We start from the raw sequence: 54981 nt of genomic DNA, 5'->3' as shown, positions 1-54981 counted from the left end.
GTCTCGACGAAATTCTTCTGGGGCCTCGATCGCCAGGGCGACGCGGTCAATCGCAAGGACACGCTGAACCGCAAGTACCTGATGCAGGCCATCGACGGCTCGCTGCAGCGCTTCGGCCTCGAGCACATCGATCTCGTCTACTGCCACCGGCCCGACCCGCACACGCCGATCGAGGAGACGGTGCGCGCGATGAGCGACATGATCACGCAGGGCAAGGCGCTGTACTGGGGCACCAGCGAGTGGTCCGCGGCCGACATCCGCGCCGCCTGGGCGATCGCCGAACGCCACCACCTGCACAAGCCGGTGATGGAGCAGCCGCAGTACCACCTGTTCCACCGCAAGAAGGTCGAGCAGGAATACGCGCGGCTCTACGAGGACATCGGACTCGGGCTGACGACCTGGAGCCCGCTCGCCTCGGGCCTGCTGACCGGCAAGTACAAGGACGGCATCCCGGCCGGCACGCGCGGCGCGATGGAGACGATGGGCTTCCTGCGCGAGCAGCTGACCGACGCGGCGAAGAACGCCGCGGTGCAGCAGCTCGGCACGATCGCCGCCGAGCTCGGCGCGACGACCGCGCAGCTGGCGATTGCGTGGGTGACCAAGAACCCGCGCGTGTCGACGGTGATCACCGGCGCATCGAAGCCGGCGCAGCTGCAGGACAACCTGGGCGCGCTGGCGGTGGCCGACCAGCTGACGCCCGAGCTGATGCAGCGCATCGATGCGATCGCCCAGCCGTTGGTCAGCGGCTGATCACCCTTCGATAACGCGCCGCGCTGCCGAGCCCGGCGCGCTGCAGCGCGGCGTTCAGATGGCTCAGGTGCGCATAGCCGGCCTGGTCGGCCACCTGCTGCAGCGGCAGCCGGCCGGCGGCCAGCAGCGCACGCGCCTTCGCGAGCCGACGCTGCATCACCCAGGCGTGCGGGCTCAGGCCGAAGCTGGCCTTGAACATGCGCACGAAGTGGTAGCTCGACAGGCAGGCCGCGTCGGCCAGCGCGTCGAGGCCGGGTGAGCTACCCGCCGGCGCGCTTTCGATGCAATCGAGCACGCGCCGCCGTGCGGCCGGCGACAGGCCGCCGCGCGCGGCCAGCCGCGCCGCCGGCGGCCGTTGCGTCGCGCCATGCGCGCTCAACAGCCGCGCCTGCATCTGCAAGGCCAGCTCCTGCAGCGCGAGGCTCGCATCGCTGTGGTCCCAGTCGAGCGCGACGATGCGCCGCCCCAGCGCATGCAGGACCGCATCGTCGAAGTAGATGCGGTCCTGCAGGTCGGCGAGCCGCGGGTCGCGGTCGAACCAGCATTCCGCGGCCAACGCCAGCGGCAGCGTCGGCAGGTACAGGTGCAGCAGTTGCAGCGAGCCGTTGACGTGCCAGCGCGACTCGTGCCCGGCCGGCATGCAGCACAGGCTGCCGGGCGCGCCGCGCGCTGCCGGCTGGTCTAGGCAGCGCACCTGTTCGCCCCCTTGCAGGTACAGCGACAGCGTGTGGTGCCCGGGCTGGTGGTAGGCCGTCTCGGTGTCGGCATTGCGCCACTGCACGAGCCACGCGCCGCCGCTGCCCAACGCGTGCGAACGCAGCGGCGCCGCCTGCGAGCGCAGCAGCTCGCGGCAGACGGCGAATTCGGCAACCGGCGGGGACGTGGACATCGGCGCAGAGCTTACGCGCGCGTCCAAGCAAGCGGGCCGGGCAGCCGCACAAAACCGCAAGATCCTGCGACGCCTGCACGCTTGCGCCCGCCAGACTCGAGCGCATGACGACGACCGCCGCGCTGTACCTGCTGACCGTGCTGATCTGGGGCACGACCTGGATCGCCTTGAAGCTGCAACTCGGCGTCGTGCCGGTGGCCTGGTCGATCGCCTGGCGCTTCGCGCTGGCTGCGCTGGTGCTGCTGGGCTGGCTGGCCTGGCGCCGCGAAGCCAAGGCGCCGCCGAGGAGTGCCTGGCCGCTGCTGCTGGCGCAAGGGCTGTGCCTGTTCTGCCTGAACTTCCTGTGCTTCCTGCATGCGAGCCGCTGGATCGCCAGTGGCCTGGTGGCGGTCTGCTTCTCGACCGCGCCGCTGTGGAATGCGCTGAACGCGCGGCTCTTCCACGGCCAGCCGCTGCAGCCGCGCGTGCTGCTCGGCGCGGTTCTTGGACTGGCCGGCCTCACGCTGCTGTTCGGCACCGACCTGTTCACCGGCCTGGGCACGCGCGAGACGCTGTGGGGCCTCGGCCTCGCGCTCGCCGGCACCTACTGCTTCTCGCTCGGCAACCTGCTGTCCGGCGCGCTGCAGCGCCAGGGCCTGAAGCCGCTGCAGACCAACGCCTGGGCGATGCTCGCCGGCACGGCGATGGTGTCGGCCTATGCGCTGGCCAGCGGCCAGCCGCCGGCCTTCGATGTCTCGCCGGTCTACGTCGGCGCCTGGCTGTACCTCGCGATCCCCGGCTCGGTGATCGGCTTCACCGCCTACCTGACCCTGGTCGGCCGGCTCGGTGCCGACCGCGCCGCCTACTGCACGGTGCTGTTCCCGGTCGTCGCACTCAATGTCTCCGCGTTCTTCGAGGGTTATCGCTGGACCCTTGGCGGACTGCTCGGCCTCGGCCTGGTGGCGGCGGGCAACGTCGTCGTGTTCTGGCGCGGGCGGGCCGTCGCCGGCGAGCGCGGCCCGGTCCGCGGCCGCGCGGCCGACGCTCAGGCGTGACAGGGCGGCTCGTTGTGCTGCATGCGCGCTTGCTGCGCGCGGCCGCAGTTGAGGGTCCACGCCGCGCCGGTGGTCTCTGGTTGTCGTGGTCAGCCGGCGGGGTCGAGCGCCGCTAGCTGCTGCGGCGTGCCCAGGTTGTGCCACGGCCCTTCGAGCAGGCGACCAGCGAGCCGCCCGGCCGCGGCCGCGTCGAACAGGTAGCGGTTCAGCTTGGCCGGCGTGCCGGGCGCCAGGCCGTCGACCAGGCAACGTCGGACCAGCGCGATATTGGCGTAAGTGAGCGGCCTGGGGCCATCGTCGCGCTGCACGCGGTCGCCGTCGAGGCGGAAGTCGCCGGCCGTGTTGAAGTCCGGGTTCGGCACCAGCCAGATCACGGCGTCGTCGCTGCCGGCGGCAAAGGCCTGCGCCAGCGCCGGGTCGAAGACGAAGCCGGGGATGACGATGTCGCCCGAGACCACCCAGAAGCTCTCGCCCAGCCACCGCAGCGCCTTGGCGATGCCGCCGGCTGTCTCCAGCGCGCCGCCGTGGTCGCGGCCTTCCATCGAGTAGCGGATCGACAGGCCCCAGCGGCGGCCATCGCCGAGCGCGGCGGGGAACTGCTCTTCGAGCCAGGCGGTGTTGATCACCACCTCGCGCACGCCATCGCGCGCCAGGGCCTCGAGCTGCCATTCGATCATCGGCTTGCCGTGCACCGGCAGCAGCGGCTTCGGCGTCGCATCGGTCAGCGGCCGCATGCGCTCGCCGCGGCCGGCGGCCAGGATCAGCGCGGTGAGATTCGGGCCGGGCATCAGCGGCTGCCGCGCGCGACGCGTTGCAGATGCGACGAGCGCGGCGAGAAGCCCGCTTCGAGCAGCGCGAGCAGCGTTTCGGCACGCCCGGAGTTGTCGGCGCCGAAGTTGCAGACGTAGACGTCCAGCGTCGCGGCCCGCAACTCGGGCCAGGTGTGCACGGCGACGTGAGACTCCGCGAGCAATACAACCCCGGTGACACCGCCACCTTCGTCGAAGCGGTGGAACAGCTCGCCGACCGGCGTCAACCCGGCCAGTCCAACCGCCTCCAGGCACAGCGCGCGCAGCGCCGCGACGTCGGTCATCACCGGCCGCGGCGGGTCGCAGCCATGGAGGTCGGCGGTGAGGTGCAGGCCTTGCATCAGCGCCCGCCCGGCCGCCCGAAGGGCGCTGAGTGCCCCTCGGGGGCCGCGAACGCAGTGAGCTGGGGGTCGTTCATCGTTGGATTATCGAGCCGCTAAAATCCGCGTTTCCCCCAGGTTCCACCCCCCTCCCCACACCGCCCGCCCCCGGTGGTGCACACGCATGTCCTCGATCCTCACCCAAGACAGTTCCCTGATGGCCAACGCGATCCGCGCGCTGGCGATGGATGCCGTGCAGCAGGCCAATTCCGGCCACCCCGGCGCGCCGATGGGCATGGCCGACGTTGCCGTCGCGCTGTGGGGCCGGCACCTGAAGCACAACCCGGCCAATCCGCAGTGGCCCGACCGCGACCGCTTCGTGCTGTCGAACGGCCACGGCTCGATGCTGATCTACGCGCTGCTGCACCTGACCGGCTACGACCTGGCGCTGTCCGAGCTGCGCAACTTCCGCCAGCTGCACAGCAAGACGCCGGGCCATCCGGAGTTCGGCATCACGCCGGGCGTCGAGACGACGACCGGCCCGCTCGGCCAGGGCCTGGCGAATGCCGTCGGCATGGCGCTGGCCGAGAAGCTGCTGGCGGCCGAATTCAACCGCCCCGGCCACTCGATCGTCGACCACCACACCTTCGTGTTCATGGGCGACGGCTGCCTGATGGAAGGCATCAGCCACGAGGCCTGCGCGATCGCCGGCGCGTGGAAGCTGAACAAGCTGGTCGCCATCTACGACGACAACGGCATCTCGATCGACGGCCAGGTCGCGCCCTGGTACATCGACGACGCGGGCAAGCGCTTCAGCGCCTACGGCTGGGACGTCATCGGCCCCGTCGACGGCCACGACGTCGAGTTGATGGACCGCGCGATCGCCAAGGCCCGGCAGTCGGCCGCCAAGCCGACGCTGATCATCGCCAAGACGACCATCGGCAAGGGCTCGCCGAACCGCGCCGGCAGCGCCAAGGCGCACGGCGAGGCGCTGGGCCTCGAGGAGTGCAAGCTGACCCGCGACGCCTTGTGCTGGACCCACGAGCCCTTCGTGATCCCCGAGGCGGCCTACGAGCTCTGGGACGCCAAGGCCAGCGGCGAAGAGGCCGAGAGCGCCTGGGCCGCGCGCTTCGCGACCTACAAGGCCGCGCACCCCGAGCTGGCGGCCGAGTTCGCACGCCGCGTCGCCGGCGAGCTGCCGGCGGACTTCGCGCAGACCGTAGTCGATGCCGCGGTCGCCGCGCACACGCAGGCGCAGACCGTCGCCAGCCGCAAGGCCAGCCAGCTGGCGCTCGAAGCCTTCACGAAGGCGCTGCCCGAGATGCTCGGCGGCTCGGCCGACCTGACCGGCTCGAACCTGACCAACACCAGCTCGACGCCGCCGCTGCGCTTCGATGCCGACGGCCAGCCGACGGTCGATGCCAACGGGCGCCTGGGCCGCCACATCAACTACGGCGTGCGCGAATTCGGCATGGCTGCGATCATGAACGGCGTCGCGCTGCACGGTGGCCACATCCCCTACGGCGGCACCTTCCTGACCTTCAGCGACTACAGCCGCAACGCGATCCGCATGGCCGCGCTGATGAAGTCGCGCGTGATCCACGTCTTCACGCACGACTCGATCGGCCTCGGCGAAGACGGCCCGACGCACCAGAGCGTCGAGCATGCCGCCGCACTGCGGCTGATCCCCGGCCTCGACGTCTGGCGTCCGGCCGACACCGCCGAGACGGTGATCGCCTGGGGCTGCGCGCTGCAGTCGAAGCACCGGCCGAGCGCGCTGCTGCTGTCGCGCCAGAACCTGCCGTATGCGCCGAAGTCCGGCCTCGAGGACATCGCCAAGGGCGCCTACGTGCTGGCCGAGCCGGCCGAGGTCGGCCTGAAGCAGAAGGCCCGCGCGGTGATCATCGCCACCGGCTCCGAAGTGCAGCTGGCGATGCATGCGCAGGCCGAGCTGGCGCAGGTCGGCATCCCGGTGCGCGTGGTCTCGATGCCGTCGACGACGGTGTTCGACCGCCAGAGCGTGGCCTACAAGCGCAGCGTGCTGCCCGACGGGCTGCCGCGCATCGCCGTCGAGGCCGGCGTCACCGACTACTGGTGGAAGTACGGCTGCGCCGCGGTGGTCGGCATCGACACCTACGGCGAGAGCGCGCCGGCGCCGGCGCTGTTCAAGCACTTCAACCTCACTTCGGACAACGTCGCCGCGACGGTGCGGAAAGTTCTCTCGAAGTAACCGGCCGCGGCCACAATTTCGCGTTCACCCCTGGAGAGACAAGATGACCCTGAAGATCGGCATCAACGGCTTCGGCCGCATCGGCCGCATGGTGTTCCGTGCCGCGGTGCAGAACTTTTCCGACATCGAGATCGTCGGCATCAACGACCTGCTGGAGCCCGACTACCTGGCCTACATGCTGAAGTACGACAGCGTGCACGGCCGCTTCAAGGGCGAGGTCGCCGTCGACGGCTCGACGCTGATCGTCAACGGCAAGCGGATCCGCCTGACCGCGGTCAAGGACCCGGCCGAGCTGAAGTGGGGCGAGGTCGGCGCCGAGGTCGTCGTCGAGTCGACGGGCCTGTTCCTGACCAAGGAAACCGCGCAGAAGCACATCGATGCCGGCGCGAAGAAGGTCATCCTGAGCGCGCCGTCGAAGGACGACACGCCGATGTTCGTCTACGGCGTCAACGACAAGACCTATGCCGGCCAGGCGATCATCTCGAACGCCTCGTGCACGACGAACTGCCTGGCGCCGGTCGCCAAGGTGCTCAACGACAGCTTCGGCATCAAGCGCGGCCTGATGACGACGGTGCACGCGGCCACCGCGACGCAGAAGACCGTCGACGGCCCGAGCAACAAGGACTGGCGCGGCGGCCGCGGCATCCTCGAGAACATCATCCCCAGCTCGACCGGCGCCGCGAAGGCCGTCGGCGTCGTGATCCCCGAGCTGAACAAGAAGCTTACCGGCATGGCCTTCCGCGTCCCGACCTCCGATGTCTCGGTGATCGACCTGACGGTCGAGCTGAACAAGGAAGCCAGCTACGAGGACATCTGCAACGCGATGAAGGCGGCCGCGGCCGGCCCGATGAAGGGCGTGCTCGCGTACACCGAGGACAAGGTCGTCGCCACCGACTTCCGCGGCGAGTCCTGCACCAGCGTGTTCGATGCCGAGGCCGGCATTGCGCTGGACAAGACCTTCGTCAAGGTCGTCGCCTGGTACGACAACGAGTGGGGCTACTCGAACAAGGTGCTCGAGATGGCGCGCGTCATAGCCGGCTGACGCCTTTCCTCGCCTGCGCGGACGTGAAATGTGTCCGCTTCGACGCCCGGCTCCGGCCGGGCGTTGCGCTTCTTCACGGGGCATTTACGCTGCGCCGCTAGCATCACGCCCGATGAACACGCGACTCTTCCGCCTGATGGGGCTGTTTTTGCCGGCACTGCTGGCGCTGTTGCCGGCCGTGCCGCGCGCCGAGCCGGGGCCGCGCTGGGCGCGACCCGCGGCCAGCGAGGCCGAAGACGCCTCGAATGCCCGCGTGATCGTCAAGTACCGCGCCGATGCCGCGCTGATGCGCGCGCTGTCCGCGCGCGACACGGCGCCGGCCCGGCCGCAGCATGCCGCGGCGCTGTCGCAGCGACTCGCGCTGCCGCTCGCCGACGGCCCGGCGCTCGGCGCGCGCATGCAGGCGCTGCGCGGGCGCGGCTTGTCGTCGACGCAGCTCGCCGCACGGCTGGCGGCGCAACCGGACGTCGAATGGGCGGTGCCTGACCTGCGACGCCGCCTGCTCGCACTGCCCAACGATCCGTACTTCGGCGACAACCTGGGCGGCGGCGTGACGCCGACCGCCGGCCAGTGGTATCTGCGCGCACCGACCGCCAGCACGGTCTCGGCGGTCAACGCCGTCGGCGCCTGGGACTTCACGATCGGCTCGCCCGCCCTGACCGTCGCGGTGCTCGACACGGGCGTGCGCTTCGACCATCCGGACCTCGCCGGCAAGCTGCTGCCGGGCTACGACTTCATCAACGATCTGACGACGGCTAACGACGGCAACGGCCGCGATGCCGACGCCAGCGACCCGGGCGACTGGAGCAATGCCGGCGAGTGCGACGCCGGCGAGCCGGCATCGTCGAGCAGCTGGCATGGCACGCAGGTCGCCGGCCTGATCGGCGCGGCCAGCGACAACGGCCAGGGCATCGCCGGCACCGCCCGCAACGTGAAGATCCTGCCGGTGCGCGTGCTCGGCCGCTGCGGCGGCTATGACAGCGACATCCTCGCCGGCATGCGCTGGGCCGCGGGGCTCTCGGCCGACCCGGTGCCCAATCCGAATCCGGCGCGCATCCTGAACATGAGCCTCGGCTCGAGCGGCCCCTGCCTGGCCTCGTACCGAGACACGGTCGCCGAGCTGAATGCCGCCGGCATCGTCGTCGTGATCGCCGGCGGCAATGCCACCGGGCTGGCGGTGAGCACGCCGGCGAACTGCGCCGGCGCTGTCGCCGTCGCCGGCGTGCGCCACACGGGCACCAAGGTCGGCTACTCGAACGTCGGCCCTGAAATGACCCTGGCCGCGCCGGCCGGCAACTGCGTCAACACGAGCGGCGCCTGCCTGTACCCGCTGCTGACGACGACCAACAGCGGCAGCACCGCGCCGGCGAGCAACATCTACAGCGACAGCTTCAACTACTCGGTCGGCACCAGCTTCGCCGCGCCGATCGTCGCCGGCACCGTCGCGCTGATGATGTCGCTCGACCCGACCCTGACGCCGGCGCGCGCCAAGGCGACGCTGCAGGCCACCGTGCGCCCGTTCCCGGCCAGTGGCGCCGACGCTGCCGTCGTCGCCTGCCGCGCGCCCACGGCGGCCGAGCAGTTGGAGTGTTATTGCACCACCACCACCTGCGGTGCGGGCCTGCTCGATGCGGCCGCCGCCGTGGCCAAGGTGCGCGCCGACGGCGCACCGGCGCCGACGGTGCTGATCAGCGTGTCGAGCGCCGCGCCGACCGCCGGCGCGAGTGTCACGCTGGGCAGCGCCGGCACGGTCGCCGGCGCCGGCCGCACGATCGTGGCCTACCAGTGGAGCATCACCGCCGGCAGCGCGCTCGCCGCCTTCAGCGGACCGACTGACCAGGCCAGCGCGACGCTCGTGACCAGCGCCGCCGGCAACGTGACGGTGCAGCTGACGGTCACCGACAGCCTGGGCGCCAGCAGCGCAGCAACGACGACGATCGCCATCGCTGCGGCGCCGGTGACGCCGGTGACGCCTTCGGGTGGGTCCGGCGGCGGCGGGGGCGGGGCGGTGAGCTTCGCCTGGCTGATCGGCCTGGCCGCGGCGCTGCTGCTGTTGCGCCGGGACGCGTCGATTAAGCGCTAGGAGCTCAGGGCCCGCTGGCTGGCGCCGGTGCGGTGGGCGCGCTGCTCGCCGCCGCGCGGCGCGGCGCGCTGGCCGCGCGGACGGGGGCCGAGGCCACGCGAGCCGGCACCGAGGCCGCGACAGCGAGCGGGCCGATCGGGGCGACCACCGCCGCCGCGGGCGTCGACCCGCAGGCGGCGAAGCCGGCGATGCCCGGGCCGAGCTTCAATGCCGAGAGCTTGTCGCGCAGCGCCGGATCGGCCGCCGGCAGGCGCAGCGTCACCGCCGGTGCCGGCGCGACCAGCGTGATCACGCGCGCGGTGCGCAGGCCGCGCTGCGACAGCCGGCCGAGCTCGGCCTCCGCGGCGGTCTTGTCGTCGAAACGCGAGAGCACCAGGCCGGGCATCAGCTCGGGCGCGTTCTTCATCGGCTGGCCTTCGATGCGCAGGCGCTTCAACTCCTCGATCTTGCGTTCCAGCGCCTCGTCGTCGGCATAACGGCCCATGTAGATCAGGAACGTGCCCTTGCGTTCGCTGGCCACCGGCTGCCAGCTGCCGGCCGCGACGCCGGCCTGCAGCAGCAGCTTCTCGACAGCGGCCACGGCACCCGGCGCCAGCGGTCCGGCTTCGAGGCACAGGCCCGGCGGTGCCGCGGCGCTGGCCGCGGCCGCCGCTTCGATCGCCGCCTCGGCCTTCGCGGCCGCCGCGAGCGCGGCACTCGCGGCGCCCGGTTTGAGCAGCGTCACGAGTTCGGGCTGGACCTGCCGCTGCAGCCGCTCGGGCTCGCGCTGCGCATCGGCGCGGCGGCCGGTCAGCCGATCGAAGGCCCCTTGGGACCAGGCGAAGACGAGGGCATTGGCCAGCAGCAGCGTCACCACCAGCGCCCTCAGCATGCGGGCGCCTCCGGGTTCTCCGAGGCGTCGCCGGCGTCGTCGTCGCTGTTGTCGCCGCTGTGGTCGCCGACGAGCCGCACGCTGACGACTTCGCCGCTGGTGATGCGCTGCCGCGCCGTGCCGACGCGCAGCAGCAGCGCGCCGTCGGCATCGACGCCCTCGGCCACCCCTTCCGGGGCCTCGGCGAAGCTGGTGGTCACCGGCTTGCCGAGCAGCGCGTCGCGGCGCGCATAACGCGGCTGCAGCGGCGCGAAGCCGTGGCGCTCGAAATCGAGCAGCAGGCGCACCAGCGGTTCGGCGACCTGCGCCAGCGCCTGCGGCGCATCGATCGCCGGCAGGAACTCCTGCAGGCACGCATAACCCCAGCTGAGATCCTTCAAGGCCTGCGGGAGCACGTTCAGGCCGATACCGATCACCGCCATGCGGCGCTGGCCGACCGGCACCGTCTCGATCAGGATGCCACCGAGCTTGCGGCCCGGACCGTCGGATTCGAGCAACATCAGGTCGTTCGGCCACTTCAGGCCGATGCGCGGCGCCTGGCCGGCTCCGAGCGGATCGAGCGCATCGGCGACCGCGATGCCGACGGCCAGTGACAGGCCCGACCAATCCGGCGGCTTCAGCGGCAAAGACAACGAGAAGGTCAGCGACGCGCCGGCGGTCGAGTACCAGGGCTTGCCCTGGCGGCCGCGGCCGCGAGTCTGCGACTCGGCGACCAGCAGGCACGGCTGCGTGTCGCCGGCGCGCCGGCCATGCGTCGAGGCCGACGCCGCATCGTCATGCGCACCGGCGCGGCGCGCGCGTTCGAGCAGCTGCGTGTTCGTCGAGTCGATGCGCGCGACCATCTCCACCGACAGCCCCGGCAACAGCGGGGTCAGGCGCTGCCACAGCGTCTCGGCGCCCCATTGCAGGTGGTGGGTGTCGGACATCTCGCCAACTCGTTCAGTCGGGTCAGCCGAGCCTCTGGCGCTTCGGCGCCAGCATCGTGCCACGGCAGGCGGCACTGCCGCAACGGCAGGCGAACTGGCGCTTCAGCGCCGGCGTGTAGCGCTCGTCGATCACCAGGCCGTAGTCGTAGAACAGCTCCTCGCCCGGCTTGATATTGCGCAGCGCCTTGATGAAGACGCGCTCGCCGTCGTCGTCGGCTTCGCAATTCGGCGCGCAGGCATGGTTGATCCAGCGCGCCGCGTTGCCGCCGAATTTCGCATCGATCACGCGGCCTTCGTCGATGTGGAAGTAGAAGGTGTGGTTCGGATCGCTCGGGTCGTGCGGATGGCGGCGCAGCGCCTCCGGCCAGGTGATGATCTCGCCCGTGTACTCGATCACCGTCTCGCCCTTCTTGATCGGGCGCCGCGCGAAGACCCCCTTGCCGTGCACCCCGCTCTTGCGGATCTGGATGCGCCGGCCGGCGGCCGGTGTCGTGGGCTCGGCGGCGGCCGTGCCGTTTCTCTTTCCGCCGCGGGTCGTGGGGGCGTCGGCTTGCGTGGTCGGCTTCATTCGGTAAAGTGAATTCATGGGCGCGCGCGTGTACACGTGTGCCGCGTGCGCGCGCGAAAGAAACGGATTGTAGGCAGACCGCCTTCTTCAGGAACCCCGACTGCACTCCATGAGCAAGACACTCATCATTGCCGAGAAGCCGAGCGTGGCGCAGGACATCGTGCGCGCGCTGACGCCGGTGACCGGCAAGTTCGAAAAACACGCCGAGCACTTCGAGAACGAGACCCACGTCGTCACCAGCGCCGTCGGCCACCTGGTCGAGATCAAGGCGCCCGAGGAATACGACGTCAAGCGCGGCAAGTGGAGCTTCGCCCACCTGCCGGTGGTGCCGCCGCACTTCGACCTGGCGCCGATCGACAAGGCCAAGACGCGGCTCAACGCGGTGGTCAAGCTGGTCAAGCGCAAGGACGTCACCGCGCTCGTCAACGCCTGCGACGCGGGCCGCGAGGGCGAGCTGATCTTCCGTCTGATCGTGCAGTACGCCGACGGCGGCAAGGCGCCGCTGAACAAGCCGGTCCGGCGGCTGTGGCTGCAGAGCATGACGCCGCAGGCGATCCGCGACGGCTTCGAGCAGCTGCGCAGCGACCAGCAGATGCTCGGCCTGGCCGATGCGGCGCGCAGCCGCTCGGAGGCCGACTGGCTGGTCGGCATCAACGGCACGCGCGCGATGACGGCCTTCAACTCGCGCGACGGCGGCTTCTTCCTGACCACCGTCGGCCGCGTGCAGACGCCCACGCTGTCGATCGTCGTCGAGCGCGAGGAGAAGATCCGCAAGCACGTCGCGCGCGACTACTGGGAAATCAAGGCCGGCTTCGAGGCCGCCGCCGGCGGCTACGAAGGCAAGTGGTTCGATCCGAAGTTCAAGAAGAACGACGACCCTGATGCGCGCGCCGACCGCCTGTGGACCGAGGCCGAGGCCAACGCTATTCGCCACGCGGTGCTCGGCAAACCCGGCACCGTCAGCGAGGAGTCGAAGCCCAGCAACCAGTCGAGCCCGCTGCTCTATGACCTGACGACGCTGCAGCGCGAGGCCAACGGCCGCTTCGGCTTCTCGGCCAAGACCACGCTGTCGATCGCGCAGGCGCTGTACGAGAAGCACAAGGTGCTGACCTACCCGCGGACCGACTCGCGCGCACTGCCCGAGGACTACGTCGGCGTCGTCAAGCAGACCTTCGAGATGATCGCCAGCGAGGACCTGCCGGGCCCCTTGCGCGAGCTGGCGCCGCACGCGAAGAAGGGCCTGAAGGACGGCTACGTCAAGCCGATCAAGCGCGTCTTCGACAACACCAAGGTCTCGGACCACTTCGCGATCATCCCGACCTTGCAGCCGCCGAAGAGCCTGACCGAGGCCGAGGCCAAGCTCTACGACATGGTCGTCAAGCGCTTCCTGGCGGTGTTCTACCCGCCGGCCGAATTCATGGTCACCACGCGCATCACCCAGGTCGCCGAGCACCAGTTCCAGACCAACGGCAAGGTGCTGGTGAACCCGGGCTGGCTCGCGGTCTACGGCAAGGAAGCGCAGGACGAGGACGCCAACCTGGTGCCGGTGCAGCCGAACGAGCAGGTGGCCAACGAGCACGTCAGCGTCAATGCGCTGAAGACCAAGCCGCCGGCGCGCTACAACGAAGGCACGCTGCTGTCGGCGATGGAAGGCGCCGGCAAGCTGATCGACGACGACGAGCTGCGCGCCGCGATGCACGAGAAGGGCCTGGGCACGCCGGCGACGCGCGCGGCGATCATCGAAGGCCTGATCCTCGAGAAGTACATGCTGCGCGAAGGCCGCGACCTGATCGCCACCGCCAAGGCCTTCCAGCTGATGACGCTGCTGCGCGGCCTGGACGTCGAGGACCTGACCAAGCCCGAGCTGACCGGCAACTGGGAATACCAGCTCGCCGAGATGGAGCATGGCCGGCTGGCGCGCGAGACCTTCATGAAGGAGATCGCCAAGATGGCCGAGCGCATCGTGCGCAAGGCCAAGGAATACGACCGCGACACGATCCCCGGCGACTACGCCACCTTGTCGACGCGCTGCCCGCAATGCAGCGGCATCGTCAAGGAGAACTACCGCCGCTTCACCTGCACCGGCGCCGACGGCGCATCGGAAGGCTGCGGCTTCTCGATCACCAAGATCCCCGGCGCGCGCAGCTTCGAGCTGCACGAGGTCGAGACTTTCCTGCGCGACAAGAAGATCGGCCCGCTCGAAGGCTTCCGCTCGAAGGCCGGCTGGCCCTTCACCGCCGAGTTGAAGCTCGTCTACGACGAGGAGATCAGCAACTGGAAGCTGGAGTTCGACTTCGGCGAGGACCAGAAGAATGCCGAGGGTGACGGCGAGCCGGTCGACTTCAGCGGCCAGCCCTCGCTGGGCGCCTGCCCGAAGTGCAAGGGCCACGTGCACGAGTACGGCACGAACTACGTCTGCGAGCATGCCGTCGGCGCGCACGTGACCTGCGACTTCAAGACCGGCAAGGTGATCCTGACGCAGCCGATCCCGCACGAGCAGGTGACCAAGCTGCTGGCCAGCGGCCGCACCGACCTGCTCGATGGTTTCGTCTCGAACCGCACGCGGCGCAAGTTCAAGGCCTTCCTGGTCTGGGATGCGAAGGAGGGCAAGGTCGGCTTCGAATTCGAACCGCGCGGCGCGAAGGCGCCGGCGGCGAAGAAGACGGCCGCCGCGAAGAAGGCGGTGGAGGTGAAGTGAGTGTTGTCGTGGCGCGCGGCGACTTGAGCTGCGTGCTCGACGTGAGCGTGGTGCCGAACGCCAAGCGAACCGAGGTCGATGGCACGCATGACGGTGCCTTGCGCGTGCGCCTGGCGGCGCCGCCCGTCGACGGCAAGGCCAATGCGCGGCTGATCGATTGGCTGGCCGGCGAGCTCGGCTGCCCGAAGCGGGCGCTGAGCCTGCTGCGCGGTCAGGCGGCGCGGCGCAAGCAGGTGCTGATCGAGCTGCCGTCGGCGACCGTGACTGCGTGGGTGGACGCGCAGTTGAAGCGTTAGCGCATCGCCTCCCGGCTCAGGCCCTCGATCTCCGCGCTGACCTCGACCAGCCGCGTCGCGACGACGCCGAATTCGCGCCCGGCGCTGCCGGCGCGCGCGGCGACGATGCGCGCGTTCAGCGCGACGAAACGCGCCTCGCCGGCGATGCGCTCGATGCGGCCGATCAGCCCGGCCTGGCGCTGCTGCGCACGCGCCGCGGCATCACGCGCCAGCGTCTCGTAGAGCTGCGTCAGCCGGTTCAGCAGCGCCAGCACCGGCGTCGCGCGTTCGACGAGCTGGCTCAACGCGGGGCGTGCCAGCGCCACATCGGTGCGCAGTGCCTGTTCGGCCAGCGCGGCGAAATCGCGCACCGCGGCTTCGGCGCTGGCGCCGCCGGCCTCGCCCGCCGGACCGGCGAGCGCCTGGCGCAGCAGCGCGGGCGGCGGCGGCAGGCCATCGCCGCCCCGGACCAGCCGGGTGTGCGCGGCACTGAACTGGCGTAGCGCATCCAGCGCCGCGGCGCGCGCCGAGCCGTCGCCGCGGTCGGCCAGCAGCGCCATCAGCACGATGCGCTGCGACAGCATGCGCTGGCGGCCGGCCAGGTTGATCAGCGCCGACCACAGCTCGGCGCCGATCGCAGGCGGCTCGTCGACCTTCGCCGGCGCGACCGCGCGCAGCACCGTGTTCATTGCCAGGCTGGCCATCATCGGCTCCCGAGTGGTTCTCGGGGCAGGCCGTACGCAAGCATCGTGCCCGCCGTTTGCAGGCATCATGCGCAGCCCATGTCGATGCTCGTCTTTCACAAGCTGCTGGCGATCTTCGTCACCGTCGCGCTCGGCTGGATCGCCGGGCGCATGCGCTGGCTCGGCCAGGGCAGCCCCGGCAGCGACCCGGCGCGCACGCTGTCGAACGCGGCCTTCTACATCTTCGTGCCGGCGCTGCTGTTCCGCACCACCGCGCGGCTCGATCCGTCGACCATGCCCTGGGGCTCGGTGGTGGCGTTCTTCGTGCCGGTGGTGGCGATGCTGCTGGTGGTCTACGCGGTGCAGCGCTGGCGCGGCCGCGCGCCGACCGCCGGCGGCGACCTCGAAGCGCACGAGCGCGCCGCCGCCGCGCCGTCGGCGCGGGCGATCGCGGCGACCTTCGGCAACTCGCTGCAGGTCGGCGTGCCGCTGGTCGCGGGGCTGTTCGGCGAGAAGGGCCTGGGCATCCACATCGCGCTGATCAGCCTGCATGCGCTGATCCTGCTGTCGGTGCTGACCGTGCTGGTCGAGCTCGACCTGGCGCGCGCCCGCGCCCGCCACGAGGCCACCGCCGGCCTGCTGCGTACCTTGCGCGTTACGGTGCGCAATACGATCATCCACCCGGTCGTGCTGCCGGTGCTCGCCGGCATGCTGTGGAACGTCACCGGCTGGCCGCTGCCCGGCCCGCTCGACGAGACGCTGGCGCTGCTGGGCACGGCCGTACCGCCGATGTGCCTGGTGCTGATCGGCCTGTCGCTGGCCTACTCCGGCACGGGCGGCGGCTTGCGCGGCGCGCTGGTCATCAGCCTGCTGAAGCTCATCGCGCTGCCGGCGCTGGTGCTGGCGGCCGCCTACTGGGGCTTCGGCCTGACGGGGCTGCCGCTGCAGGTCGTCGTGCTGATGGCCGCACTGCCCACGGGCAGCAATGCGCTGATGTTCGCCCAGCGCTACCGGGTGCAGGAAGCCGAGGCGACGACGACGATCGTCGTCTCGACCCTCGGTTTCGTGTTGACGGCGCCGCTGTGGCTGGCGGTGCTCGGAGCGATTGCATGATGTTCCCCACTCCTGCCGTGCTGGCCGCCGACGCGGTGGAGGCCGATGCCCTGCGCGAGGCCTTCAACGCCGCCTTCGGCGACTACCTGATCGGCCCGATGGCCGTCAGCGCCGAGGCCTGGCCACTGCTGCTGGCGCGCCAGGGCGCGCAGCTGGCGGCCAGCCGCGTGATCGTCGAGGGCGGTCAGGTGCTGGCCTTCGCGCTCGTCGCGCCGCACATCGCACCGGGCCGCAGCCGGCTGGCGACGATGGGCGCGCGGCCCGAGGCCCGCGGCGCAGGCCATGCACCGCGGCTGCTCGACCGGGTGCTCGCCGAGGCGCAGGCGCGGGGCGACCGCTCGATCGAGCTCGAAGTCTTTGCGCGCAATGCGCGGGCGCTGGCGCTGTACCACTCGCGCGGCTTCGAGCAGGTCGCGGAGCTGCACGGCTACGCGCGCGCGTCGGGGGGGGCCCTGGTGCCGGTCGAGGACCGCATCGACGAGAGCGGCGGCCAGGCCGACGCGGTCGCCTGGCTCGAACACTGCGGCGTCGAGGGCCTGCCGTTCCAGCAGACGGCGGCCTCGATCGCCGCGCTGCGCGTGCCGCTGAAGGCCTGGCGCTGCGCCGGTGCGCAGCTGGTCTTCAGCGATGCCGACCCGCTGCGCATCGGCGTGTTGTGCCTGGTCGATGCCGACGCGCGCCAGCACGGCGCCCGGCAGCTCGCCCGAGCGCTGGCCGCGCACTACCCGCAGGCCACGCTGCGCATGCCGCAGCTGCTGCGGCCTGACCGCGGCGGCGATGCGCTGGCCGCCGAGGGCTGGCAGGTCGAGCCCTTGCACCAGCTGCTGCTGAGGCGATCCTTGTCGGCGGCGCGCGCTGCGGGGTGATCTGGGAAAATCCGCCCATGAGACACCGTCGCATTCGCGGGCCGAGCGCCGGGCCGCTCCCAAGCCGGCCCGCATCCCCTCGGGGGATCGGCCGATGTACTCATCGGACGAGGGGCTGACATGACATCGAACGACATCCCCGCATACATGGCCCACGTGGGCACGGCTGCCCGCGCGGCGGCAACGCGCATGGCCGCGGCGCCGACCGCGGCGAAGAACGCCGCGCTGCGGGCGCTGGCGCGCCGGCTGCGCGAAGCGGTGGAAGCGCTGCAAGCCGCCAATGCGCTGGACCTGGCCGCGGCGCGCGCCGCCGGCCTCGCCGAGCCGATGGTCGACCGCCTGAAGCTCACGCCGGCGGCCATCGAGACGGTCGCCGAGGGTTGCGAGCAGATCGCCGCGATGCCCGATCCGATCGGCGAGATCACGGGCGTCAAGCGCCGGCCCTCGGGCATCAGCGTCGGCCAGATGCGCGTGCCGCTCGGCGTCTTCGGCATGATCTACGAGAGCCGGCCGAACGTGACGATCGAGGCCGCGTCGCTGGCGATCAAGAGCGGCAACGCCTGCGTGCTGCGCGGCGGCTCGGAGGCGCTGCAGAGCAACCTGGCGCTGTGGCAGCTGGTGCAGGCCGCGCTGCTCGACGCCGGGCTGCCGGCCGAAGGCGTGCAGCTGGTCGAGACCACCGACCGCGCGGCCGTCGGCCGGCTGATCGCAATGCCCGAGTACGTCGACGTGATCATTCCGCGCGGCGGCAAGGGCCTGATCGAGCGCATCGCCGCCGAGGCGCGCGTGCCGGTGATCAAGCACCTTGACGGCAACTGCCACGTTTACGTCGACGCCGAGGTCGACCTGGCGCTCGCGCTCACGGTCACCGACAACGCCAAGACGCAGAAGTACAGCCCTTGCAATGCCGCCGAATCGCTGCTGGTGCACCGGGCGCAGGCCGCTGCCTTCCTGCCGCGCATCGGCGAGTGCTTCGCCGCCAAGGGCGTCGAGATGCGCTGCTGCCCCGACAGCAAGGCACTGCTCGCCGGCGTGCCGGGCGCACGGCTGGTGGACGCCACCGAGGCCGACTGGGCGACCGAGTACCTGGCGCCGATCATCAGCATCAAGGTGATCGATTCGCTCGACGAAGCGATCGCGCATGTCAACCGCCACGGCTCGCACCACACCGATGCGATCCTGACGACGAACCACGCATCAGCGATGCGCTTCCTGCGCGAGGTCGATTCGGCCAGCGTGATGGTCAACGCCAGCACGCGCTTCGCCGACGGTTTCGAATACGGCCTCGGCGCCGAGATCGGCATCAGCACCGACAAGTTCCACGCCCGCGGCCCGGTCGGGCTCGAGGGGCTGACGTCGATGAAGTGGATCGTGCTCGGCCAGGGCGAGGTGCGCACTTGATGCAGGCGGCGGCGCGCGATGCGCGCACCGCGATCGTGCTGTTTTCCGGCGGGCAGGACTCCACCGCCTGCCTGGCCTGGGCGCTCGAGCATTACGCCCGCGTCGAGACCGTCGGCTTCGACTACGGCCAGCGCCACCGCATCGAGCTCAAGTGCCGCAGCCGCGTGCGCGCCGAGATGGCCGCGTCCTTTCCGCATTGGGCCGAGCGGCTCGGCGACGACCACCTGCTGAACCTGGCGCTGCTCGGGCAGATCTCGGACACCGCGCTGACCGACCAGCGCGCGATCGAGCTGCAGGCCAACGGGCTGCCGAACACCTTCGTGCCCGGGCGCAACCTGCTGTTCCTGACCTTCAGCGCCGCGCTGGCCTACCGGCGCGGCGCGTCGGTGCTGGTCGGCGGCATGTGCGAGACCGACTACTCCGGTTACCCCGACTGCCGCGACAACACGATCAAGGCGACGCAGCTGGCGCTGTCGCTCGGGCTGGCCATGCCGATGACGATCGAGACGCCGCTGATGTGGCTGGACAAGGCGCAGACCTGGGCGCTGGCCGAGGCACTCGGCGGCGCGGTGCTGACCGAGATCGTCATCAACCACACCCACACCTGCTACCTCGGCATGCGCGGCAAGCGCCACGCCTGGGGCCATGGCTGCGGCAGCTGCCCGGCCTGCCGCTTGCGCGCCGATGGCTACACCGCGTGGCGCAGGAGTGTCGAACCGTGAGTCTCGTGCCGTGGTGGGGTTGGGTCCTGCTCGGGCTCTCGTTCTTCTGGATGCTGGGCGCGCACAACCGGGTCGTCGCGCTGCGCACGGCGATCATCAGCGCGTGGAGCCAGGTCGACGGCGTGCTGCAGGCGCGTCTGCAGGCGCTGGCGGCGCTGCGTGCGGCGGTCGAGCCGCGGCTGGCGGCCGAGCAGGCGGCGCTCGACGCGGTGGCCGCCGCGCACGCGCAGTTGGCGCAGGCGGCCGAGGCGATGCGGCCGCGGCCGACCGACGAAGACGGCCCGGCCGCGCTGGCGCGCGCCGAGGCCGCGCTGGCGCCGGCGCTGGTGCGCCTGTCGGCGCTGATCGAGCAGCATGCCGACTGGCGCCACGAAGAAGCCGTCGCCCGTCCGCAGCAGGTGCTGCAGGAGCTGGCACCGCGCTGGCAGTTCGCGCGCCAGATGTTCAACGATGCCGCCGCGGCCTACAACGCGGCGATCGAACAGTTCCCGACGCGGCTGCTGAAGCGGCTGTTCCGCTTCCGCCGCGCCGGCAGTTTCTGAGCGACACTCGTCGCCAGCTTGTCTGGAGGAGTCCGACGAATGAAGCTGCTTCGAACCCTGGTTCCGGCGTTGGCCGTGGCGCTGCCCGGCGCGGCCGCGCAGGCCGCCGACGATGTCCAGCAACTGCGCATCGCGGCCCTGGCGGCCACCTGCGCCAACTGCCACGGCACGGCAGGCGCGGCGGTCGACAAGAGCGTCGTGCCCGGCCTGGCCGGCCTGCAGCCCGCGTACTTCGTCACCCAGATGAAGGAGTTCCGCGGCAGCGGCCGCAACGCGACCGTGATGCACCAGATCGCCAAGGGTTACTCCGAGGCGCAGATCGAGCAGCTGGCCGCGTACTTCGCGGCCCAGAAGCGTTGAGCGGGAGGCGAGCATGAACCAGCGATTCGATGTGACGTCCGCCGGGCGGCGCGACTGGCTGCGCGGCATGTCGGCCGCGGCGATCGGCGGCAGCGCGCTGTTCGCCGGCTGCGCCACCCCCGCGATTCCCGAGCGCACGCGCGTGCTCGTGGTCGGCGGCGGCTACGGCGGCGCGACGGCGGCGAAGTACCTGCGCCTGTTCTCCGGCGGCAAGCTCGACGTCGTGCTGGTCGAGCCGAACGACGCCTTCGTCAGCTGCCCGGTCAGCAACCTGGTGCTCGGCGGCAGCAAGACGCTCACCGACATCACGACGCCCTACGACACCTTGGCCGCGCGCCACGGCGTGCGCATCGTCAAGGACACGGTGGCCTCGATCGACGCCGCGAAGAAGACCGCGACCTTGGCCTCGGGCCCGACCATCGCCTGGGACAAGCTGGTGCTGTCGCCGGGTGTCGACCTGATGTTCGACAGCATCGCCGGGCTGCGCGCCGCGCACACCGAGGGCCGCATCCTGCAGGCCTGGAAGGCCGGGCCTGAGACCGCGGCGCTGCGCCGCCAGCTCGAGGCGATGCCCGACGGCGGCGTCTATGCGATCGTCGTGCCGGAGGCGCCGTACCGCTGCCCGCCCGGACCCTACGAACGCGCCTGCCAGGTCGCGGCCTACTTCAAGGCCGCCAAGCCGAAGTCGAAGGTGCTGATCCTCGATGCGAACCCGGACGTCACGTCCAAGGGTCCGCTGTTCAAGAAGGTGTGGGCCGAGAGTTACCCCGGCATGGTCGAGTTCCGCGGCCAGCACAAGGCGGCGTCGGTCGATGCGCGCAGCAACACCGTCAAGTTCGAGGTCCAGGAAGACGTCAAGGCCGACGTGCTGAACGTGCTGCCGCCGATGCGCGCCGGCGCGATCGCGGTGCAGGCGGGGCTGGCGAACATGAACCAGCGCTGGTGCGGCGTGAACTACCAGACCTTCGCATCGACCGTGGCGCCCGACATCCACGTGCTCGGCGATTCGATCCAGATCGCGCCGGCGATGCCCAAGAGCGGCCACATGGCGAACAACCATGCCAAGGTCGCCGCCGCGGCGATCGTTGCGCAACTCGCCGGCTGGGAGATCAACCCGGCGCCGATGCTGACCAACACCTGCTACAGCTTCGTCGACGCCAAGCGCGTGATCCACGTCGCCAGCGTGCACGAGTACGTGGCGGCGGAGAAGACCTTCAAGACGGTGGCCGGCTCGGGCGGCGTGTCGACCGGGCCGACCGAGCTCGAAGGGGAATACGGCTGGAACTGGGCCCGCACGATCTGGGCCGACATGTTGTCTTAGGCCGACGTCAGCACATCACCGAAGCGGTCGCCACGAGCTCGTCGAACAGCGCCATCGAGGCCTTGCCCGAGACGCTGTACGGATCGAGCGTCGCGGTGGCCGAGTACTTCAGCAGCAAGGCCGGATTGAGCCGGCCCATGTTGACCTGGCCCATCGCCCAGCCGGCGAAGCGGCGCTCGCCGATCTCCTCGTAGTTCAGCAGGATCAGCTCGCCGTGGCGCGGGTCGGCGGCGATGCGGCCGTAGAGCCGGCTCACCGCCGATCGCCCGCCTTCGAGCGCCTGGATGAAGATGCCGCTGGAGTAGCACAGCAGCCCGGTGATGCCGTGCTGCGGATTGTTGTGCTTGCTCTGGCGCAGGATGTTGTGCAGCTCGTCCTGGTCGAGCGTCGGCACCGCGCGGCTCGCGTACATCAGTCGTACCAGCATCACGATCGGTCTCTTTCTCCCCGGCGAGCGGGGCGGCTCATTTCTTCGACAGCAGGGCCAGGAATTCGCGGCGCAGGTTGGGGTCCTTCAGGAACGAGCCGCGCATCACGCTGTTGGTCATCGACGAGTCGTCGTCCTTGACGCCGCGCCAGTGCATGCAGAAGTGGTCGGCCTCCATCACGATCGCCAGCCCGTCGGGCTTGACGCGCTCCTGCAGCGCGTCGGCCAGCATCACCACCGCCTCTTCCTGGATCTGCGGCCGTGTCATCACCCAGTCGGCCAGGCGCACGTACTTCGACAGCCCGATCAGGTTCGAGTGTTCGTTGGGCAGCAGGCCGATCCACACCTTGCCGAGGATCGGGCACAGGTGGTGCGAGCAGGCGCTGCGCACGGTGATCGGCCCGACGATCATCAGCTCGTTCAGGCGCGAGAAGTTCGGGAACTCGGTGACCGAGGGGCTGGGCACGTAGCGGCCGCGAAACACCTCGTCGATGAACATCTTGGCGACGCGCTTGGCCGTCTCGTTGGTGTTGTGGTCGCTGTCGGTGTCGATCACCAGCGCCTGCAGCACGCCCTGCATCTTGAGCTCGACCTCGCGCTTGAGCTCGTCGAGCTCGCCCGGGCGAATGTGCTCGGCGATGTTGTCGTTGGCGTGGTAGCGGCAGTCGGCGCCGATCAGCCGGTAGCGGATGCGCTCGGAGGCCGGCAGCCGCGCCAGCTCCTCCTCGTTGCGAAAGATCGGCAGGGTGTCGGAGGTCGACATGGGCAATGGGGTGCGAACGTTCGAAGGGGTCCATTGTGCGCCGCTAGACTGCTCGCGATGGCCACCGCCCCCTCGCCCCCGCTCGCGCGCTTGCTCGACCAGACCGCCGACGCGGTGGCCGCGGTGCGCAGCGGCCGCTCGTTGACCGAGGTGCTGGCGCGCTGCCCGGTCGAGTTGAAGCCCGGCACGCAGGCGCTGTCCTTCCACGTGCTGCGCTGGTGGGGTGGTGCGCAGGCGGTGCGCGCGCTGATGGCGCCGAAGGCCCCGCCGGCCAACGTCGATGCGCTGCTGTGCTCGGCGATCGCGCTGCTGTGGCCGGGCAGCGAGCCGCCGTATGCCGAGCACACGCTGGTCGACCAGGCGGTCGGCGCGGCGCGCCAGCGCACGCCGGCGGCGGCGAACTTCGTCAATGCGGTGCTGCGCCGTTTCGTGCGCGAGCGCGACGCGCTGGTGGCCGCGGTGCAGCCGCAGCCGATCGCCGCGTTCAACCATCCGCTGTGGTGGATCGAGCGCATCAAGCAGGACTGGCCGCAGCACTGGCAGGCGCTGCTGGGCGCGGCGAACAAACATCCGCCGATGGTGCTGCGCGTCAACGCGCGGCGCGGCACGGCCGCGGCCTATGTGCAGCGCCTGGCCGCCCAGGGCCGCGGCGCGCAGGCGATCGGCGAGCAGGCGGTGCTGCTCGACAAGCCGCTGCCGGTGACCGAGCTGCCCGGCTTCGCCGAGGGCGAGGTCTCGGTGCAGGACCTGTCGGCGCAGCGCGCCGGCCCGCTGCTGCTGGGTGCCGGCGCCGATCGGCTGAGCCCGCCGGGCCGCCCCAAGGGCGAATACCTGAGGGCGCAGCCCGAAGGTGTCCCAGTGACTGCTCGCGCCCGCGTGCTCGACGCCTGCGCCGCGCCCGGCGGCAAGACCGCGCAGCTGCTCGAGCTGGCCGACGTCGACCTGCTGGCGCTCGACAGCGACCCGCTGCGGCTGACCCGCGTGCAGGAGACGCTGAACCGGCTGCAGCTGAAGGCGCACTTGCAGGTGGCCGATGCGCGCGAGCCGGCGCGCTGGTGGGACGGCCGGCCCTTCGACGCGATCCTGCTCGATGCGCCGTGCACCGCGTCGGGCATCGTGCGCCGCCATCCCGACGTACGCTGGCTGCGCCGGCCCGATGACGTCGTCGCGCTGTCGCGCATCCAGGCCGAGCTGCTCGATGCGCTGTGGCCGCTGCTGGCACCGGGTGGCCGGCTGCTGTACGCCACGTGTTCGGTGTTCCGGCTCGAGGGCCAGCAGCAGATCGACGCTTTTTTGCAACGCCACGCGGCCGACAAACCCTGGCTCGACCCCGCCTCACCCGGTCATCTGCCGGGGCTGCCGGACAATGCCCCACGGCCCGGATTCGCCTCTGAAACAAGCGGTGACGGCTTCTTCTACGCGCTGATCCACAAACCATAGAACTTGCGCCTTCGATGCGCCGCACACAAGTCCAAGCACTGCTGCCGCGCATCCTGACCAGGCTGGTGTTGTGGGCCGTGCTGACCATCGTGATGGGGGCCGGCGCGCCGCTTGCCCGTGCCCAGGGTGTCGAGCTCACCAGCCTGCAGGTCAACCGTGCCGACGGTGCCTTGGCGCTGGAATACTCGGCCCGGCTGACCCTCTCGCGTGCCATCGAGGATGCGCTGCAGCGCGGCGTGCCCATGTACTTCACCGCTCATGCCACCGTGTTGCGCAGCCGCTGGTACTGGCGCGACGAGCGGCTCGCCCGCGTTGCGCGCACCTGGCGGCTGTCGTACCAGCCGTTGACGGCGAGCTGGCGCGTCAGCCTCGGCGGCCTGGCGCAAAGCTTTCCGACGCTGTCCGAGGCGCTCGCGCCGATGTCGCGGGTCGCCGGCTGGCGGCTCCTCGAGGCCGAAAAACTCGACTCCGGCGAGCGTTACTACGTCGAGTTCAGCTTCCAGCTCGACAACAGCCAGCTGCCGCGGCCGATGCAGCTCGACCTCGGCGACGACTGGAAGCTCGGCATCGAGCGCTGGATCCGAGTCGAGTGATGACGTCGCGCAGGCACCCATGACCAAGTCCGCGCGCTGGGCGCTGCTGGTGTCGCTGATCGCGGTGCTCGGCCTGTCGCTGCTGCTGATCTACCTGCTGTCGCTGGGCACCGCGGGCCGGGCGATCGAGCGCCATTTCGTCTGGCTGTTCTGGGTCAACGTCGGTGTCGGCGGGCTGCTGCTGCTGGCGATCGGGCTGGCGGCCGTGCGCTTGGTCGTGCGGCTGCGCCAGCGCAAGTTCGGCAGCCGGCTGCTGGCCAAGCTGGCCGGCATCTTCGCGCTCGTCGGCGTGCTGCCGGGGCTGCTGATCTACACCGTGAGCTACCAGTTCGTCGCCCGCAGCATCGACAGCTGGTTCGACGTGCAGGTGGCCGGAGCGCTCGATGCCGGCCTGGCGCTCGGCCGCGGCACGCTCGATGCGATGGCCACGGAGCTGGCCGTGAAGACGCGCACCGCCGCCGAGCGGCTGTCGGACAGCCGCAGCCCGGTCGGGCCGCTGGCGCTCGAGCGCGTGCGTGAGCAGCTGGGCGCACGCGATGCGGTGCTGTTCGGCGCCGGCGGCCAGGTGATCGCCAGCGCCGGCGGCAGCGCCTCGGCCATCGTGCCGGAGCGCCCGTCGACCACGCTGCTGCGCCAGGCCCGCGCGGCGCGCAGCGCGAGCCACGTCGAAGGCCTGGACGACGAGCCGCAGCCCGGCGGCCGGCCACCCGAGGCGCGGGTGCGCGCGATCGCGCTGGTGCCGAGCAACGACATCAGCCTCGCCGGCGGCGAGGACCGCATCCTGATGGTGGTGCAGCCGGTGCCGCAGCAGCTGGTCGCCCACGCCCTGGCGGTGCAGGCCGCTTACCGCGAGTACCAGCAGCGCGGCATCGCCCGCGACGGCCTGAGCCGCATGTACATCGGCACGCTGACGCTGTCGCTGGTGCTGTCGGTGTTCGGCGCGCTGCTGCTGGCGGTGATGCTCGGCAACCAGATCGCGCGGCCCCTGCTGCTGCTGGCCGACGGCGTGCGCCAGGTGGCCGACGGCGACCTGACCGCCAAGCCGGTGTTCGCCTCGCGCGACGAGCTCGGCGGCCTGACGCGCAGCTTCGCGCAGATGACCGAGCAGCTCGCCGAGGCGCGCGTGCAGGTGCAGCGCGGCGTCGCGCAGCTCGAGGGCGCGCGCACGCGCCTGCAGACCATCCTCGACAGCCTGACCGCCGGCGTGATCGTGTTCGACAAGCGCGGCCTGATCGACACCGTGAACCCGGGCGCGACGCGCATCCTGCGCCAGCCGCTGTCAGCCTACCGCGGCCGCGCGCTCGACGAGGTGCCGGGCCTGGCCGAATTCGCGCAGGCCGTGCGCCAGCGCAGCGACCTGCACCAGCAGAGCCCCGAGGCCGGCGAGCGCGACCACTGGCAGGACGCCTTCGAGCTGAAGGTCGGCGAGCAGGAGACCGTCAACCTGCTGCTGCGCGGCGCCACGCTGCCCGCCGCTGCCCGGCTGCTGGTCTTCGACGACATCACCGAGGTCGTCTCGGGCCAGCGCTCGGTGGCCTGGGCCGAGGTCGCGCGGCGGCTGGCGCACGAGATCAAGAACCCGCTGACGCCGATCCAGCTGTCGGCCGAGCGCATCCAGCACAAGCTCGAGGCCAAGCTCGAAGGCGCCGACCAGTCGATGCTGCAGCGCTCGGTGGCGACCATCGTCGCGCAGGTGCAATCGATGAAGCAGCTGGTCAACGAATTCCGCGACTACGCGCGCCTGCCGGCGGCCGAGCTGCAGCCGCTGGACCTGAATGCGCTGGTCGGCGAGGTGATGGCCCTGTATGCGTCGACGCACGAGCAGGGCCGGCTCGACACCCGGCTGGGCACGCCGCTGCCGCCGATCATGGGCGATCCGACGCAGCTGCGGCAGGTCATCCACAACCTGGTGCAGAACGCGCTCGATGCGGTCGCCGAGCGGGCCGACGGGCATGTCACGGTCGCCACCGAAGTGGCGCGCACCGAGCAGGGCGTGCCGCGCGCGGTGCGGCTGAAGGTCTCCGACAACGGCGCCGGCTTCGCCGACAAGGTGTTGAAGCGCGCCTTCGAACCCTATGTCACGACCAAGAGTCGCGGCACCGGGCTCGGGCTCGCGGTGGTCAAGAAGATCGCCGACGAACATGGCGCGCGGGTGCGCATCGCGAACCTGCATGCTGCAGGGGATGCAGCAGCGGAAGCCACCTTGTCCGGTGTGCCCGCGGGCGCGGCCGCGGGCACCGCGGACGAGGGTCCGGTCAGCGGTGCGCAAGTTTCGCTATCATTTTCCCGCTTTGCCCCCGCGCCTTCCGCACCCCCATCGGTCACGCCGCCCCCTGGCCTGGCCTCTGAAAACACACCGGGCGCCGGCCGCTGGCCTTGAACCGGCACCGCATCCAGGGCGCTTCGCACTCGCATGGCAACGATTCTTGTAGTGGACGATGAGCTGGGCATTCGTGGCCTGCTCTCGGAAATCCTGTCCGACGAAGGGCACACGGTCGAGCTGGCCGAGAACGCCGCCGAAGCCCGTGCGGTGCGCGAGCGCCTGCGCCCGGACCTCGTGCTGCTGGACATCTGGATGCCCGATGTCGACGGCATCAGCCTGCTGAAGGAGTGGGGCGCCGCCGGCATGCTGAGCATGCCGGTGATCATGATGAGCGGCCACGGCACCATCGACACCGCCGTCGAGGCCACCAAGTACGGCGCCACCGCGTTCCTCGAAAAGCCGATCACGCTGCAGAAGCTGCTGCGCGCGGTCGAGCAGGCGCTGGTCAAGCCGACGCCGCGGCCCAACGCCGCGCTGCTGCCGCCGGGCGCCTACCGCCCCGAGGCGGCGCTCGGCGCGGGCGACCTCAACGGCCTGGTGCCGCCCGGCCTGCCCAGCACGCCGAGCGTGCCGCTGGGCCCGCAGCCCGAGCAGGTGTTCGACCTCGACCGCCCGCTGCGCGAGGCGCGCGACGCGTTCGAGAAGAGTTATTTCGAGTTCCACCTGGCCAAGGAGAACGGCTCGATGACGCGCGTCGCCGAGAAGACCGGCCTGGAACGCACGCACCTGTACCGCAAGCTCAAGCAGCTCGGCGTCGACCTGAGCCGCAACAAGCGCGGCGGGGTGCTGTAGAACGTGTGGCTATAATCGCCGGCTCGGCTTGGCCTGGTAGCTCAGTTGGTAGAGCAGCGGATTGAAAATCCGCGTGTCGGTGGTTCGATTCCGCCCCAGGCCACCAAATACATGTCCGCGACGGTCCGAAGACGTCCGGAGACAGCAAGAAAGCCCTAGAGAATCAACGCTCTAGGGCTTTTTTCATGCCCGCAAGGGCCTGAGAGCTTCCGGTCAGGGTTTCATCTCGACCACCGCCTCGCCCGAGACGGGGTCGGTCACGCCGAGGCCGCTGCCCAGGTCTTCCAGGTCCTCGCGGAAGTCGTCGAGGAGGCCGATCATGGTCGACCGTGCCGCGACGATGCGGTCGAACGACTCCCACTCGCCGACCATGCAGAAGGTGCGCTCGCCGGTGCGCACGAGCGCGCCGCGCAGGAAGCCGGGCATCACCGGATCCATGTTCCTGTGGGCATCGATGAAGGCCTGCTCGCGGCCGGGCTTGACGCGGAAGCGAACGATGTTGAACGCGGTCATGGGGACTCCTTGCGGGCGACCGGATACAGCCGCCTACCGCGTAGTCGCTGCGCCGCCTTAGCGCCTTACACCGGGCCGCTGCATGACGCGCCCCGGTTGCGACCGCGAGGACCGGCTGCCCACCTTGCTGCGTTCAGCACCGGCTACTGGATCACCTGGTCAGCCCGCAAGCGCAGCGCCTGAGGCACCGTCACGCCGATGGCGCTCGCTGTCTTCAGATTGAGCACCAGTTCGAACTTGCTCGGTTGCTCGATCGGAAGGCTGTCGGGCCGCGCTCCCTCGAAGATCCGGGCAAGAAGATGAGCCAATCGATCGTGAATGTGAAGCTGGGAAGCGCCATAGGAACACAGGCCACCCGCGCTGACGCAGCTGCCATAGGCATAGATGGTGGGCAGCCGGTGCCGGCGCTCGAGTGAAGCCATGAGCGGCCCGTGCTGAACCATGAAGCGACTGATCCCGGGCACGAGCACGGTAGCCGGCTTCCTGGCCAGCGACGCGTACGCGGCATCCCACCGGTCGATGTCTGTCCCGATGTTCGCGTACTCGAACTGTCGTCCTTTGGCAGCCATCGACAGGTCGCCGTCCATGAGCCAGCCTGGGTCGGGACTGGTCTCGACCGTGACGACGCGGCGGGCATGGGGCACCAATTCCCGAGTTCCGCCGTGAGTTCCGACAGGATCGACTCGTCGTTCATGGCGTACCGGTTCTCGATCATGACGTCGGCGTAGCCCCGCGAGCGCAGGCTGTCTGTCCCGTTGCGACTGTTGCTACAAGCGCGCAGGCCACCAAAGATCCGAAAGCCCGGAGAGTCCGGCGCTTGCGCCCTGCTGCGCCACGTGTCTACGAAGCCAGCCGCATGAACTCCACGTCCGGGTCGCCGAGCTCGGCCACCGCGACGAAGCCGCGCTGGGTGTAGAGGGCCATCGCGCCGCTGTTGTCGCGGTAGACGCGCAGCGTGATCGGTGCCGGGCCGTGGACCGTCCGGGCTTCGGCGATCAGCAGGTCCAGCAGCAGCCGGCCGAAGCCGCGGCCGCGCAGGCCGGGCGCGACCAGCAGCCGGCCCAGGTGCACGGCGCCGTCGTCGCGCGGCCAGTACTGGCCGAAGCCCATCGGCGGGTCGTCGCCCGCGCCGAGCACGCGGCTGGTCGAGCGGGGGGCCGCCAGCTGTGCCGGCAGCGTCGAGCCGGTGAACGGCCAGCGCACCAGCGGCCCGGCCCAGCGCAGCGTCGTCTGCGCGTCTGGCAGCCACAGCGCGATGGCGTCGTAGTCCGCCGGCTCGGGCGTGCGCAGTTGCGGCGGCGGGCTGATCTGCAGGGGCGAGTCCATCGCCCGAGTATGGCGCGATCCGATCTAGGCGGCGATCGGAGCGTCCATGAGCGGCTGCGGCGCGGGCCGGCCGGCGCGCGCGGGCAGCACGGCGGCGTCGCGGCACTGCGCCAGCTGCTGCAGCGCCGCCTGGAAGTGCGCCTGGAACTGCTTCGTCGACCACGGCTTCGACAGGTGGCGAAACACGTCGACTTGGTGTTCGGCTTCGAGCACGCGGGTCATGTCCGACGCGCCGAGCAGCAGGATGCGCAGCGCGTTCGGCTGCAGCGCGCGGGCGTGGCCGAGTAGCGTGATGCCGTCCAGCGCCGGCATGTCCAGGTCGCTGACGACGATGTCGAAGGCGCGCGTGTGCAGGCGCGCCAGCGCGGCCTGCGCATCGGCGCAGACCTCCACGGTGAGCGCTTCGCCGAAGTGGCGCTGCAGCTTGCGGCCGAGGCACTGCGCCAGCGCTTCGTCGTCGTCGACGACGAGCACGTGCGGCAGGCGCGCCGGTGGCTGCGCTTCGAGCAGCGCGCCATGGTCGCGCGCCGGCGGGGCGCGGTGGCGCTCCGGCACGTCGCGGCCGCTCAGCATCAGCAAGGCCGGCTCGCCGCCGTCGCCGGGCACCGGTTGCAGCGTGAAATCGACGCTGATGCGTTGCGCCTGCGCGGTCTTGATCGGCAAGGTCAGCGTGCCCGCTTCCCCGCGCCGGCCGCGTTCGATCGCGCCTTGCAGCGCTGCGCTGCCGGGCGGCAGGTGGCGGCCCCAAGCGGTGGTCGCCAGCGGCCGACCGGTCACCTCGTCAGGTGCCGCGCCGACCAGTTCGAGCGCCGCCTCGTTCGCGCGCAGCACCGTGCCGTCGGGCTGCAGCGCGATGACGAAGGCCGAGGCATTCAGGCCGCTGAAATGCGCTGCCAGCCGGGCGCGCTGCGCGTGGACCAGGGCGCCGTTCATGGCCGAGTCCCTTTCGGTGTCGTCGGAGGCAGCGGCAGCGGGGCCTGCGGCCGGCGCATGAAGTAGCCGAAGTCGTCGACTTCGAGCGCGGGTACCGGGGCCGTGCCTTCGAGGTCCGGTTGCTGGGCGAGGCAAACGGGCTCGAACGGGTCGGGCGGGGCGGGAGGCGAGGGCTGCTGCATGGCGAAAGGAGCGGGCTGCCGAGAAACGCGGATGCGTTGATTTCGGCTGTCCGCGGCCTTGGGAGCAGTCCCTGGCCGTGGGGAGTTCTGGTGTCCTGCCGTGGGGCCGCTTGGCGCGTGAAGGCAGTGGAATCTCAAGCGTTCTTCGGCGGCTTCAGCGCCGCGACCGGAACCGCGCCGACATCCCCATCGAAGAACACCACCGCGATGTGGTGGCCGCGCGCGACCCAGCAGCCGGGGATCGTGCCGGCCGCCGCCGGCTTGACGAAGGACGCCAGGCGCGCCGCGCCGACGCACGGGCCGCGGTCGTCCTGGAACAGGATGGATGCCCCGTCCTGCATCTCGGCCACGCCGACGATCGCGGCATGGCTCCCGAAGGACACGAGCAGCGGCAATGCTGCGAGCAGCTTGACCATGAGTGCCTCACTACCGACGGGCACCCAACGACGCGTCAGGAATTCCAGTCGCTTGAGCCCGGATGGGCAATCGCCGTGCCGCCGGCCGAGCGGCCGGGCTCAGGCCGATGGCAGCGTTTGCAGCAGCGCCTGCAGCTGCCGCGCGGCCCGCACGCCCTGGTCTTCGTAGTTGACGTTGACCAGCACCTGCAGCGCGAAGACCTCTTCGGCCAGGCGTGCCGAGCGTTCGGCGATGTCGCGCAATTCCTCGTCGCGGTATTCGTAGTTGAAGCGCTCGGACGAGGCCGTCAGGCCCTTGGCGTTCCAGGTGGCTTCGTTGCGGCCGTGCAGGCGCACGACGGCCAGCGCCGGGTCGGTCACCGCCCACACGCCTTGCGCATAGTTGCCGACGCCCTGCGGCTCGTCGACGACCACGTGCGCCACGCCGAGCTCGCGCTGCCAGGCAAGCGTGCGCTCGGCGCGCTCGGGCGCGAACCAGGTCTGGTTGCGGAATTCGACCGCCAGCCGGTGGCCGGCCAAACGCTGCACGCACTGCTCGACGTGCGCGATCCAGTCGGCGCTCGCGGCGACCCAGGGCGCGAACTGGAAGTGCACCGCGCGCAGCTTGGCCGAGTGGCGCAGCGGCGCGATCGCCTCGGCGAAGCGGCGCCACAGCTCGTCGCGCAGCTCGGCGCTCAGGTCGTCGTAGTAGTGGTTTTTCTGCCGTGCCTTCAGCGGGGGCAGCAGCGGCTGCAGGTCGGGCGGGAAGGCGCTCGGCGGTGTCTGGTGGCCGGTCAGGACGCGGAAGGCCTTGATGTTGAACTGGAAGGCGGCCGGCGTGCGCTCGACCCACAGCGCCGCGTTCTCCGGCACCGGCATCGCGAAGTAGCTGCTGTCGACCTCGACCACCGGGAAGCACGAGGCGTAGTAGCGCAACCGCGCTTCGGCCGAGCTGCAGCCGCGCGGGTAGAAGCCGCCCGACTTGATCAGCGACACATCGGTCCAGCTGCAGGTGCCGACGAAGATGTTGCCGCGCGGGCCGAGACCCGGCGGCGTCTCGGGCGCGAAGAGTTCCGCTTGCGGGCTGGCCATCCGCGCAATCCTAGTCGCGCACGTCGCTCAAGCCGCGCGGCGATCTGCCGATAGCGGGGAAATGAACGGCAGGAAAGGCGTCTACAGCTGGGAAAACGAGCCCGCCGGGGATCGGCGCTCGGAGTTCAAGAGCTCGCACGAATCCGATTGGCGGCACAGCACGCAATCGACCTTCGCCGAGCCGAGCCGGCTCGATCACCGCCGGCGCCGGCGCTCGGCGCAGCAGGGCCTGTCGCGCGGTGCGGTGGTGCTGATCGTCGCCGCGTCGCTGGCGCTGGCGGCGCTCGGCGGGCTGGCCGCGTGGTGGCCGGCGCTCGGCCGCTTCCTGGGGCGCTGAAAGCCTCCCCGCGCAGGGCCGACAATCGCCGCCGCGGTGCCGGGAGGGTGCCGCGGGAGCCAAGACTTGACGATGTTTCGAACGCTGCGCGCCGCTGCCACGCTGGCGCTGCTGGCCACCTGCGCTTTCGCCGGTACCGCCTTCGCGGCCGGGCCGGCCGCGCGCGCCGCGCCCCATCCGACCTTCGGTGCCGGCTGGCGCGCCTTCGTGCCCGATCCGGGCCGCGTCGTCGGCGTCTACATCCCGAACTGGGAGCCGCCGGCGCTGATGGAACGGCTGCCGCCAGGCAGCGTGACGCATGCGCTGTACGCCTTCCTGCGCATCTGCGGCCCGGGCCAGCTGCCGAAGGACGAGGCCGCGTGCGCGCAGCGCCAGGCCTTCCAGCTCGCGAGCTCGGACACCGAGAAGACCTTCGATGCCGCGTTCACGAAGCTCAAGCAGCGCGAGCCGGCGCTGAAGGTGCTGGCCTCGGTCGGCGGCTGGGGCGGCTCGGACCCGTTCTTCCACTTCGTCAACGAGCCGGCGCGGCGTGCGGTGTTCGTCGCTTCGGCGGCCGACTTCCTGCGCGCGCATCCGGCCTTCGACGGCATCGACATCGACTGGGAGCATCCGACGAGCAACGGCTCGGCCAACGGCGTCGCGCTCGGTGCACCCGAGGACGGTGAGGGGTACGCCGCGCTGATGCACGACCTGCGGCGCGCGCTCGACGCACTGGGCAGCCAGACTCAGCGCCGCTACCTGGTGACCAGCGCGGTCAACACCACCGATGCAATCGTCAAGAAGGTCAACTTTCGCGCCGCGGCGCCGGCGCTGGACCTGATCTTCATGATGACCTACGACCACTACGGCAGCTGGTCGGCCGCCGCCGGCCACCATGCGGCACTGCGCGACAGCCGCCCCGGCGCCAACGACAGCCTGGCCGGCGCGGTGCAGGCGATGGGCGAGGCCGGCGTGCCGAAGGCCAAGCTGGTCGCCGGCGTCGCGATGTACGGCCGTGGCTTCGAGGGCGTGCAGCCGCTGCGCGGCGGCCAGTTCAGCGGCGCGCCGAAGAGCGGGCCCTTCCCGCCCGGCGACGGCAGCCTGACGTACCGCGAGATCGCCGCGCTCTACCTCGACGCGCAAGGCCGCGGCAAGGGCGGCTTCCGCGTGATGCTCGATCCGCTGACGCTGGGCTACGGGCTGTGGAGCCCGTCGACGAAGCGCTACCTCGGCTACGACGATCCGCGCGCGGTGCTGGCCAAGGGCATCTATGCGCGCCGCGAGGGCCTGGCCGGCGTGTTCGCCTGGGAGCTGTCGCAGGACAACGGCGATCTGCTCGACGCGATGAATCGCGGCATGGGGAAGCGGCCGCGCTGAAGCGCGGCATCCGGAGAGCCGCGCTGACCTGCGGCGGGCACGGCCCTTGCCGCATTCGCCTCGACCCGCCGTTCGAGGAGCCCATCATGCGCGGCCCGCTTCACTCCTTCGTGCACGCCGCCGGCGTGTTCGCCCTGCTCGTCGGCGGTTTCACCGCGGCGCAGGCGGCCAGTGCGCTGACGCGTGCCGACGGCAACTTCATGAAGGAGGCGGCGCAGGCCGGCCAGGTCGAGGTCGAGGCCAGCAAGATCGCGCTGCAGCGGGCGCGCCATACGCAGGTGCGCGCCTTTGCGCAGCAGATGGTCGACGACCACGGCAAGGTCCAGCAGGAGCTCGTGGCGCTGGCCGCGCTGAAGAGCCTCAAGCTGCAGGACAAGCCCTCGGTCGCGGCGCGCACCGGCCTGAAGCTGCTGGCCACCGCCGACGAGGCGAAGTTCGACGAGCGTTATGCCAAGAGCTACGGCGTACGCGCGCACCGCGACGCCGTCGCGCTGTTCCAGAAGGCGGCCAACCGTGCTGTCGACCCCGAGGTGCGCGCCTTTGCCGCGAAGACGCTGCCGGTGCTGCAGCAGCACCTGACGCAGGCCGAGGACATGCGTCAGGCCGTCGAGCGCGATGCCAAGGCCAGCCTGCAGTCGGCCGCGGCCTCTGCCGCCGCACCGAAGCGCTGAAGCCGTGCTGCGCTGACGCCAACCGTCAGCGCCCGCCGCCCTTCAGGTGCTTGTCGAGGAACTCGACGATGCGCCGGTTGGCCTCGAGCTCGTTGCGCTTCTTCGAGAAGCCGTGGCCCTCGTCGTCGAACACCAGGTACTCGACCGGCACGCCGTTCTTCTTGACCGCCTCGACGATCTCGTCGCTTTCGGGCTTGATGACGCGCGGGTCGTTCCTGCCCTGGATCACCATCAGCGGCTTGCGGATCTCCTTGGCATGGAACAGCGGCGAGGTGGCGATCAGGAACTCCTTGTCCTTGACCGGATCGCCGATCTCGGCGTAGAGCGCCTCGCGGAACGACTCCCAGTACGGCGGAATGCTTTCCAAAGTACGCAGCCAGTTGCTGACGCCGAAGATGTCGATGCCGACCTTGAAGGCCTCGGGTCGGAAGGCCATCGCCGCCAGCGTCATGTAGCCGCCGTAGCTGCCGCCCATGATGGCGATGCGCTCGGGGTCGACGTGGCCGAGGCTGGCCAGGAAGGCCTTGGCCTCGATGCAATCCCACAGCGGCTCGCGGCCGTGCTTCCTGTCGTCGGCGGCGTAGAAGCTCTTGCCGTAGCCGGCGCTGCCGCGGTGGTTGATGCCCAGCACCGCGTAGCCCTGGTTGGCCAGGTGCTGCATCATCGCGCTGTAGCCGCGCCGGGTCTGCCCGCCCGGCCCGCCGTGCACGAAGATCACCGCCGGCACCTTGCGCTCGGGCGTGGCCTCGTGCGGCCGGTAGTAGATCGACGGGATCACCAGCCCGTCGAAGGACTTGAAGCGCAGCACCTGCGCCTCGACCAGGTCGTCCGCCACGATTTCCCTGGCCAGGCTCTGCGTCAGCTGCCTGAGCTGCCTGGACTTGAAGTCGTGCACGAACAGGTTGTTCGGCGCGCGGTCGCCGTTGACGTAGAACGCCAGGCGCTGGCCGTCCTTCGAGAACGTGACCTGGCGCAGCTGGCCCGCGGGCAGCGGCGGCAGCGCCAGCGGCTGCTCGGTCGCCGCATCGGTGATGCGGATCTTCGTGCTGCCGTCTTCGTTGATGCCGGTCACGCGGTGGCGGCCGTCCCACGAGAAGTAGGTGAAGGCGATGTCCCAGTCGGCCTTCTGGTGCACGCGCACACTGCCGTCGTCGAGGTCGACGACGCGCAGCTGCGCGAACTCGCTGCCTTCGTCGCTGAGGAAGTACAGCCGCTTCGACGCCGGGTCGAAGGCCTGCGCCTCGTGGCGGATGTTGCCCTGGTGCGGCGTCAGGTGCTTCAGCGTCTTCGAGCGCGTGTCGTAGAGGTGCAGGTCGTTGTCGGCCGTCGTGCGGGCCTTGCTCAGCGCGACCCAGCGGCCGTCGCGGCTGATCGATTCGACGTTCAGGCCCTGCTCGTTGCGGTAGACCAGCGTGCGCGCGTAGTCCTTGGTGTCGTAGCGGTAGAGGTCGAAGAACTTCGGATCCCGCTCGTTGCTGATGACGTAGAAGCCACTGCCGTCGCCCTGCCAGGCGACGAGCTCCGCCTTCAGCCGGTCGCCCGGCGTCAGGTCGCGTTCGGTGCCGTCGGTCTCGCGCACGAACAGGTGGTTCTGCTCGTCGCCGGCGCGGTCGCGCGTGAACAGCACCCGATCGTCGTCGGGGAAGAAGCCGACCGCGAACACGCTGTCGGTGGTCGAGCGCGTCAGCGGCTCGGGCGTGCCGCCTGTCACCGGCAGCACGTAGGCGTTCCAGATGCCGCTCTGGTTGCTGCTGAACAGCAGGCGCTGGCCGTCGGCGGAGAACGACGCGCCGGTGATCGAGGTCGTCGCCATGAACTGCTCGATCGTGTAGCGCTTCGGCCCGCGCGCCGGCGGCCGCGGCGGGGTGGCCTGCGCGCGCTGCTCGGCGGGCGCGGCCGCGGCGGGCAGCGCGCAGAAGGCGCCCAACACGGCGCACGACACGAGCACGGCCGCGCTCAGCCGGCGACCGATCGAAGGTCTCATGAGCGGGTGCACTTGTTCCTCCAAGGGGCGCGTGGTCGGCGCCAAGGCGTGCACTGTAGCGAAGGTGGCGGCCCGAGCGGCCCGAGGGCCGCGTCGAATTCGAGCTAGGCCGCGGGCGCCACGTCGTCCGGCTGCGGCTGCCCTTGCGCCAGCGCGATCACGCCGGCGGCGGCGAGCGCGTCGATCTGCGCGTCGTCGTATCCCAGCCCACGCAGCAGCGCGGCGGTGTGTTCGCCCAGGCGCGGCGGATGCAGCCGCAGCGGCGGGCGCTGGCCGTCGATGACGATCGGCAGCAGCGGCGCGCGGGCTGCACGCCCGTCGGGCAAGGTCAGCGGCGCCAGGCCGCCGGTGGCCGCGAGGTGCGGATCGTCGAACAGGTCCTGCGGCCGGGTGATCGGCGCATAGGGCAGGCCACGCGCTTCGAAGACCGCGGCGATGTGATCGGCACTGCGGCCGGCCAGGCGCTCGCGCAGCAGCGGCATCAGCCACTCGCGTGCCAACACGCGCTGGTTGTTGGTGTTGAGCCGCGCATCGCCGGCCAGGTCGGCGAAGTCGAAGGCCTCGCAAAAGCTCGTCCACTGCGTATCGCTGACCACCGCGAGGAAGACCTGGCCGCCGTCCTTGACCGCGAAGACGTCGTAGATGCCCCAGGCCGAGATGCGGCTGGGCATCGGTGCGGCCGGCTGGCCGGTGACCGCGTACTGCAGCATGTGCTGCGCAACCAGGAACACGTTGTTCTCGAACAGCGAGGCTTGCACTTCCTGGCCGCGGCCGCTGCGCTCGCGCTCGCGCAGCGCGGCCAGCGCGGCGATGGCGCCGAACATGCCGCCCATGATGTCGTTGACCGACGCGCCGGCGCGCAGCGGCCGGCCCTCGGGCCCGGTCATGTAGGCCAGGCCGCCCATCATCTGCACCACCTCGTCGAGCGCCGTGCGGTGCTCGTAGGGCCCCGGCAGGAAGCCCTTGTGCGAGACGACAACCAGGCGCGGGTTCAGCGCCGTCAGCGCCGCGGCCGACAGGCCCAGCTTGTCGAGCGTGCCGCTCTTGAAGTTCTCGCTGAAGACATCGGCTTGCGCCACCAGCTTCAGCACGATCTCCAGCCCGCGCGGATCCTTGACGTCGACCGCCAGGCTTTGCTTGTTGCGATTGAACATCGGGAAGAAACCGGCCCCCGAGCCGAGCAGCCGGCGCGTGTTGTCGCCGGCGATCGGCTCGACCTTGATCACCTCGGCGCCGAGGTCGCCGAGGATCATGCCGCAGGTCGGGCCCATCACCATGTGGGTGAACTCGACGACGCGAACGCCCGACAGGGGGAGCGTGTTGGCAGCTTCAGTCATGTCTCATTGCTCCGGATGATTCGAACCCCTTCGGCAAGCCGGCCTCCGGCACCATGCCGTACAGCGGCTCGCCGGGCAAGCCCTGCGCCAGCGCCGCGCGCGCGGCAATCAGGCGCTCGAGGTTCACGCCGGTGCGCACGCCCATCGCCTCGAACATGAAGACCAGGTCCTCGGTGACGACGTTGCCCGACGCGCCCGGCGCATACGGGCAGCCGCCGAGGCCGCCCTGCGACGCATCGAAGGTGCTCACGCCGACGTCGAACGCGGCCAGGCAGTTGGCGAGGCCGAGGCCGCGCGTGTTGTGCAGGTGCGCGGCGCCGGCATGGTGGCCGAGCGTCGCGCGCAGCCGGCGGAACAGCCGCCGCACCTGCGCCGGATTGGCCATGCCGGTGGTGTCCGACAGGCCGAGCTCGTCGGCGCCGGCACCGATCGCGGCGACCGCCAGCCGGATCACGTCGTCCTCGGCCACCGCGCCCTGCAGCGTGCAGCCGAAGGCGGTCGACATGCCGACCTCGAATTTCACCTGCGGCGCGCGCTCGCGGCGCAGCGCGGCGATGGCGCGGATCTCATCGAGCATCTGCTCGTGCGTGCGGCGCACGTTGGCCAGCGAATGCGCGATGCTGGCCGACAGCGGCAGCGTCAGCTTGTGCACGCCGGCTTCGAGCGCCGCCTCGGCGCCCTTGCGGTTCGGCACCAGCGCCATCACCGTCAGTCCGGGCAGCGTGCGCGCATGGCGCACGACCTCGGCCGTGTCGGCCAACTGCGGCAGCAGCTTGGGCGATACGAACGAGCCGACCTCGATCTCGCGCAGGCCGGCGACGTGCAGCGCGTCGATCCACGCGCACTTGTCGGCGGTGGGCATCGTGCGGGCGACGCTCTGCAGGCCGTCGCGCGGGCCGACCTCGCTGATCAGGACCTCGGCCGCCGGGCCGGAGGAGGGTTCGGACATCGGGACCTCCGATTGACATCGTAGACAACGGTTCTGTAAGATAGAACATCGTTCTGAAAATTATCGGAATGATCCCCCGCGCTGTCAACCACCGGAGTTGCCGACCATGCCGCGCCCTGCCGCCCAGCCCTCGCTTGCCGACCAGGATGCCGCCCCCGGCGGCGCCGCCGCCGTCGACCGCGCGTTGACCTTGCTGGCGGCCTTCCGCGCCGGCGACAGCGCGCTGCCGCTGGCCGAGCTGGCGGCGCGCACGGGGCTGTACAAGAGCACGGTGCTGCGGCTGGTGGCCTCGCTGCTGCACGCGCGGCTGCTGCAGCAGCATGCCGACGGCCGCTATGCGCTCGGCGCCGAGGTCGCGCGGCTGCATTCGATCTACGCCGCCTCGTTCTCGCTCGAGGCGCTGGTACTGCCGGCGCTGCGCGCGCTGGTCGACGTCACGCGCGAGAGCGCGGCCTTCCACGTGCGCCAGGGCGATGACCGGCTGTGCCTGTACCGCGTCGATTCGCCGCAGGTGTTGCGCGACCACATCCGCGCGGGCGACGTGCTGCCGCTCAAGCGCGGCGCCGGCGGCCGCATGCTGCTGGCCCATGGCACGCCGCCGGCGCGCGGCGCGCTGTACGAGCAGATCCGCCGCGACGGCGTCTGCGTCTTGAGCGGCGACCGCGTGCCCGACCTGACCGGCATCTCGGCGCCGGTGTTCGGCCCCGATGGCGCGCTGGCCGGCGCATTGACGCTGACGATGCCGACGCAGCGGCTGCAGCCGCGCTTCGCCGCGCAGGTCAAGGCCGCCGCCGCGGGCTTGAGCGCCCGGCTCGGCGCACCGGCGGCCGCCGCCTGAAGCCGGTCCGATTTCACGCCGCGGCGTTCGGCGTGCGCGCGTGCGGGTCATCCCGTCTCCGGCCGGGCGCGCTTCCGGCCGATGATCCGGCGGGCCCCGGCTTGTCGATCCGGGGCGATTCGAGCCCCGCCATGAACGAATCAAAACCAGGGAAGGATCGGCGTTGCTGAGCGTCCCCTCGCCATCGCGGCGGGTGTGGCCGCGCGCGTTGCTGCTGCTGGCCGCCGTCGCCGCGGCCGTGCTGCTGCTGATGACGCTGCTGCGCGGCGCGTCGTCACAGCTGCTGCAGCGCGATGCCGAGCATGTCGCGCTGGCCTGGGCGCAGTTCGCCGGCACCTCGATCGAGGACCTCGAAGCCGTCTTTCGCGGCGAGCCGATATCGCCGGCGGCGCGCCGCGACCTGCTGCGCCACCGCAAGGTGCAGGAGGTCTTCCGCTTCAAGCTGTTCGACCGCGAAGGCCGGATCGTCCTGGTGTCCGATGACCTCGACCGGCCGGCACCCGTCGTCACCGACAACACGATCGGCCACGGCAACGCCAAGGTGCGCGACCTGGTGCTCGACGGCAAGCCGGTGATCGAGCTGAAGCGGGGCTTGGATGCCAGCCGGCCGGCGGTGTACAGCGAGGCCTACGTGCCGATGTTTCGCGATGGCCGGCTGATCGGCGTCGTCGAGGTCTACGTCGACCAGGCCGACCGTGCACGCCGCATCCAGGCGGCTTTCGGCATGGTCGCGGCCGGTGTCTTCGCGCTGCTGGGCGCGCTGACGACGCTGTTCTGCGCCTGGTGGTTCCGGCGCCTGAAGGCCGAGCGCGCCGCCGAGGAGCGCGCGCGTTACCTGGCGCAGCACGACGTGCTCAGCGGCCTGTTGAACCGCAGCAGCTTCAACGAGGCGCTCGACGAGGCGGCCTGGCGCCACGCCGGCGGCGGGCCCGGCTTCGCGGTGCTGTGCGTCGACCTCGACCACTTCAAGGAAGTCAACGACACGCAAGGTCATGCCGCCGGCGATGACATGCTGCGCCAGGTCGGCGACCGGCTGCGCGCGCTGGTGCGCCAGGGCGACCGCGTCGCGCGGCTGGCGAGCGACGAGTTTGCGCTGCTGCTGTCCGGCGCCACCGCACCGGACACGGTGACGCTGCTGGCCGAGCGCGTGATCGCCGCGCTGGCCGAGCCGTTCCAGCTCGAGCGCCACAGCGTGGCCAGCGGCTGCAGCATCGGCGCGGCCGTGTTCGGCGTCGACGCCGCGACGCCCGACGAGGTGCTGCACAAGGCCGATCTCGCGCTGCAGCGCGCCAAGCAGGCCGGCCGCGGCGCCTTCCACTTCTACGACGCGACGCTCGATCGGCGGCTGGACGACCGGCGCCAGTTGATCCGCGACCTGCGTGCGGCGATCGGCACGCCGCAGCTCGCGCTGCACTACCAGGCGCTCTACGCGGCCGACGGCCGCACGCTCAACGGCTACGAAGCGCTGCTGCGCTGGCGCCATCCGACGCGCGGGCCGATCGCCCCGGTCGACTTCATCCCGCTGGCCGAGGATTCGGGCCTGATCGCGCCGCTCGGCCGCTGGGTGCTCGACACCGCGTGCGCCGCCGCAGCCGGCTGGCCGGCGCCGCTGACGGTGGCGGTCAACCTGTCGGCGGCGCAGTTCAGCGAGGGTGACCTGGTCGAGGTGGTGCAGCAGGCGCTCGCCGCCAGCGGCCTCGCGGCCACGCGGCTGGAGGTCGAGATCACCGAGTCGCTGCTGCTCGGTCACACCGACGAGGTCACCGGCACGCTGCGCGCGCTCGATGCGCTCGGCGTGAAGATCGCGATGGACGATTTCGGCACCGGTTACTCGAGCCTGTCCTACCTGTGGCGCTTCCCGTTCCACAAGGTCAAGATCGATCGCGCGTTCACGCTGCACCTGGCCGACGACGCCAAGGTGCGGCTGATCGTCAAGTCGATCGTCTCGCTGGCGCGCTCGCTCGGCCTGCGCGTCAATGCCGAAGGCGTCGAGACCGAGGCGCAGATGCGCTTGTTGCAGGAGCACGGCTGCGACGAGCTGCAGGGCTTCCTGCTGGCCCGGCCGGTGCCGCTGGAGTCGCTGGCACATCCCGTGGCGGCCGACGCAAACGCTTCCTGAGGTGATCGGGGGGGCGCTCAGAACCGCGCGTAGCCGGCTTCCTTCTGGCTTCGCACGGCGAGCACGAAGACGAACTCTGCTTCAGGCACGTAGCGGTACAGCGCCACGAAGCCGCGGGCACGGCGGCCGATCACCAGCTCCCGCAGATCGTCGCCCACCGGGCGCCCGAGCATCGGGCTGTGCTCCAGCACGTCGAGGGCAGCGATGGCCTCCTGTATGCGCGCGGCGGCGTCATCGATGCCTTGGGCGACGAGGTGGCCAACGATGCGGTCGAAGTCGTCCAGAACCTCCGGAGCGAGCTCGACACGCGCCACGTCAGCGCGCCCGCTTCCGAGCTGCCGGTCGCTTGGCCGCTTGGCCGGCGGCACGCGCCTCCAGGTAGCGTCGCGCATCGCTCCATGACACGGTCGGCCCGCCTTCGACGATTCGCTCGAAGCGCTCCCGCGCGGTGGCCGCGAATGCGGCGCGCTCCTCTTCGTCGTGGGTCTTCTCGGCAATGGCTTCGAGGATGAAGGCGTGGGGTGTCGTGCCCGCGCGTTCGGCCGCTTGGGCGACGCGAACCTTCAGCTCGTCAGGCAGGCGGATGGTCGTGGTGCTCATGCCGTTCGTCCCCGGTTGGATGCCAAGAATGTAGCACCACTGTGCTACACCCGGCCGCTACTTCACCACCTCGTCCCCCAACCCCGGCGAGCTCGCGCCGGCGGTCGGCAGGCCGAGCTTCTTCGCGGTGCGGCTGACCGCGTCGCCCGTCTTCTTGGCGCCGGCCTCGATCGCCGCACCGGCCTTGCTGGCGCCCTTCTTGACGACGTTCTCGCCCTTGGTCGCGGCGGCCGAGGCTGCGTTGCCGGCGGACTGCACTTTCTCGGTGACGCCGGCTTGCGCGCCGCCGGCGGCGGCGAGGATCAGGGCGGTGAGGGCCCACCGCGGGCGTGGACGCTGCTTCATGGCAATCTCCGCAAGGCTGCTGGGGCGATGTTAGGCGCCGCCATGCGGCACACTGCCTGCGCAGCCTTCAGGAGACAGAGACAGCCATGGGACCCCTCGCCGGATTGCGCGTGATCGAGCTCGCCAGCATCGGCCCCGGGCCGTTTGCCGCGATGCTGCTCGCCGACCAGGGCGCCGACGTGATCCGCATCGACCGCACCGAGCCGAGCGGGCTCGGGCTGCCGGTGCCGCCGCGCTTCGACGTCGCCGGCCGCGGCCGCCGCTCGGTGGCGCTGGACGTCAAGCAGCCGGCCGGGCGTGACGCGGCGCTGCGCCTGATCGATCGCGCCGACGTGCTGATCGAAGGCTGGCGGCCGGGCGTCGCCGAACGGCTCGGCCTGGGGCCCGAGCCCTGCCTCGAGCGCAACCCGGGCCTGGTCTACGGCCGCATGACCGGCTTCGGCCAGCACGGGCCGCTGGCCCAGGCCGCAGGCCATGACCTGAACTACATCGCGCTCACCGGAGCGCTGGCGGCGATCGGCCCGGCGACGAAGCCGCTGCCGCCCTTGAATCTCGTCGGCGACTACGGCGGTGGTGCGCTGTACCTGGCGTTCGGCCTGATGGCCGCGCTGTTCGAGCGTCAGCGCTCGGGCCAGGGCCAGGTGGTGGACGCGGCGATGGTCGACGGTGTCTCGTCGCTGCTGAGCCTGTTCCACGGCCTCGCCGCCGGCGGCCAATGGGATCCCGCGCAGCGCGCGGTGAACCTGCTCGACGGCGGCGCGCCGTTCTACGACAGCTATGCCACCGCCGACGGCCGCTTCGTCTCGATCGGCGCGCTGGAGCCGAAATTCTTCGCCGAGCTGGCCGAGCGCATCGGCCTCGACCGGCGCTTCGTGCAGCGCCAGTACGACCGCCGCGTCTGGCCTGAAATGCGCATGGCGATCGCCGAGATCATCGGCGGCCGCACGCGTGATGCGTGGTGCGCGCTGCTCGAAGGCAGCGACGCCTGCTTCGCGCCGGTGCTGACCCTGGCCGAGGCGTCCGAGCATCCCCATGCGCGCGAACGCGGCGCCTTCATCGACATCGGCGGCGTGCGCCAGCCGGCGCCGGCGCCGCGCTTCTCGCGCAGCGTCGCCGGCGTGCCGGCCGCCGCGCCGGAGCCCGGCGCGCACACGCGGGCCGTGCTGGCCGAAGCCGGTTTCGCCGTTGACGAGATCGAGCAGCTGGCCGCGGGAGCCGCCCGATGAGCCCGCACGGCCGCCCGAAGGGCGAATTCCCCCTCGGGGGGAAGGCGCGCAGCGCCAAGGGGGCCACATGAACGCGCCGGTCACGCCCCGCGCCGCGGCCTCACTGATCGTGCTGCGCGATGCGCCGCGGGGCATGGAAGTGCTGATGCTGCGCCGCGCAGACAAGCCCGGCGACCAGAACAGCGGCGCCGCGGTGTTCCCCGGCGGCCTGCTCGACAGCGGCGACGCCGATGCCTACGGCCTGTGCGACGGTCTCGACGATGCCGAGGCCAGCCGCCGGCTCGGCCTGCCGGCCAACGGCCTGAACTACTGGATCGCCGCGGTGCGCGAGTGTTTCGAGGAAGCCGGGCTGTTGTTCGCGAGCGGCGCCGACGGGCAGCCGATCGCGCTCGATGCGCAGGACGCCGATGCGCTGATGGCGCTGCGCCAGGACCTGCACGGCAACCGCTGCGGCATGGCCGAGCTGTGCCAGCGGCTGGGCGTGCGCATTCACCTCGCGCCGCTGACCTACCACAGCCACTGGATGACGCCCCAGGGCATGCCGAAGGTCTTCGACACGCGCTTCTTCATCACCACGGCGCCGCCGGCGCAGACCGCGCGCCACGACGCGCACGAGACCGTCGAGCTGCTGTGGCTGACGCCGGCCGAGGCGCTCGATGCGGCGCGCGGGCTGAAGCTGGTCAACGTGACGCGGGTGACGCTGCAGGCGCTGGCGCGCTTTTCGAGCGCCGCCGCGGCGATCGATGCCGCGCGCGCCGAGACGCACAAGCCGCTGATCCGGCCGCGCCTCGGGCTGACGCCCGAGGGCAAGCGCCCGGTGATGCCCGGCGCCTGGGCCTTCGCCGAGATCGGCCGGCTCGATGCCGAAGGCCGCGGCGACGTCAGCACCGAGCTCGCGCCCGGTGTGCCGGTGTGGCTGTCGCCGCGTATCTTGCGCGTTACGGCACCGAACGGCAGCATGATGACCGGCCCGGGCACCAACAGCTACTTTCTAGGCACGCCGGGCGCCGACGACTGGGCCTTGCTCGACGGCGGTCCTGATGATGCCGAGCACGTGCGCGCGCTGATCGCCGCCGCGCCGGGGCGCGTCACGCGGCTGCTGGCCACGCACACCCACAAGGACCATTCACCGGCGATCGCCGCGCTGCAGGCGCATTTCGGCGCGCCGCGCTTCGGCCGCGTGGCCGCGTATCCCGAGTGGCAGGACCCGAGCTTCCAGCCCGAGCATGTGCTGTCCGATGGCGACCGGCTGCAACTCGGCCCCGACACGACGCTGCGGGTGATCCACACGCCCGGCCATGCCAGCAACCACCTGTGCTACCTGCTGGAGCAGGAGAAGCTGCTCTTCACCGGCGACCACATCATGCAGGGCTCGACGGTGGTCATCAATCCGCCCGACGGCGACATGGCCGTCTACCTCGCTTCGCTGCGCCGGCTGCTCGACGAGGACCTCGAGTGGCTGGCGCCCGGCCACGGCTTCCTGATCGACGAGCCGCATGCGGCCGTGCGCAAGCTGATCGCGCACCGCCTGCAGCGCGAGGCCAAGGTGCTCGACGCGCTGCGCGCGATCGGCCCGGCGGGCGAGGAAGCGCTGCGCGATGCGGTGTATGCCGATACGCCGAAGCACCTGCACGGCGTCGCGCTGCGCTCGCTGCGGGCGCATCTGCTGAAGCTGCAGGGGGACGGGGCAGCGACGGTCGAGGTCGGCGGGGTGTGGCGGTTGAGCTGAGCCTTGCGCTGCAGTCAGATCATGGCGCCGGGCGCCGCTCCGGGCTCGACTTCTGCCCACAAGGTTTCGGCATCGATCGACAGCTCGACACTCGCGAGATGAACACCCTCGGCCGCGTCGAACGGATGCAGGATCCAGAGCCCATCATCGCCGCGCCGGTGGACATCGCAGCGTCGCGAGCGCGGATCGGCGAGCACGTACTCGCGCAGTGAAGCGAGCATTCGATAGGCGGCGAACTTGTCGCCGCGATCGTAGCCGGCAGTGCCCGGTGAAAGGACTTCGATGACCAACAGGGGCTCGGACTTGATCAGGCGATGTGCGGCATCGACCGCGGAACAGGTGACCATCACGTCCGGGTAGAAGTAGGCGTCCGCGGGCGCGACGCGCAGCTTGACGTCATTGATGTACGTGCGGCACGGCGAGCCCTGCAGATGGCCGCGCAGCGCCATCGCGAAATTGAGCGCCAAGGTCGCATGGCGATCCTCGCCGCCGGCCATCGCGTAGACCTCGCCGCGCAGGAACTCGTGACGGATCGGTTGCGATTCATCCCAAGCGAGGAATTCCTCGGCGGTCATCGGCAGCTTGACGGCAGCATGTCCCATGGTCGTGTCCAGAGCGGCGGCGGGTTGAGCCGAGTTTAGGCTGCCAATCCCGTTCGCGCCGCAGGGGCATCGACCGCGATGCATCCGATCGGCCGCAGCGGCAGTACCAGCAGGTCAGGAGGAGCGGGCCGACGAGCTCGTTCCATGTCGCCCGCTGTTCCGAGGATCACCGCCATGTCCGCTCGACTCGCCCTTCTCACGACCGCCGCCGCCACCGCCACCGCCATTTGCGCCGGCTGCACGATGATGGCCCCCGCGCCGATGCGCACCTTCGACCAGGGCGCGCTGCCCGATCCGGTCAAGGTGCCGGCGGGACACCGCGTGGCGATGGAGACGGTCGGTGTCGGCGAGATCACCTACGAGTGCCGCGCCAAGGCCAGCCAGCCGGGCGCCTTCGAATGGGTCTTCGTCGGCCCGCGCGCGGTGTTGAACGACCGTGGCGGCAAGGCGGTCGGCAGCTACTTCGGCCCGCCGGCGACCTGGGCTTCGAGCGACGGCTCGGCGATCACCGGCGCGCAGCTGGCCGTGGCGCCGGCGCTGCCCGGCAGCATCCCGCTGCAACTGGTCAAGGCCAATCCGGCGACCGGCGCCGGCGCGATGAAGGACGTCGCCTACATCCAGCGCGTCGCGACGCAGGGCGGCGTGGCGCCGGCGCGCGCCTGCGGCGCCGATGCGGTCGGCCAGCGCGAAATCGTGCGTTACCAGGCCGACTACATCTTCTGGAAGGCCGCCTGAGTTGCGCATCAGAGCAGCCGCGCGAGCCGGCGCAGAGCTTCGGTGATGCCCGCGGCGTCGATCGCGCCGTAACCGAAGCCGAGCGCCGGTGCGGCGTCCGGCCGCAGCGCATACGCGCCGAGCGGGTGCAGGCCGATGCCTTCGGCCAATGCGCGGCCGGTGAGCGCCGCCAGGTCCAGCCCCGGCGCCGCGGCCGCGGCCAGGTGCAGCCCGGCCAGCGCCGGCAGCGGCCGCAGCTGCGCGGCCAGCGGCGCCAGCCCGGTGAGCAGCGCGCGCCGGCGCGCCGCGTACTCTCGCTGCATGCGCCGCACGTGGCGCGCGAGATGGCCCTCGGCGATGAAGGCCGCGAGGATGCGCTGCTCGAGCACCGGGCCGTGGCTGTCGGCCGCTTCGCGCGCCGCGGCCAGCGGCTCGACCCAGGCCGGCGGCGCGATCACGTAGCCCAGGCGCAGGGCCGGCGCCAGGCTCTTCGAGAAGGTGCCGACGTAGAACACCGTGTCGCCGTCGCGGTCCAGCGTCTTCAGTGCATCGAGCGCGCGGCCGTCGAAGCGGAATTCGCCGTCGTAGTCGTCCTCGATGACCAGCGCGCGGTGGCGCCGCGCAAAGGCCAGCAGCGCCCGCCGCCGCGCGGCCGACATCGGCACGCCGTACGGGAACTGGTGCGACGGCGTCACGCAGATGACGCGTACGTCGCCCGATAGCCGTTCGACGACCAGTCCGTCGCCGTCGACCGGCACCGCCAGCACGCGCGCGCCGGCCGCGGCGAAGGCCTCGCGCACCGGCGGGTAGCCGGGGTCCTCCACGGCGACCACCCGCCGCCCGGCGGCGACCAGCGTGCGCGCGAGCAGGTGGAAGGCCTGCTGCGCGCCGGCGCTGACGATCACCTGCTCGCCACGCGCCGCGACCGCGCGGGCGAAGGACACGTGCTGCGCGATCGCCTCGCGCAGCGCCGGCTCGCCGGCAGCGGGGCCGCGCTCCACCGGCGCGCGCTCGAGCTCGCGCAGCGTGCGCGCGGCGAGCCGCCGCCACGGCGTATGCGGGAAGGCGCGGATGTCGGGCACGCCGAGGCGGAAGTCCAGCGGCGGCGGTGTCGCCTCGCCGGCGGCGCGCCGCGGCGGTGCCGGCTTCACCGGCATGCGTTCGGCCGGCAAGGCGCGGCGCGGGCCCGGGCCCTGGCCCGCGCCGTCCGCGACGAAGGTGCCGGCCCCGGGCCGCGCGACGAGGTAGCCCTCGGCGAGCAGGCTGTCGTAGGCCACGACCACCGTCTGCCGCGCCAGGCCGGCCTGCGCCGCCAGCGCCCGGCTGGCCGGCAAACGCAGGCCAGGCTGCAGCCGGCCGGAGAGGATGGCCGCGCGCAACTGCTGCAGCAGCGCCTGCTGGCGCCGCCGCGAACCGGGTGCCGGCAGATCGAGTGCCAGCTCCAGAAGTGGACCGGTTGTTTTCAAGAAATATGGACCTCGTGGCAGGCCATTCTGGCAGCGATGATGGTTCCCATCACCCCGCCCGGAGCCTGCCATGACCCCTGCCGACACCGCCCGCCTGCTGCTGCTCGGCGCAATGTGGGGCGCCTCGTACCTCTTCATGCGCCTGGGCGCCGGCGAATTCGGCGCGCTGCCGCTGGCGGCGTTGCGCGCGGCGCTGGCCGCGCTGCCGATGCTGGCCTGGCTGGCGGCCAGTGGTCAGCTCGATGCCTTGCGCCGGCACTGGAAGCCGATCGCATTGATCGGCCTGGCGAATTCGGCGCTGCCGTACGCCTGCTTCGGCTATGCGGCACAAAGCCTCGAGGCCGGCCTGGCATCGATCTTCGCCGCCGCGACGCCGCTGATGAGCGCATTGCTGGCCTGGGCCTGGCTCGACGAGCGGCCCGGCACGCGCCGGCTGGCGGGGCTCGTGATCGGTCTGCTCGGCGTGATCGCGCTGGCCTGGCAGCACGCCGGCGCGCGCGACGGCAGCGAAGGCACGCAGCTGGCGTTGGCGATCGGCGCCTGCCTGCTCGCGCCGCTGGCCTATGCCTTCGCCGGTTGCCTGGCGCAGCGTCGGCTGCAGGCGGTGCCGCCGCTGGCGGCGGCCACCGGCGGGCAGCTCGCCGCGGCGGTGACGCTGGCGCTGCCGGCGGCGTGGACCTGGCCGGCCCAGGCGCCGAGCGCCGGCGCCTGGGCCAGTGCCGCCGCGCTGGCGCTGGCCTGCACCGCATTCGCCTACCCGCTGTTCTTCGGCCTGATCCACCGCGCCGGCCAGGCGCGCGCGGCGACCGTCACGCTGCTGATCCCGCTGTTCGCACTGGCCTGGGGTGCGCTGTTCCTCGGCGAGCGCATCCAGCCCGACTGGCTGCTCGGCGGCGCATTGATCCTAGGGGGTACGGCGCTGGCGCTGCGTGCGGCCCGGCCGGCACCGGCGGCGGGATGTGATGCACGTCACCATGCACCCCAACGCGCCTGAGGCAGACTGCGCCCCGATCGCTGTCAGATCGGATTCAGATCAGGGGATAACATGCAAAGCACTTGGAATGGTGGTGGCCTGACGCTGGCAACGCTGATCGCCGCCGTGCTGGCCGCCGGCTGCGGCGGCGGCGACTCGGAAGTCACCCGGGAAGAACTGGTCGCCGAGGCGAAGGCGCTGCGCACGCGCGCCGTGTCGCAGGTCAACGCGGGGCCTTGCGCCGACGACAGCCAGTGCACCGGCCTGGTCTTCGGCATGCCCGAGCCCACCTGCACGCAGCACGACCAGCACACCTATTCGAAGCTGTCGCCCGGCAGCGCGGCGGCCGAGGCCACCGCGGCCGAGCAGCGCTCGACGGCGCGCGCGGCGATGGAGAAGACGCCGCTGACGCCGATCGCCTGCACGGCGCACTTCGAAGCGCCGCCGCGGCACGTGTGCGTCGCGCAGCGCTGCGAGCAGCGCGCCGGCTTGGTGCCGGGCTGACCGCATGGCCCAAGTTTTCCGGCAGCGCGCGCTCAGTGCAGCCCGGCCAGCAGCGCCGCGTTGCCGCCGGCGGCCGCGGTGTTGATCGTCAGCGTCTGCTCGCCGCAGAAGCGATAGAGGTAGTGCGGCCCGCCGGCCTTCGGGCCGGTGCCTGACAGGCCTTCGCCGCCGAAGGGCTGCACGCCGACGACCGCGCCGATCATGTTGCGGTTGACGTAGACGTTGCCGATCTTAGCCGTCGCCGCGATGCGCAGCGCGCGGCTGTCGATGCGCGTCTGGATGCCCAGCGTCAGGCCGAAGCGCAGCGCGTTGATGCGCGCGACCAGCGCGGCCACGTCGCCGCCCCAGCGCACGACGTGCAGCACCGGGCCGAAGACTTCCTCGCGCAGCTCCTCGATCGCCTTCAGCTCGAAGGCCACCGGCGCGATGTGCGTGCCGGCGAAGCGCGCGTCCATCGGGCTGCGGCCGAGCAGCGTCGCTTCGCGCTCCAGGCGCTGCACATGCCGGCTCAGGCCGGCATGCGCCTCGGCATCGATCACCGGGCCGACGTCGGTGGCGATGTCGGCGGCATCGCCGACCTTCAGCACCTGCATCGCACCGCGCAGCATCTCGATCACGCCGTCGGCGATGCTCTCGTGCACGCACAGCAGGCGCAGCGCCGAGCAGCGCTGGCCGGCCGAGCGGAAGGCGCTCTGCACGACGGCATCGATCACCTGCTCGGGCAGCGCGCTCGAATCGACGACCATAGCGTTCAGGCCGCCCGTCTCGGCGATCAGCGGCACGATGGCGCCGTCGCTCGCGGCGAGCGTGCGCTGAATGATCTTGGCGACCTGCGTCGAGCCGGTGAAGCACACGCCGGCGGTCGCTGCATGGGCCACCAGCGCCGCGCCCACCGTTTCGCCGCTGCCGTGCAGCAGCGCAACGGCATCACGCGGCAGGCCGGCCTCGTGCAGCAGCTCGATGAAGGCGGCGGCGACGGCCGGCGTCTGTTCCGCCGGCTTCGCCGCCACCGCATTGCCGGCCACCAGCGCCGCGACGACCTGGCCGGCGAAGATCGCCAGCGGGAAATTCCACGGCGAGATGCAGACGAAGATGCCGCGGCCATGCAGGCGCAGCTCGTTGCTCTCGCCGGTCGGACCGGGCAGGCGGATCGCCTCCAGTCGCTCTTCGGCCTGCTGCGCGTAATAGCGGCAGAAGTCAACGGCCTCGCGGACCTCGGCGATGCAGTCGCCCAGCGTCTTGCCGGCCTCCCTGACCAGCAGCCCGCAGCAGTCGGCCAGCCGCGCATCGAGCAGGTCGCCGGCGCGGCGGATGATCGCGGCGCGCTCGGCGACGGGCTTGGTGCTCCACGCCTCGAATCCCGTGCCCAACGTCACCATCGCACGCTGCACGTCCTCGGTCGTGGCCATCGGAATGACCGGCACGCGCGCCACACTCACCGCCTGCTGCAGCGGCAGCCGCTGCTCGGGCACGGCCAGGTCGGCGCCGCTCGAATTCGCGCGGCCCTCGCCATACAGCAGCGCCGGCAGCGGCTGGCCCGGCGCATCGGCCGCGGCCAGCGGTGAATGCAGCAACTCCTCGACGTGCACCTGCGCATCGGCCAGCTGATGCACGAAGGACGAGTTGGCGCCGTTCTCCAGCAGCCGGCGCACCAGATAGGCCAGCAGATCGCGGTGTTCACCGACCGGCGCGTAGATGCGCAGCGGCAGCGTGCTCTCGGTGGCCAGCAATTCGCGGTAGATGCCTTCGCCCATGCCGTGCAGCCGCTGCATCTCGTACTTCGCGCCGCGCTCGCGCGCCATGCCGACGATCGCCGCGATCGTGCCGGCGTTGTGCGTCGCGAACTGCGGCAGGATCAGCGCGTGGTGCTCGATCAGTCGCGCGGCGCAGGCGAGGTAGGCGATGTCGGTGTGGTGTTTGTGCGTGAACACCGGGTAGCCGGCGAGGCCGAGCTCCTGCGCGCGCTTGATCTCGCCGTCCCAGTACGCACCCTTGACGAGCCGGACCATGAACTTCAGGCCGCGCGCGCGGGCGATCGCGGCGATGGCGTCGATCATCTCGAGCGAGCGTGTCTGGTAGGCCTGGATCGCCAGGCCGAAGCCGGCCCAGCGCGGCGCGGAGGCCTGCACGTGCGCGGCCAGGCGGTCGAAGACCTCGAGCGACAGCTCGAGCCGGTCGCTCTCCTCGGCATCGATGGTCAGGTTGATGTCGGCCTGCGCGGCCAGGTCCATCAGGCCTTGCACGCGCGGCACCAGCTCGCTGATCACGCGCTCGAGCTGCGCGTCCTCATAACGCGGATGCAGCGCGGAGAGCTTGATCGAGATGCCGTCGCGCTCGGGCGGGCCGTCGCCGCCGGCCTTCGCCGACGACGCGGCGATCACATTGATCGCATTGCGGTAGCTGGCGAGGTAGCGCTGCGCATCGTGCTCGGTGCGCGCGCCTTCGCCGAGCATGTCGAACGAGAAGCGCAGCCGCGGCTGTTCCTTGCGCTGCGAGCGCGCTTCGCTCAAGGCCTCGTCGATGTTGCGGCCGAGCACGAACTGGCGGCCGAGCAGCTGGATCGCACGCACCGTCGCGGCCACCACGGTCTGCGAGCCGAGGCGTTCGAGGACGCCGGGCTTGCTGTCGCTCTCGGGCAGCATCTTCTTGGCCAGTCCGATCGCACTGGCCGACAGCGAGGCCAGCATCTTGTGTTGCGACCCCTCAGCGGCACCGCCGGAGAAATCGGCGCGGCCGAGCTGGTCGGCGGTCAGCGCGATGGCCGTCTCGGCGTCCGGCACGCGCAGCAGCGCTTCGGCCAGCCGCATCAGCGCCAGGCCCTCGGCGCTGGAGATCGGGTATTCGCGCAGCAGCGATTCCATGGCCCAGAACGGCGCCGGCTTCGAGCGCACCGCATCGACCCAGGGCCGCGCCCTCTCGATCACCGCGGGCCATTGCAGGCGGCCTTCGAGGCCTTGCAGCAGGCGGTTGATCACCTCGAGCTCGGGGCGGCAGGGGGCGGGCAGGCGGGAGGCGGCGATCGGCATGATGAAGGGCTGCAAAGCATTCCGGCGTGGAATGTGCGAAGCGTATCCGCGTGGGCGATGGATTGAATGCGGATCGCTGCCGAGGCCGCCGAAGAAAATCCAGCGGCCCCCGGCGCCACGCGGGCCCGGCCGAGTCTGCGACTAGCGGCTGCGCCGCGGCAGGGATTGCGCCTGCTCGCCGACTTCCCAGAAGATCGTCGCCATCATCTGCAGGCCCTCGCGCACCAGCGGCGCGAGCAGGTGCTCGTTCGGCGCGTGCTGCGAGCACGCCGGGTAGGAATGCGGCACCCAGACGGTCGGCAGGCCGAGGATGTCGGCGAAGACGTCGTTCGGCAGCGAGCCGCCCAGGTTCGGCAGCAGCGCCGGCTTCGCGCCGGTGGCGCGCTCGATCGCGTCGAGCGCCAGGCGCACCCAGGCGCTGTCGGGGTCGAGCCGCGTCGCGGCCATCAGCACCGGCTCGCTGACCTCGATGTCGCCGAAGCCCTGTGCCGCCAGGTGCGCGAGCACGTGCTCACGCATCCGCGGGGCGTCGGTGCCGACGACGAAACGCAGCTGCAGCGTCGCGCGCGCCTCGGGCGGGATCGCGTTGACCGGCGCGGCCGGATTGCCGCAGCCCAACGCCAGCACTTCCAGCGTGTTCCAGCCGAAGACGCGCTCGGCCGGCGTCAGCCCCGGCTCGCCCCACAGCGGATCGATCGCCGGATCGCCCGGGCTGCCGCCGACCTCGATGTCGGCCAACGCCGCGCGCACCGCGGCCGGGATCGCCGGCGGCCGCAGGCCGGGCACGCGGATGCGACCCTGGCCGTCGACGAGGCTCGTGATCGCCGCGGCCAGCACCGTGCCCGGGTTGCGCAGCAGCCCGCCCCAGTTGCCCGAGTGGTGGCCGCCGCTGCGCAGCTTGAGCGTCAGGTCGAAGTTGCCGACGCCGCGGGTGCCGAGGAAGACGGTGGGCCGCGCGGCGGTCAGGCGCGGGCCGTCGCTGGCGATCAGCGCATCGGCGGCCAGCCGCGTGCGCTGTTCGCGGCAGAAGGCATCGAGCCCGGGCGAGCCGGTCTCCTCGCCCATCTCGACCAGGAACTTGGCGTTGAAGCCGAGGCGCCCGCCGCGCGCGCCGATCACCGCGGCCAGCGCGGCGAGGTTGATGCTGTGCTGGCCCTTGTTGTCGGCGCCGCCGCGGCCGTACCAGCGCTCCGGCGTGGCCTGCGTGTCCGGCGTCAGTGCCCACGGGTCGCGGCCCTCGGCCCACTGGCCCTCGTGGCCGCGCACGACGTCGCCGTGGCCGTAGACCAGCACCGTCGGCAGCGCGGCGTCCTCGAAGCGTTCGGCGATGAGGAGAGGCGGCGCGCCGGCGACCGGGTTGTGATGCAGCTGCGATTCGAAGCCGAGCGTGCCGAGCGTGGGCGCGATCTCGTCGCTCAGGTAGCGGCGCAGCTCGTCGGCGCGCTGCGGGTTCTGGCTCTCGGTGCGAAAGGCGACGCGGCGTGCCAGGTCGGCGGCGAAGCGGCCGCTGTCGAAGGCCTCGGCGGCGCGCGCGGCGGCGGGATTCGGATTCATCGGACGACTCCGGGCGGAGGAGGGAGACCGATGATGCCAGCGTGTCTTCTAGCGCGGTCCCGTGTACTCGGCCATCGCCTGCGAGAAGTGCGCGACGGTCGGCCGGATCAGCGGCCGGTAGACCCAGCGCAGCAGCCAGCCGGGCCAGCCGGTGCCGCGTTCCTCGAGCGCGACGCGGGCGCGTGCATGCGACATGAAGCGCGGGCCGAAGGGGCGGTACGAACCGTCGTCGCGCCGGAACTCGATGCGCTTGACGTGCTTGACGCTCTTGTAGCCGTAGTGCGCCGGCGCCACCAGGCGCAGCGGCGCGCCGTGTTCGACGGGCAACGGCGCGCCGTCGAGCCGGTCGGCCAGCAGCACGTCGTCGGC

54 protein-coding genes and 1 tRNA gene (2 of these 55 only partly in view) are annotated in these 54981 nt (G+C 71.3%); 29 read left to right on the top strand and 26 right to left on the bottom strand.

The genetic code is table 11. The annotated features are described in order from the left end of the window. A protein-coding gene (locus tag HLB44_RS04425) for a potassium channel beta subunit family protein (protein ID WP_173120954.1) crosses the window boundary here: on the top strand, positions 1-750 show its 3' portion. 234 nt of this gene lie to the left of the window's left edge; 750 of the gene's 984 nt are visible here — the last part of the coding sequence; its start codon lies off the left edge, out of view; the stop codon is at positions 748-750. Here the strand turns inward: HLB44_RS04425 and HLB44_RS04420 are convergent. After that, positions 740-1639, bottom strand: a complete 900-nt coding sequence (locus HLB44_RS04420) for a helix-turn-helix transcriptional regulator (protein WP_173120952.1) — start codon at positions 1637-1639, stop codon at positions 740-742. The two genes, HLB44_RS04425 and HLB44_RS04420, sit on opposite strands and share 11 nt — an antisense overlap. Before the next feature lie 104 nt (positions 1640-1743). On the opposite strand from HLB44_RS04420, the gene HLB44_RS04415 reads away from it, so the two are divergent. Then, the gene (locus tag HLB44_RS04415; RefSeq protein WP_173120949.1) at positions 1744-2673 is read left to right on the top strand and encodes a DMT family transporter; all 930 of its coding nucleotides are present in this window, start codon (positions 1744-1746) and stop codon (positions 2671-2673) included. An 89-nt stretch (positions 2674-2762) separates the two neighbouring features. On the opposite strand, the gene HLB44_RS04410 is transcribed toward HLB44_RS04415, so the two are convergent. After that, positions 2763-3461 (bottom strand): nucleotidyltransferase family protein, encoded by a 699-nt coding sequence (locus HLB44_RS04410; protein WP_173120947.1) that lies wholly within the window; start codon positions 3459-3461, stop codon positions 2763-2765. Beyond that, complete coding sequence (gene speD, locus HLB44_RS04405) at positions 3461-3823, bottom strand: adenosylmethionine decarboxylase (RefSeq protein WP_173120944.1); 363 nt, start codon at positions 3821-3823, stop codon at positions 3461-3463. The genes HLB44_RS04410 and speD overlap by 1 nt, the downstream gene beginning before the upstream one ends. A gap of 163 nt (positions 3824-3986) precedes the next feature. Here speD and tkt point away from each other — a divergent pair, with 163 nt between their 5' ends. From tkt to HLB44_RS04390, 3 genes are all read left to right on the top strand, one after another. After that, positions 3987-6032 carry a transketolase gene (gene tkt / locus HLB44_RS04400; protein ID WP_173120941.1) on the top strand — a complete coding sequence of 682 codons (2046 nt, stop codon included), beginning with the start codon at positions 3987-3989 and terminating at the stop codon, positions 6030-6032. Between the two features lie 43 nt (positions 6033-6075). After that, the gene (gene gap, locus HLB44_RS04395; protein WP_173120939.1) at positions 6076-7074 is read left to right on the top strand and encodes a type I glyceraldehyde-3-phosphate dehydrogenase; all 999 of its coding nucleotides are present in this window, start codon (positions 6076-6078) and stop codon (positions 7072-7074) included. A 112-nt stretch (positions 7075-7186) separates the two neighbouring features. Then, a complete protein-coding gene (locus HLB44_RS04390) occupies positions 7187-9157 on the top strand; it encodes a S8 family serine peptidase (RefSeq protein WP_173120937.1) in 1971 nt (656 codons plus the stop codon). 4 nt (positions 9158-9161) lie between these two features. Here the strand turns inward: HLB44_RS04390 and HLB44_RS04385 are convergent, their stop codons facing one another. From HLB44_RS04385 to HLB44_RS04375, 3 genes are read right to left on the bottom strand one after another with little or no spacing between them, the layout of a single operon-like run. Next, a complete protein-coding gene (locus HLB44_RS04385; RefSeq protein WP_173120935.1) occupies positions 9162-10028 on the bottom strand; it encodes an SPOR domain-containing protein in 867 nt (288 codons plus the stop codon). After that, the gene (locus tag HLB44_RS04380; RefSeq protein WP_173120934.1) at positions 10022-10954 is read right to left on the bottom strand and encodes a biotin--[acetyl-CoA-carboxylase] ligase; all 933 of its coding nucleotides are present in this window, start codon (positions 10952-10954) and stop codon (positions 10022-10024) included. Before HLB44_RS04380 ends, HLB44_RS04385 begins: the two co-directional genes overlap by 7 nt. 22 nt (positions 10955-10976) lie before the next feature. Further along, positions 10977-11522, bottom strand: coding sequence for an SET domain-containing protein (locus HLB44_RS04375; protein ID WP_173120932.1), 546 nt, complete (start codon positions 11520-11522; stop codon positions 10977-10979). Positions 11523-11631: 109 nt separating this feature from the next. Between HLB44_RS04375 and HLB44_RS04370 the strand changes: the two genes are divergently transcribed. Together HLB44_RS04370 and HLB44_RS04365 are read left to right on the top strand one after the other, a co-directional pair. Beyond that, complete coding sequence (locus tag HLB44_RS04370) at positions 11632-14220, top strand: DNA topoisomerase III (RefSeq protein WP_173120930.1); 2589 nt, start codon at positions 11632-11634, stop codon at positions 14218-14220. Further along, positions 14217-14516 (top strand): DUF167 family protein, encoded by a 300-nt coding sequence (locus tag HLB44_RS04365; RefSeq protein WP_173120928.1) that lies wholly within the window; start codon positions 14217-14219, stop codon positions 14514-14516. Before HLB44_RS04370 ends, HLB44_RS04365 begins: the two co-directional genes overlap by 4 nt. On the opposite strand, the gene HLB44_RS04360 is transcribed toward HLB44_RS04365, so the two are convergent. Continuing rightward, positions 14513-15199, bottom strand: a complete 687-nt coding sequence (locus HLB44_RS04360; protein WP_173120926.1) for a type IV pili methyl-accepting chemotaxis transducer N-terminal domain-containing protein — start codon at positions 15197-15199, stop codon at positions 14513-14515. The genes HLB44_RS04365 and HLB44_RS04360 overlap by 4 nt on opposite strands. A gap of 78 nt (positions 15200-15277) precedes the next feature. Between HLB44_RS04360 and HLB44_RS04355 the strand changes: the two genes are divergently transcribed. From HLB44_RS04355 to HLB44_RS04325, 7 genes are all read left to right on the top strand, one after another. Continuing rightward, positions 15278-16291: an AEC family transporter gene (locus HLB44_RS04355; RefSeq protein ID WP_173120923.1), complete on the top strand. Its 1014-nt coding sequence runs from the start codon at positions 15278-15280 to the stop codon at positions 16289-16291. Then, positions 16288-17157: a GNAT family N-acetyltransferase gene (locus tag HLB44_RS04350; RefSeq protein WP_173120921.1), complete on the top strand. Its 870-nt coding sequence runs from the start codon at positions 16288-16290 to the stop codon at positions 17155-17157. The genes HLB44_RS04355 and HLB44_RS04350 overlap by 4 nt, the downstream gene beginning before the upstream one ends. A gap of 147 nt (positions 17158-17304) precedes the next feature. Then, complete coding sequence (locus tag HLB44_RS04345; RefSeq protein ID WP_425500764.1) at positions 17305-18558, top strand: glutamate-5-semialdehyde dehydrogenase; 1254 nt, start codon at positions 17305-17307, stop codon at positions 18556-18558. Further along, positions 18558-19280, top strand: a complete 723-nt coding sequence (gene queC, locus HLB44_RS04340; protein ID WP_173121334.1) for a 7-cyano-7-deazaguanine synthase QueC — start codon at positions 18558-18560, stop codon at positions 19278-19280. Before HLB44_RS04345 ends, queC begins: the two co-directional genes overlap by 1 nt. Next, complete coding sequence (locus tag HLB44_RS04335; protein ID WP_173120917.1) at positions 19277-19822, top strand: LemA family protein; 546 nt, start codon at positions 19277-19279, stop codon at positions 19820-19822. Before queC ends, HLB44_RS04335 begins: the two co-directional genes overlap by 4 nt. 39 nt (positions 19823-19861) lie before the next feature. Next, on the top strand, positions 19862-20182 hold the full coding sequence (locus HLB44_RS04330; RefSeq protein ID WP_173120915.1) for a c-type cytochrome: 321 nt from the start codon (positions 19862-19864) through the stop codon (positions 20180-20182). 13 nt (positions 20183-20195) lie between these two features. Further along, on the top strand, positions 20196-21503 hold the full coding sequence (locus tag HLB44_RS04325) for an NAD(P)/FAD-dependent oxidoreductase (protein WP_173120913.1): 1308 nt from the start codon (positions 20196-20198) through the stop codon (positions 21501-21503). Between the two features lie 7 nt (positions 21504-21510). On the opposite strand, the gene HLB44_RS04320 is transcribed toward HLB44_RS04325, so the two are convergent. Both HLB44_RS04320 and folE read right to left on the bottom strand, forming a co-directional pair. Continuing rightward, on the bottom strand, positions 21511-21930 hold the full coding sequence (locus HLB44_RS04320) for a BLUF domain-containing protein (protein WP_173120911.1): 420 nt from the start codon (positions 21928-21930) through the stop codon (positions 21511-21513). Positions 21931-21967: 37 nt separating this feature from the next. Further along, complete coding sequence (gene folE, locus HLB44_RS04315) at positions 21968-22693, bottom strand: GTP cyclohydrolase I (protein WP_173120909.1); 726 nt, start codon at positions 22691-22693, stop codon at positions 21968-21970. A gap of 57 nt (positions 22694-22750) precedes the next feature. Between folE and rsmB the strand changes: the two genes are divergently transcribed. From rsmB to HLB44_RS04290, 5 genes are all read left to right on the top strand, one after another. Next, positions 22751-24133 carry a 16S rRNA (cytosine(967)-C(5))-methyltransferase RsmB gene (rsmB, locus tag HLB44_RS04310; protein ID WP_173120907.1) on the top strand — a complete coding sequence of 461 codons (1383 nt, stop codon included), beginning with the start codon at positions 22751-22753 and terminating at the stop codon, positions 24131-24133. 14 nt (positions 24134-24147) lie between these two features. Next, complete coding sequence (locus HLB44_RS04305; RefSeq protein ID WP_173120905.1) at positions 24148-24726, top strand: DUF4390 domain-containing protein; 579 nt, start codon at positions 24148-24150, stop codon at positions 24724-24726. A gap of 19 nt (positions 24727-24745) precedes the next feature. Beyond that, positions 24746-27106: a sensor histidine kinase gene (locus HLB44_RS04300; protein ID WP_173120903.1), complete on the top strand. Its 2361-nt coding sequence runs from the start codon at positions 24746-24748 to the stop codon at positions 27104-27106. Positions 27107-27139: 33 nt separating this feature from the next. Continuing rightward, on the top strand, positions 27140-27841 hold the full coding sequence (locus HLB44_RS04295) for a response regulator (RefSeq protein WP_173120901.1): 702 nt from the start codon (positions 27140-27142) through the stop codon (positions 27839-27841). 30 nt (positions 27842-27871) lie between these two features. Beyond that, a tRNA-Phe gene (locus tag HLB44_RS04290) sits at positions 27872-27947 on the top strand. A gap of 107 nt (positions 27948-28054) precedes the next feature. On the opposite strand, the gene HLB44_RS04285 is transcribed toward HLB44_RS04290, so the two are convergent. The 6 genes from HLB44_RS04285 to HLB44_RS04260 form a co-directional block, all read right to left on the bottom strand. Next, positions 28055-28354, bottom strand: coding sequence for an antibiotic biosynthesis monooxygenase family protein (locus tag HLB44_RS04285; RefSeq protein ID WP_173120899.1), 300 nt, complete (start codon positions 28352-28354; stop codon positions 28055-28057). Positions 28355-28497: 143 nt separating this feature from the next. Then, positions 28498-28941, bottom strand: coding sequence for an ABC transporter substrate binding protein (locus tag HLB44_RS04280; protein ID WP_173120897.1), 444 nt, complete (start codon positions 28939-28941; stop codon positions 28498-28500). Positions 28942-29194: 253 nt separating this feature from the next. After that, positions 29195-29680 carry a GNAT family N-acetyltransferase gene (locus tag HLB44_RS04275; protein ID WP_173120895.1) on the bottom strand — a complete coding sequence of 162 codons (486 nt, stop codon included), beginning with the start codon at positions 29678-29680 and terminating at the stop codon, positions 29195-29197. Between the two features lie 24 nt (positions 29681-29704). Next, a complete protein-coding gene (locus HLB44_RS04270; RefSeq protein WP_173120893.1) occupies positions 29705-30613 on the bottom strand; it encodes a response regulator in 909 nt (302 codons plus the stop codon). 316 nt (positions 30614-30929) lie between these two features. Further along, the gene (locus tag HLB44_RS04265; RefSeq protein ID WP_173120891.1) at positions 30930-31211 is read right to left on the bottom strand and encodes a hypothetical protein; all 282 of its coding nucleotides are present in this window, start codon (positions 31209-31211) and stop codon (positions 30930-30932) included. A 99-nt stretch (positions 31212-31310) separates the two neighbouring features. Continuing rightward, positions 31311-32282, bottom strand: a complete 972-nt coding sequence (locus tag HLB44_RS04260) for a DUF72 domain-containing protein (RefSeq protein WP_173120889.1) — start codon at positions 32280-32282, stop codon at positions 31311-31313. A 61-nt stretch (positions 32283-32343) separates the two neighbouring features. On the opposite strand from HLB44_RS04260, the gene HLB44_RS04255 reads away from it, so the two are divergent. The 3 genes from HLB44_RS04255 to HLB44_RS04245 all read left to right on the top strand — a co-directional run bounded on the left by HLB44_RS04255 (position 32344) and on the right by HLB44_RS04245 (position 34646). Further along, the gene (locus HLB44_RS04255; protein ID WP_173120887.1) at positions 32344-32619 is read left to right on the top strand and encodes a hypothetical protein; all 276 of its coding nucleotides are present in this window, start codon (positions 32344-32346) and stop codon (positions 32617-32619) included. 72 nt (positions 32620-32691) lie between these two features. Continuing rightward, positions 32692-33975, top strand: coding sequence for a glycoside hydrolase family 18 protein (locus HLB44_RS04250; RefSeq protein ID WP_246312083.1), 1284 nt, complete (start codon positions 32692-32694; stop codon positions 33973-33975). Between the two features lie 86 nt (positions 33976-34061). Beyond that, a complete protein-coding gene (locus HLB44_RS04245; RefSeq protein ID WP_173120883.1) occupies positions 34062-34646 on the top strand; it encodes a DUF4142 domain-containing protein in 585 nt (194 codons plus the stop codon). 25 nt (positions 34647-34671) lie between these two features. On the opposite strand, the gene HLB44_RS04240 is transcribed toward HLB44_RS04245, so the two are convergent. From HLB44_RS04240 to HLB44_RS04230, 3 genes are all read right to left on the bottom strand, one after another. Then, positions 34672-36630, bottom strand: a complete 1959-nt coding sequence (locus tag HLB44_RS04240; RefSeq protein ID WP_173120881.1) for a S9 family peptidase — start codon at positions 36628-36630, stop codon at positions 34672-34674. Between the two features lie 104 nt (positions 36631-36734). Continuing rightward, positions 36735-37967: a CaiB/BaiF CoA transferase family protein gene (locus HLB44_RS04235; RefSeq protein WP_173120879.1), complete on the bottom strand. Its 1233-nt coding sequence runs from the start codon at positions 37965-37967 to the stop codon at positions 36735-36737. After that, positions 37960-38916 carry a hydroxymethylglutaryl-CoA lyase gene (locus HLB44_RS04230; RefSeq protein WP_173120877.1) on the bottom strand — a complete coding sequence of 319 codons (957 nt, stop codon included), beginning with the start codon at positions 38914-38916 and terminating at the stop codon, positions 37960-37962. Before HLB44_RS04230 ends, HLB44_RS04235 begins: the two co-directional genes overlap by 8 nt. A gap of 106 nt (positions 38917-39022) precedes the next feature. On the opposite strand from HLB44_RS04230, the gene HLB44_RS04225 reads away from it, so the two are divergent. After that, positions 39023-39754, top strand: a complete 732-nt coding sequence (locus HLB44_RS04225; protein ID WP_173120875.1) for an IclR family transcriptional regulator — start codon at positions 39023-39025, stop codon at positions 39752-39754. Between the two features lie 163 nt (positions 39755-39917). Beyond that, positions 39918-41873, top strand: coding sequence for a putative bifunctional diguanylate cyclase/phosphodiesterase (locus tag HLB44_RS04220; protein WP_173120873.1), 1956 nt, complete (start codon positions 39918-39920; stop codon positions 41871-41873). Between the two features lie 17 nt (positions 41874-41890). Here the strand turns inward: HLB44_RS04220 and HLB44_RS04215 are convergent, their stop codons facing one another. From HLB44_RS04215 to HLB44_RS04205, 3 genes are read right to left on the bottom strand one after another with little or no spacing between them, the layout of a single operon-like run. Beyond that, a complete protein-coding gene (locus HLB44_RS04215) occupies positions 41891-42187 on the bottom strand; it encodes a type II toxin-antitoxin system RelE/ParE family toxin (RefSeq protein WP_173120871.1) in 297 nt (98 codons plus the stop codon). Position 42188: 1 nt separating this feature from the next. Then, the gene (locus HLB44_RS04210; RefSeq protein WP_173120869.1) at positions 42189-42473 is read right to left on the bottom strand and encodes a CopG family transcriptional regulator; all 285 of its coding nucleotides are present in this window, start codon (positions 42471-42473) and stop codon (positions 42189-42191) included. Positions 42474-42530: 57 nt separating this feature from the next. Then, the gene (locus HLB44_RS04205) at positions 42531-42818 is read right to left on the bottom strand and encodes a hypothetical protein (RefSeq protein WP_173120867.1); all 288 of its coding nucleotides are present in this window, start codon (positions 42816-42818) and stop codon (positions 42531-42533) included. A gap of 86 nt (positions 42819-42904) precedes the next feature. Here HLB44_RS04205 and HLB44_RS04200 point away from each other — a divergent pair, with 86 nt between their 5' ends. Both HLB44_RS04200 and HLB44_RS04195 read left to right on the top strand, forming a co-directional pair. Next, entirely contained in the window at positions 42905-44044 is a 1140-nt protein-coding gene (locus HLB44_RS04200) for a CaiB/BaiF CoA transferase family protein (RefSeq protein ID WP_173120865.1), read from the top strand. Positions 44045-44111: 67 nt separating this feature from the next. Next, positions 44112-45773 carry an MBL fold metallo-hydrolase gene (locus HLB44_RS04195; protein WP_173120863.1) on the top strand — a complete coding sequence of 554 codons (1662 nt, stop codon included), beginning with the start codon at positions 44112-44114 and terminating at the stop codon, positions 45771-45773. Between the two features lie 14 nt (positions 45774-45787). Here the strand turns inward: HLB44_RS04195 and HLB44_RS04190 are convergent, their stop codons facing one another. Further along, positions 45788-46348, bottom strand: coding sequence for a Uma2 family endonuclease (locus HLB44_RS04190; RefSeq protein WP_246312029.1), 561 nt, complete (start codon positions 46346-46348; stop codon positions 45788-45790). A gap of 201 nt (positions 46349-46549) precedes the next feature. On the opposite strand from HLB44_RS04190, the gene HLB44_RS04185 reads away from it, so the two are divergent. Further along, on the top strand, positions 46550-47110 hold the full coding sequence (locus HLB44_RS04185) for a DUF3455 domain-containing protein (protein ID WP_173120861.1): 561 nt from the start codon (positions 46550-46552) through the stop codon (positions 47108-47110). An 8-nt stretch (positions 47111-47118) separates the two neighbouring features. On the opposite strand, the gene pdxR is transcribed toward HLB44_RS04185, so the two are convergent. Next, complete coding sequence (gene pdxR, locus HLB44_RS04180) at positions 47119-48528, bottom strand: MocR-like pyridoxine biosynthesis transcription factor PdxR (RefSeq protein ID WP_246312081.1); 1410 nt, start codon at positions 48526-48528, stop codon at positions 47119-47121. 97 nt (positions 48529-48625) lie between these two features. Between pdxR and HLB44_RS04175 the strand changes: the two genes are divergently transcribed. Both HLB44_RS04175 and HLB44_RS04170 read left to right on the top strand, forming a co-directional pair. Next, positions 48626-49549 carry a DMT family transporter gene (locus tag HLB44_RS04175; protein ID WP_173120857.1) on the top strand — a complete coding sequence of 308 codons (924 nt, stop codon included), beginning with the start codon at positions 48626-48628 and terminating at the stop codon, positions 49547-49549. Between the two features lie 51 nt (positions 49550-49600). Then, positions 49601-50032 carry a hypothetical protein gene (locus HLB44_RS04170; RefSeq protein WP_173120855.1) on the top strand — a complete coding sequence of 144 codons (432 nt, stop codon included), beginning with the start codon at positions 49601-49603 and terminating at the stop codon, positions 50030-50032. A gap of 32 nt (positions 50033-50064) precedes the next feature. Here the strand turns inward: HLB44_RS04170 and HLB44_RS04165 are convergent, their stop codons facing one another. From HLB44_RS04165 to HLB44_RS04155, 3 genes are all read right to left on the bottom strand, one after another. Further along, positions 50065-53058 (bottom strand): L-glutamate gamma-semialdehyde dehydrogenase, encoded by a 2994-nt coding sequence (locus HLB44_RS04165; protein ID WP_173120853.1) that lies wholly within the window; start codon positions 53056-53058, stop codon positions 50065-50067. 141 nt (positions 53059-53199) lie between these two features. Further along, positions 53200-54612 (bottom strand): M20 family metallopeptidase, encoded by a 1413-nt coding sequence (locus HLB44_RS04160; RefSeq protein WP_173120851.1) that lies wholly within the window; start codon positions 54610-54612, stop codon positions 53200-53202. Positions 54613-54660: 48 nt separating this feature from the next. Further along, positions 54661-54981, bottom strand: the final stretch of a protein-coding gene (locus HLB44_RS04155) for a molybdopterin-dependent oxidoreductase (protein WP_173120849.1). 360 nt of this gene lie beyond the right edge of the window; the window shows 321 of its 681 coding nt (coding positions 361-681); the start codon falls outside the window, past its right edge — the gene reads right to left on this strand; it ends in the stop codon at positions 54661-54663.

The organism is Pseudaquabacterium terrae (assembly GCF_013266755.1).
GTDB classification, from domain to species: domain Bacteria; phylum Pseudomonadota; class Gammaproteobacteria; order Burkholderiales; family Burkholderiaceae_C; genus Pseudaquabacterium; species Pseudaquabacterium terrae.
This window is presented reverse-complemented; position numbering and strand designations above follow the sequence as displayed.

Coding starts and splice junctions, on each gene's coding strand:
- HLB44_RS04245 (WP_173120883.1), top strand. CDS start 34,062: ATGCGCGGCCCGCTTCACTCCTTCGTGCACGCCGCCGGCGTGTTCGCC.
- HLB44_RS04210 (WP_173120869.1), bottom strand. CDS start 42,473: ATGAGCACCACGACCATCCGCCTGCCTGACGAGCTGAAGGTTCGCGTC.
- queC (WP_173121334.1), top strand. CDS start 18,558: ATGCAGGCGGCGGCGCGCGATGCGCGCACCGCGATCGTGCTGTTTTCC.
- HLB44_RS04410 (WP_173120947.1), bottom strand. CDS start 3,461: ATGCCCGGCCCGAATCTCACCGCGCTGATCCTGGCCGCCGGCCGCGGC.
- HLB44_RS04265 (WP_173120891.1), bottom strand. CDS start 31,211: ATGGTCAAGCTGCTCGCAGCATTGCCGCTGCTCGTGTCCTTCGGGAGC.
- HLB44_RS04280 (WP_173120897.1), bottom strand. CDS start 28,941: ATGGACGGCGACCTGTCGATGGCTGCCAAAGGACGACAGTTCGAGTAC.
- HLB44_RS04350 (WP_173120921.1), top strand. CDS start 16,288: ATGATGTTCCCCACTCCTGCCGTGCTGGCCGCCGACGCGGTGGAGGCC.
- HLB44_RS04190 (WP_246312029.1), bottom strand. CDS start 46,348: ATGACCGCCGAGGAATTCCTCGCTTGGGATGAATCGCAACCGATCCGT.
- HLB44_RS04200 (WP_173120865.1), top strand. CDS start 42,905: ATGGGACCCCTCGCCGGATTGCGCGTGATCGAGCTCGCCAGCATCGGC.
- HLB44_RS04230 (WP_173120877.1), bottom strand. CDS start 38,916: ATGTCCGAACCCTCCTCCGGCCCGGCGGCCGAGGTCCTGATCAGCGAG.
- HLB44_RS04385 (WP_173120935.1), bottom strand. CDS start 10,028: ATGCTGAGGGCGCTGGTGGTGACGCTGCTGCTGGCCAATGCCCTCGTC.
- HLB44_RS04225 (WP_173120875.1), top strand. CDS start 39,023: ATGCCGCGCCCTGCCGCCCAGCCCTCGCTTGCCGACCAGGATGCCGCC.
- HLB44_RS04345 (WP_425500764.1), top strand. CDS start 17,305: ATGGCCCACGTGGGCACGGCTGCCCGCGCGGCGGCAACGCGCATGGCC.
- HLB44_RS04250 (WP_246312083.1), top strand. CDS start 32,692: ATGTTTCGAACGCTGCGCGCCGCTGCCACGCTGGCGCTGCTGGCCACC.
- gap (WP_173120939.1), top strand. CDS start 6,076: ATGACCCTGAAGATCGGCATCAACGGCTTCGGCCGCATCGGCCGCATG.
- HLB44_RS04195 (WP_173120863.1), top strand. CDS start 44,112: ATGAACGCGCCGGTCACGCCCCGCGCCGCGGCCTCACTGATCGTGCTG.
- HLB44_RS04285 (WP_173120899.1), bottom strand. CDS start 28,354: ATGACCGCGTTCAACATCGTTCGCTTCCGCGTCAAGCCCGGCCGCGAG.
- folE (WP_173120909.1), bottom strand. CDS start 22,693: ATGTCGACCTCCGACACCCTGCCGATCTTTCGCAACGAGGAGGAGCTG.
- HLB44_RS04380 (WP_173120934.1), bottom strand. CDS start 10,954: ATGTCCGACACCCACCACCTGCAATGGGGCGCCGAGACGCTGTGGCAG.
- tkt (WP_173120941.1), top strand. CDS start 3,987: ATGTCCTCGATCCTCACCCAAGACAGTTCCCTGATGGCCAACGCGATC.
- HLB44_RS04415 (WP_173120949.1), top strand. CDS start 1,744: ATGACGACGACCGCCGCGCTGTACCTGCTGACCGTGCTGATCTGGGGC.
- HLB44_RS04320 (WP_173120911.1), bottom strand. CDS start 21,930: ATGCTGGTACGACTGATGTACGCGAGCCGCGCGGTGCCGACGCTCGAC.
- HLB44_RS04255 (WP_173120887.1), top strand. CDS start 32,344: ATGAACGGCAGGAAAGGCGTCTACAGCTGGGAAAACGAGCCCGCCGGG.
- HLB44_RS04235 (WP_173120879.1), bottom strand. CDS start 37,967: ATGACTGAAGCTGCCAACACGCTCCCCCTGTCGGGCGTTCGCGTCGTC.
- speD (WP_173120944.1), bottom strand. CDS start 3,823: ATGCAAGGCCTGCACCTCACCGCCGACCTCCATGGCTGCGACCCGCCG.
- HLB44_RS04260 (WP_173120889.1), bottom strand. CDS start 32,282: ATGGCCAGCCCGCAAGCGGAACTCTTCGCGCCCGAGACGCCGCCGGGT.
- HLB44_RS04375 (WP_173120932.1), bottom strand. CDS start 11,522: ATGAAGCCGACCACGCAAGCCGACGCCCCCACGACCCGCGGCGGAAAG.
- HLB44_RS04160 (WP_173120851.1), bottom strand. CDS start 54,612: ATGAATCCGAATCCCGCCGCCGCGCGCGCCGCCGAGGCCTTCGACAGC.
- HLB44_RS04300 (WP_173120903.1), top strand. CDS start 24,746: ATGACCAAGTCCGCGCGCTGGGCGCTGCTGGTGTCGCTGATCGCGGTG.
- HLB44_RS04325 (WP_173120913.1), top strand. CDS start 20,196: ATGAACCAGCGATTCGATGTGACGTCCGCCGGGCGGCGCGACTGGCTG.
- HLB44_RS04330 (WP_173120915.1), top strand. CDS start 19,862: ATGAAGCTGCTTCGAACCCTGGTTCCGGCGTTGGCCGTGGCGCTGCCC.
- HLB44_RS04360 (WP_173120926.1), bottom strand. CDS start 15,199: ATGGCCAGCCTGGCAATGAACACGGTGCTGCGCGCGGTCGCGCCGGCG.
- HLB44_RS04240 (WP_173120881.1), bottom strand. CDS start 36,630: ATGAGACCTTCGATCGGTCGCCGGCTGAGCGCGGCCGTGCTCGTGTCG.
- HLB44_RS04205 (WP_173120867.1), bottom strand. CDS start 42,818: ATGAAGCAGCGTCCACGCCCGCGGTGGGCCCTCACCGCCCTGATCCTC.
- HLB44_RS04295 (WP_173120901.1), top strand. CDS start 27,140: ATGGCAACGATTCTTGTAGTGGACGATGAGCTGGGCATTCGTGGCCTG.
- HLB44_RS04175 (WP_173120857.1), top strand. CDS start 48,626: ATGACCCCTGCCGACACCGCCCGCCTGCTGCTGCTCGGCGCAATGTGG.
- rsmB (WP_173120907.1), top strand. CDS start 22,751: ATGGCCACCGCCCCCTCGCCCCCGCTCGCGCGCTTGCTCGACCAGACC.
- HLB44_RS04170 (WP_173120855.1), top strand. CDS start 49,601: ATGCAAAGCACTTGGAATGGTGGTGGCCTGACGCTGGCAACGCTGATC.
- HLB44_RS04275 (WP_173120895.1), bottom strand. CDS start 29,680: ATGGACTCGCCCCTGCAGATCAGCCCGCCGCCGCAACTGCGCACGCCC.
- HLB44_RS04165 (WP_173120853.1), bottom strand. CDS start 53,058: ATGCCGATCGCCGCCTCCCGCCTGCCCGCCCCCTGCCGCCCCGAGCTC.
- HLB44_RS04390 (WP_173120937.1), top strand. CDS start 7,187: ATGAACACGCGACTCTTCCGCCTGATGGGGCTGTTTTTGCCGGCACTG.
- HLB44_RS04420 (WP_173120952.1), bottom strand. CDS start 1,639: ATGTCCACGTCCCCGCCGGTTGCCGAATTCGCCGTCTGCCGCGAGCTG.
- HLB44_RS04355 (WP_173120923.1), top strand. CDS start 15,278: ATGTCGATGCTCGTCTTTCACAAGCTGCTGGCGATCTTCGTCACCGTC.
- HLB44_RS04305 (WP_173120905.1), top strand. CDS start 24,148: ATGCGCCGCACACAAGTCCAAGCACTGCTGCCGCGCATCCTGACCAGG.
- HLB44_RS04185 (WP_173120861.1), top strand. CDS start 46,550: ATGTCCGCTCGACTCGCCCTTCTCACGACCGCCGCCGCCACCGCCACC.
- HLB44_RS04270 (WP_173120893.1), bottom strand. CDS start 30,613: ATGAACGGCGCCCTGGTCCACGCGCAGCGCGCCCGGCTGGCAGCGCAT.
- HLB44_RS04370 (WP_173120930.1), top strand. CDS start 11,632: ATGAGCAAGACACTCATCATTGCCGAGAAGCCGAGCGTGGCGCAGGAC.